The organism is Actinomyces sp. oral taxon 170 str. F0386, from assembly GCF_000195595.1.
In the GTDB taxonomy this organism is placed as follows: domain Bacteria; phylum Actinomycetota; class Actinomycetes; order Actinomycetales; family Actinomycetaceae; genus Actinomyces.
This window is the reverse complement of the sequence record NZ_GL882572.1, coordinates 1-57671: the sequence shown is the minus strand read 5'-3', so window position 1 is coordinate 57671 and position 57671 is coordinate 1. Positions and strand designations below refer to the sequence as shown.

Annotated in this window: 55 protein-coding genes and 2 pseudogenes (1 of these 57 running past the window's edge); 36 read left to right on the top strand and 21 right to left on the bottom strand. The window is 67.9% G+C overall.

All coding sequences use genetic code 11. The features are described 5' to 3' along the window. On the top strand, positions 1-256 hold the 3' portion of the coding sequence (ffh, locus tag HMPREF9056_RS11550; protein WP_009405284.1) for a signal recognition particle protein. It extends 1433 nt beyond the left edge of the window; 256 of the gene's 1689 nt are visible here — the last part of the coding sequence; its start codon lies off the left edge, out of view; it ends in the stop codon at positions 254-256. Positions 257-324: 68 nt separating this feature from the next. Here the strand turns inward: ffh and HMPREF9056_RS11545 are convergent, their stop codons facing one another. The 9 genes from HMPREF9056_RS11545 to HMPREF9056_RS11510 all read right to left on the bottom strand — a co-directional run bounded on the left by HMPREF9056_RS11545 (position 325) and on the right by HMPREF9056_RS11510 (position 7556). Beyond that, the gene (locus tag HMPREF9056_RS11545) at positions 325-726 is read right to left on the bottom strand and encodes a DUF4440 domain-containing protein (protein WP_009405283.1); all 402 of its coding nucleotides are present in this window, start codon (positions 724-726) and stop codon (positions 325-327) included. 44 nt (positions 727-770) lie between these two features. Further along, on the bottom strand, positions 771-1382 hold the full coding sequence (locus HMPREF9056_RS11540) for a response regulator transcription factor (protein WP_009405282.1): 612 nt from the start codon (positions 1380-1382) through the stop codon (positions 771-773). After that, complete coding sequence (locus HMPREF9056_RS11535; RefSeq protein ID WP_009405281.1) at positions 1379-2473, bottom strand: sensor histidine kinase; 1095 nt, start codon at positions 2471-2473, stop codon at positions 1379-1381. The genes HMPREF9056_RS11540 and HMPREF9056_RS11535 overlap by 4 nt, the downstream gene beginning before the upstream one ends. 134 nt (positions 2474-2607) lie before the next feature. Beyond that, positions 2608-3492 (bottom strand): hypothetical protein, encoded by an 885-nt coding sequence (locus HMPREF9056_RS11530; protein ID WP_009405280.1) that lies wholly within the window; start codon positions 3490-3492, stop codon positions 2608-2610. Further along, a complete protein-coding gene (locus tag HMPREF9056_RS11525) occupies positions 3489-4550 on the bottom strand; it encodes an ABC transporter ATP-binding protein (RefSeq protein ID WP_009405279.1) in 1062 nt (353 codons plus the stop codon). The genes HMPREF9056_RS11530 and HMPREF9056_RS11525 overlap by 4 nt, the downstream gene beginning before the upstream one ends. Before the next feature lie 124 nt (positions 4551-4674). Further along, positions 4675-5445, bottom strand: a complete 771-nt coding sequence (locus HMPREF9056_RS13835) for a hypothetical protein (protein ID WP_253270024.1) — start codon at positions 5443-5445, stop codon at positions 4675-4677. Between the two features lie 70 nt (positions 5446-5515). Further along, positions 5516-6343, bottom strand: a complete 828-nt coding sequence (locus tag HMPREF9056_RS11520; protein WP_157185079.1) for an ATP-binding cassette domain-containing protein — start codon at positions 6341-6343, stop codon at positions 5516-5518. Between the two features lie 59 nt (positions 6344-6402). Then, positions 6403-7161, bottom strand: a complete 759-nt coding sequence (locus tag HMPREF9056_RS11515) for a hypothetical protein (protein WP_009405274.1) — start codon at positions 7159-7161, stop codon at positions 6403-6405. After that, a complete protein-coding gene (locus tag HMPREF9056_RS11510; RefSeq protein WP_009405272.1) occupies positions 7158-7556 on the bottom strand; it encodes a GntR family transcriptional regulator in 399 nt (132 codons plus the stop codon). The genes HMPREF9056_RS11515 and HMPREF9056_RS11510 overlap by 4 nt, the downstream gene beginning before the upstream one ends. 359 nt (positions 7557-7915) lie before the next feature. Here HMPREF9056_RS11510 and rpsP point away from each other — a divergent pair, with 359 nt between their 5' ends. The 12 genes from rpsP to HMPREF9056_RS11450 all read left to right on the top strand — a co-directional run bounded on the left by rpsP (position 7916) and on the right by HMPREF9056_RS11450 (position 18582). Then, positions 7916-8377, top strand: a complete 462-nt coding sequence (gene rpsP / locus HMPREF9056_RS11505; RefSeq protein ID WP_034514512.1) for a 30S ribosomal protein S16 — start codon at positions 7916-7918, stop codon at positions 8375-8377. A gap of 1 nt (position 8378) precedes the next feature. After that, a complete protein-coding gene (locus HMPREF9056_RS11500; protein WP_003786440.1) occupies positions 8379-8615 on the top strand; it encodes an RNA-binding protein in 237 nt (78 codons plus the stop codon). 310 nt (positions 8616-8925) lie between these two features. Further along, entirely contained in the window at positions 8926-9468 is a 543-nt protein-coding gene (gene rimM, locus HMPREF9056_RS11495; protein ID WP_009405270.1) for a ribosome maturation factor RimM, read from the top strand. Beyond that, entirely contained in the window at positions 9465-10886 is a 1422-nt protein-coding gene (gene trmD, locus HMPREF9056_RS11490) for a tRNA (guanosine(37)-N1)-methyltransferase TrmD (RefSeq protein ID WP_009405269.1), read from the top strand. Before rimM ends, trmD begins: the two co-directional genes overlap by 4 nt. Beyond that, positions 10883-11764, top strand: a complete 882-nt coding sequence (gene lepB, locus HMPREF9056_RS11485; RefSeq protein WP_009405268.1) for a signal peptidase I — start codon at positions 10883-10885, stop codon at positions 11762-11764. The genes trmD and lepB (HMPREF9056_RS11485) overlap by 4 nt, the downstream gene beginning before the upstream one ends. A 242-nt stretch (positions 11765-12006) precedes the next feature. Continuing rightward, positions 12007-12354 carry a 50S ribosomal protein L19 gene (gene rplS, locus HMPREF9056_RS11480; RefSeq protein WP_009405267.1) on the top strand — a complete coding sequence of 116 codons (348 nt, stop codon included), beginning with the start codon at positions 12007-12009 and terminating at the stop codon, positions 12352-12354. Between the two features lie 114 nt (positions 12355-12468). Next, positions 12469-13776 (top strand): signal peptidase I, encoded by a 1308-nt coding sequence (lepB, locus tag HMPREF9056_RS11475; RefSeq protein WP_009405266.1) that lies wholly within the window; start codon positions 12469-12471, stop codon positions 13774-13776. Beyond that, positions 13773-14495 (top strand): ribonuclease HII, encoded by a 723-nt coding sequence (locus HMPREF9056_RS11470; RefSeq protein WP_009405265.1) that lies wholly within the window; start codon positions 13773-13775, stop codon positions 14493-14495. Before lepB (HMPREF9056_RS11475) ends, HMPREF9056_RS11470 begins: the two co-directional genes overlap by 4 nt. 105 nt (positions 14496-14600) lie before the next feature. Next, complete coding sequence (locus HMPREF9056_RS11465) at positions 14601-14909, top strand: DUF2469 domain-containing protein (RefSeq protein WP_034514511.1); 309 nt, start codon at positions 14601-14603, stop codon at positions 14907-14909. A 156-nt stretch (positions 14910-15065) separates the two neighbouring features. Next, positions 15066-15620, top strand: a complete 555-nt coding sequence (locus HMPREF9056_RS11460; RefSeq protein ID WP_034514519.1) for a YraN family protein — start codon at positions 15066-15068, stop codon at positions 15618-15620. After that, positions 15611-17179, top strand: coding sequence for a YifB family Mg chelatase-like AAA ATPase (locus HMPREF9056_RS11455; RefSeq protein WP_009405261.1), 1569 nt, complete (start codon positions 15611-15613; stop codon positions 17177-17179). The genes HMPREF9056_RS11460 and HMPREF9056_RS11455 overlap by 10 nt, the downstream gene beginning before the upstream one ends. After that, entirely contained in the window at positions 17176-18582 is a 1407-nt protein-coding gene (locus HMPREF9056_RS11450) for a DNA-processing protein DprA (protein WP_009405260.1), read from the top strand. The genes HMPREF9056_RS11455 and HMPREF9056_RS11450 overlap by 4 nt, the downstream gene beginning before the upstream one ends. 78 nt (positions 18583-18660) lie before the next feature. Here the strand turns inward: HMPREF9056_RS11450 and HMPREF9056_RS11445 are convergent, their stop codons facing one another. Beyond that, complete coding sequence (locus HMPREF9056_RS11445; RefSeq protein WP_009405259.1) at positions 18661-19410, bottom strand: hypothetical protein; 750 nt, start codon at positions 19408-19410, stop codon at positions 18661-18663. Positions 19411-19724: 314 nt separating this feature from the next. Between HMPREF9056_RS11445 and HMPREF9056_RS11440 the strand changes: the two genes are divergently transcribed. The 3 genes from HMPREF9056_RS11440 (at position 19725) to HMPREF9056_RS11430 (ending at position 22049) form a co-directional block, all read left to right on the top strand. Next, positions 19725-20636: a DMT family transporter gene (locus HMPREF9056_RS11440; protein WP_087942267.1), complete on the top strand. Its 912-nt coding sequence runs from the start codon at positions 19725-19727 to the stop codon at positions 20634-20636. A gap of 79 nt (positions 20637-20715) precedes the next feature. Continuing rightward, the gene (locus HMPREF9056_RS11435) at positions 20716-21075 is read left to right on the top strand and encodes a metalloregulator ArsR/SmtB family transcription factor (RefSeq protein ID WP_050793068.1); all 360 of its coding nucleotides are present in this window, start codon (positions 20716-20718) and stop codon (positions 21073-21075) included. Positions 21076-21128: 53 nt separating this feature from the next. After that, complete coding sequence (locus tag HMPREF9056_RS11430) at positions 21129-22049, top strand: tyrosine recombinase XerC (RefSeq protein WP_009405255.1); 921 nt, start codon at positions 21129-21131, stop codon at positions 22047-22049. A gap of 121 nt (positions 22050-22170) precedes the next feature. Here HMPREF9056_RS11430 and HMPREF9056_RS11425 read toward each other — a convergent pair whose 3' ends face one another. Next, positions 22171-23286 carry a serine hydrolase gene (locus HMPREF9056_RS11425; protein WP_009405254.1) on the bottom strand — a complete coding sequence of 372 codons (1116 nt, stop codon included), beginning with the start codon at positions 23284-23286 and terminating at the stop codon, positions 22171-22173. A 108-nt stretch (positions 23287-23394) separates the two neighbouring features. After that, a complete protein-coding gene (locus HMPREF9056_RS14780) occupies positions 23395-23988 on the bottom strand; it encodes a M23 family metallopeptidase (protein ID WP_009405253.1) in 594 nt (197 codons plus the stop codon). A gap of 756 nt (positions 23989-24744) precedes the next feature. Here HMPREF9056_RS14780 and rpsB point away from each other — a divergent pair. The 13 genes from rpsB (at position 24745) to HMPREF9056_RS11355 (ending at position 37926) form a co-directional block, all read left to right on the top strand. Continuing rightward, on the top strand, positions 24745-25587 hold the full coding sequence (gene rpsB / locus HMPREF9056_RS11415) for a 30S ribosomal protein S2 (protein WP_009405252.1): 843 nt from the start codon (positions 24745-24747) through the stop codon (positions 25585-25587). 106 nt (positions 25588-25693) lie between these two features. Continuing rightward, positions 25694-26533, top strand: coding sequence for a translation elongation factor Ts (tsf, locus tag HMPREF9056_RS11410; RefSeq protein WP_009405251.1), 840 nt, complete (start codon positions 25694-25696; stop codon positions 26531-26533). A gap of 294 nt (positions 26534-26827) precedes the next feature. Next, the gene (gene pyrH / locus HMPREF9056_RS11405) at positions 26828-27580 is read left to right on the top strand and encodes a UMP kinase (RefSeq protein ID WP_009405249.1); all 753 of its coding nucleotides are present in this window, start codon (positions 26828-26830) and stop codon (positions 27578-27580) included. Positions 27581-27738: 158 nt separating this feature from the next. Next, positions 27739-28296, top strand: coding sequence for a ribosome recycling factor (gene frr, locus HMPREF9056_RS11400; protein ID WP_009405248.1), 558 nt, complete (start codon positions 27739-27741; stop codon positions 28294-28296). 62 nt (positions 28297-28358) lie between these two features. Then, positions 28359-29288: a phosphatidate cytidylyltransferase gene (locus HMPREF9056_RS11395; RefSeq protein ID WP_009405247.1), complete on the top strand. Its 930-nt coding sequence runs from the start codon at positions 28359-28361 to the stop codon at positions 29286-29288. 72 nt (positions 29289-29360) lie between these two features. After that, complete coding sequence (gene rlmN / locus HMPREF9056_RS11390) at positions 29361-30623, top strand: 23S rRNA (adenine(2503)-C(2))-methyltransferase RlmN (protein ID WP_034514507.1); 1263 nt, start codon at positions 29361-29363, stop codon at positions 30621-30623. After that, positions 30620-31165 carry a DivIVA domain-containing protein gene (locus tag HMPREF9056_RS11385; RefSeq protein WP_009405245.1) on the top strand — a complete coding sequence of 182 codons (546 nt, stop codon included), beginning with the start codon at positions 30620-30622 and terminating at the stop codon, positions 31163-31165. The genes rlmN and HMPREF9056_RS11385 overlap by 4 nt, the downstream gene beginning before the upstream one ends. A 41-nt stretch (positions 31166-31206) precedes the next feature. Continuing rightward, entirely contained in the window at positions 31207-32508 is a 1302-nt protein-coding gene (gene dxr / locus HMPREF9056_RS11380) for a 1-deoxy-D-xylulose-5-phosphate reductoisomerase (protein ID WP_009405244.1), read from the top strand. Beyond that, positions 32505-33839, top strand: coding sequence for an RIP metalloprotease (locus HMPREF9056_RS11375; protein WP_009405243.1), 1335 nt, complete (start codon positions 32505-32507; stop codon positions 33837-33839). The genes dxr and HMPREF9056_RS11375 overlap by 4 nt, the downstream gene beginning before the upstream one ends. A gap of 92 nt (positions 33840-33931) precedes the next feature. Continuing rightward, entirely contained in the window at positions 33932-35113 is a 1182-nt protein-coding gene (gene ispG, locus HMPREF9056_RS11370) for a flavodoxin-dependent (E)-4-hydroxy-3-methylbut-2-enyl-diphosphate synthase (RefSeq protein ID WP_034514506.1), read from the top strand. A gap of 48 nt (positions 35114-35161) precedes the next feature. Beyond that, positions 35162-36151, top strand: coding sequence for a GNAT family N-acetyltransferase (locus HMPREF9056_RS11365; RefSeq protein WP_087942266.1), 990 nt, complete (start codon positions 35162-35164; stop codon positions 36149-36151). Between the two features lie 111 nt (positions 36152-36262). After that, the gene (locus HMPREF9056_RS11360; protein ID WP_009405240.1) at positions 36263-36553 is read left to right on the top strand and encodes a hypothetical protein; all 291 of its coding nucleotides are present in this window, start codon (positions 36263-36265) and stop codon (positions 36551-36553) included. Beyond that, positions 36550-37926: a tripartite tricarboxylate transporter permease gene (locus HMPREF9056_RS11355; protein ID WP_009405239.1), complete on the top strand. Its 1377-nt coding sequence runs from the start codon at positions 36550-36552 to the stop codon at positions 37924-37926. Before HMPREF9056_RS11360 ends, HMPREF9056_RS11355 begins: the two co-directional genes overlap by 4 nt. Before the next feature lie 106 nt (positions 37927-38032). Here the strand turns inward: HMPREF9056_RS11355 and fni are convergent, their stop codons facing one another. From fni to HMPREF9056_RS11325, 6 genes are all read right to left on the bottom strand, one after another. Beyond that, on the bottom strand, positions 38033-39208 hold the full coding sequence (gene fni / locus HMPREF9056_RS11350; protein ID WP_009405238.1) for a type 2 isopentenyl-diphosphate Delta-isomerase: 1176 nt from the start codon (positions 39206-39208) through the stop codon (positions 38033-38035). Beyond that, the gene (locus HMPREF9056_RS11345; RefSeq protein WP_009405237.1) at positions 39205-40341 is read right to left on the bottom strand and encodes a phosphomevalonate kinase; all 1137 of its coding nucleotides are present in this window, start codon (positions 40339-40341) and stop codon (positions 39205-39207) included. The genes fni and HMPREF9056_RS11345 overlap by 4 nt, the downstream gene beginning before the upstream one ends. Further along, positions 40338-41372, bottom strand: a complete 1035-nt coding sequence (mvaD, locus tag HMPREF9056_RS11340; RefSeq protein ID WP_009405236.1) for a diphosphomevalonate decarboxylase — start codon at positions 41370-41372, stop codon at positions 40338-40340. Before mvaD ends, HMPREF9056_RS11345 begins: the two co-directional genes overlap by 4 nt. Then, positions 41369-42331 (bottom strand): mevalonate kinase, encoded by a 963-nt coding sequence (gene mvk / locus HMPREF9056_RS11335; RefSeq protein WP_009405235.1) that lies wholly within the window; start codon positions 42329-42331, stop codon positions 41369-41371. Before mvk ends, mvaD begins: the two co-directional genes overlap by 4 nt. Before the next feature lie 167 nt (positions 42332-42498). Beyond that, a complete protein-coding gene (locus tag HMPREF9056_RS11330; RefSeq protein ID WP_009405234.1) occupies positions 42499-43146 on the bottom strand; it encodes a response regulator transcription factor in 648 nt (215 codons plus the stop codon). After that, positions 43139-44317 carry a sensor histidine kinase gene (locus HMPREF9056_RS11325; RefSeq protein WP_009405233.1) on the bottom strand — a complete coding sequence of 393 codons (1179 nt, stop codon included), beginning with the start codon at positions 44315-44317 and terminating at the stop codon, positions 43139-43141. Before HMPREF9056_RS11325 ends, HMPREF9056_RS11330 begins: the two co-directional genes overlap by 8 nt. Before the next feature lie 208 nt (positions 44318-44525). On the opposite strand from HMPREF9056_RS11325, the gene HMPREF9056_RS11320 reads away from it, so the two are divergent. Both HMPREF9056_RS11320 and HMPREF9056_RS11315 read left to right on the top strand, forming a co-directional pair. Continuing rightward, positions 44526-46472, top strand: a complete 1947-nt coding sequence (locus HMPREF9056_RS11320) for a serine hydrolase (protein ID WP_253270027.1) — start codon at positions 44526-44528, stop codon at positions 46470-46472. Between the two features lie 369 nt (positions 46473-46841). Beyond that, complete coding sequence (locus HMPREF9056_RS11315; RefSeq protein ID WP_253270022.1) at positions 46842-49505, top strand: penicillin acylase family protein; 2664 nt, start codon at positions 46842-46844, stop codon at positions 49503-49505. Positions 49506-49542: 37 nt separating this feature from the next. On the opposite strand, the gene HMPREF9056_RS11310 is transcribed toward HMPREF9056_RS11315, so the two are convergent. After that, positions 49543-50718 (bottom strand): low temperature requirement protein A, encoded by a 1176-nt coding sequence (locus tag HMPREF9056_RS11310; protein WP_253270021.1) that lies wholly within the window; start codon positions 50716-50718, stop codon positions 49543-49545. Between the two features lie 409 nt (positions 50719-51127). On the opposite strand from HMPREF9056_RS11310, the gene HMPREF9056_RS11305 reads away from it, so the two are divergent. Continuing rightward, entirely contained in the window at positions 51128-52963 is a 1836-nt protein-coding gene (locus HMPREF9056_RS11305) for a proline--tRNA ligase (protein WP_034514514.1), read from the top strand. A gap of 30 nt (positions 52964-52993) precedes the next feature. On the opposite strand, the gene HMPREF9056_RS11300 is transcribed toward HMPREF9056_RS11305, so the two are convergent. Both HMPREF9056_RS11300 and HMPREF9056_RS11295 read right to left on the bottom strand, forming a co-directional pair. Further along, entirely contained in the window at positions 52994-53260 is a 267-nt protein-coding gene (locus HMPREF9056_RS11300) for a hypothetical protein (protein WP_009405227.1), read from the bottom strand. Position 53261: 1 nt separating this feature from the next. Then, positions 53262-54329, bottom strand: a complete 1068-nt coding sequence (locus HMPREF9056_RS11295; RefSeq protein WP_034514504.1) for a hypothetical protein — start codon at positions 54327-54329, stop codon at positions 53262-53264. A gap of 116 nt (positions 54330-54445) precedes the next feature. On the opposite strand from HMPREF9056_RS11295, the gene rimP reads away from it, so the two are divergent. From rimP to HMPREF9056_RS11280, 4 genes and pseudogenes are all read left to right on the top strand, one after another. Continuing rightward, positions 54446-54943 (top strand): ribosome maturation factor RimP, encoded by a 498-nt coding sequence (rimP, locus tag HMPREF9056_RS11290; protein ID WP_009405225.1) that lies wholly within the window; start codon positions 54446-54448, stop codon positions 54941-54943. A 197-nt stretch (positions 54944-55140) separates the two neighbouring features. Beyond that, complete coding sequence (nusA, locus tag HMPREF9056_RS11285; RefSeq protein ID WP_009405223.1) at positions 55141-56181, top strand: transcription termination factor NusA; 1041 nt, start codon at positions 55141-55143, stop codon at positions 56179-56181. 118 nt (positions 56182-56299) lie between these two features. After that, positions 56300-56632: pseudogene (locus HMPREF9056_RS13830) on the top strand (YlxR family protein). A 91-nt stretch (positions 56633-56723) separates the two neighbouring features. Further along, positions 56724-57671: pseudogene (locus HMPREF9056_RS11280) on the top strand (translation initiation factor IF-2 N-terminal domain-containing protein); the annotation flags it as partial.

The window sequence follows — 57671 nt, the reverse complement described above, 5'->3', positions numbered from 1 at the left end:
CAATCCCGCCAAGGCCGCTCGTCAGGCCAAGGAGGCCGCGGCCGCCAAGCAGGCCAAGATCGAGGCCGGTCAGGGCGCCGCGCTCGCAGCCGGGTCCTCCTTCGGACTCGGGAGTGGGCAGGCGGGCGCCTCCGGCTACGGGATCATGCCCCAGGCCAAGCAGCAGGCTCAGGCCGACGCGCAGCCCTCGGGCGACGACGTCGCCGATGCCATGGGCGCCCTGCCCGAGGACCTGCGCCGCCACCTCGGGCTGTAGGCTCAACGGCCCGCGACGCCTGGGAGCCGAGCTGCGGGCTCGGACGTCATCGGATCCGCTGGAGCGGGTCAGTCGTCAGAAGATAGGGCAGTCTCGCCCTCGATGACGGTGCCCTGGTGGAATACCGCCTGCCAGGCCGAGCCTCGGCGACGGTAGAGTGTGGACCTCCGGGTGACGCGACCTGGTGTACATAAGGTGTAGAGGACCTGGGCGACGTCGTCGGCAAGGATGCGGGACTCAGCCTCCTCGATTCTGTATCCATCGGCGAGGGAGTCCGCATGCGTTCCCTCCAAGCGTCCCAGGACGACCTCCTTGACCTCGCTGCGGCTGTAACGCCGTCCCGAGGCACCGACCTCGTTGAAGTCCTCCGCGATCTGTTCATCGAAAGAGCCGGCGTCCCAGATCAGCTCCGGGTGGTGGAAGATCGGTTCTCGTCGGATCAGTTCATGCCACTGTGATGAACTCTTCATCCCTTACCTCTCGTCGCGATGTCGACGGTTTGGAAGTGACTGGGCTAAAGCCAGCCGTTGGTCTCGGCGGTGCGAGCCGCCTCGGTGCGGTTGCGAGCGTGGGTCTTGGCGATCGCCGAGGACAGGTAGTTGCGCACCGTGCCTTCGCCCAGGTGCAGCCGTGCGGCGATCTCTCTGGCATCTGCGCCTGTGGCTGCAGCCTGCAGAACCTCCTTCTCCCGATCAGTCAGCGGGTTCGGTCCGAGCAGCACCGACTCCTGGGCGAGCTCAGGGTCGATGACCCGCAGGCCCGCGTGAACCTTACGGATCGCCTCGGCCAGCTCCTCGGGAGGGGTGTCCTTGACGATGAAGCCCGCGGCTCCCGCCTCCATGCCGCGTGAGAGGTAGCCCGGGCGCCCGAAGGTCGTCACGATGAGGCACCGGCACGGCACTCCCGAGCCGACGACCTCCGCAGTGGCCGCCAGTCCGTCGCGGCCGGGCATATCGATGTCCACCAGGGCCACGTCCACGGCATGCTCACGCACTGCGGGGAGGACCTCGTCGCCCCGCCCCACCTGGGCCACTACCTCCAGATCGTTCTCCAGCCCCAGAAGCGTCGCCAGCGCTCCACGTACGAGGGCCTGGTCATCGGCGATGAGCACGCGGATCGGGCTCACGGCAGCCTCACCTCCAGCCTGGTTCCGCCGGACGGCACGTCAGCGGAGTCTCTCTCGACGGCGCCGGACGAGTCAGTGCGACGGGTGATCGGACTGGTCATGGTGAGAGAACCGCCCTCCTGCTCAATGCGGGAGCGCAGGCCCTCCAACCCGTTGCCGGGTTTGTCACCGGCCAGGCCGATACCGTCGTCGCTTACCCGCAGCAGCCCCGGCTCCAGATGCACTGCTACGGTTGCCGCCTGCGCGTGCCGCACGATATTGGTGGTCGCCTCGCGCAGAGCCCAGGCCAGTACGGCTCGCTGACGCTCAGGAATGTCCTGGGCGCTGCCGGTCACATCCACACTGATCTGGGCGGCACTCAGGGCAGTACGCGTGGCCTCCACCTGACTGGTCAGATCCGGCGAACGCAGGCGCGTCACCGTGGAGCGCACATCGGCGAGGGCTCCGCGAGCCAACGCAATCACCTCGTCGAGCTCGCTGGAGGCAGCGGCTGGGTCGCGCTCAATGAGCCTGCGGGCGACCTCAGCCTTGAGGGTGAGGACTGTCAGAGAGTGTCCCAGGATGTCATGGACATCGCGCCCCACCGCCTCACGTTGGGAGACAAGGGCGAGCTCACGCTCGGCGGACGCCCTGCGCTCCTGGAGCTCCACTGTGATTCGGGCGATGATGATGGGAACCTCGGATAGCGATACGCCCAATACCTGCCAGTGCGACTCCGGATGGGTGTTCCATAACAGGGAGGCGGCAACCAGAAGACCCGCCGCTATGACAACGGTGGGGATACCCCGGCGCAGCGTCGTGGAGAACAGGAGCAACGAGCAGAAGAAGGGGAAGAAGCAGACCGTCCACCATCCCAGTGCCGGCAGCGTCAGTACGGTGAAGAAGGCCTGGACCGCGAGCTCTCTCAGAAGGACGCGAGTCGGGAGGTCAGTCGGAGGGACTCCGACCCTCGATGCACGGTTGTCCGGCATCGAGAACGCCCAGACGTAGCCGGCGATGAACCCCAGTACGCCGGTGAGCCCCAGCAGACGCTGCCACCAGGCGAAGGAACCGAGAAGAAGCTGGATGATGGGAATGACCAGGAACAGCACCCATACCGTGGCGTCCCAGACGATGTGACGGCGATGAAGGCGCCAGGGGCGGGAACGGGATCGTCCTCTCCCAGACGATGATGTCGTCAGATCGGCTGAGTCATGCAGGGGCTGCGGCACGGTCATCTCCGGCCTCACCGGCGCCTGGTCGCCCGACGTCGGGCCCCGATCACCAGCAGTCCGAAGAAGAGTGTCCACGCCACCAGGTTAGTCAACGGCATCCACAGCGGGTCCTGGACGCCCACCGGTCGGTCCGACACATAGGTCCACCCCTCACCCAGCGGCCACCGGGCCAGGGCTGTCGAGCCGTACATCGGGGTGAAGCGGCTGATTGTCAGCAGCGTGTGGGGCAGGGGCATGAAGGTGTTGCCGATGAAGGCGAACAGGGAGACCAGGGAGGTCGCGATACCGATTGATGCCGAAGAGGGCAGCCACATTCCGGCGGCCAGGCCCCATAGGACGAAGGGGAGGACCCCGAGTAGACAGATGAGGGGGCTCGCGGCCCACACCCAGCCATCCATCTGCGAGTCCGTCAGTGCCCCAGCGGCGAGCACGACGACGACGGGAAGAGCCGCGGTTCCCACCGCGGTGCCGGTCTTGACCACCAGGTAGCCACGCAGGCCCCGGGCGGTGACCGCCATCTGACGGCCCCACCCCGCCGACTGCTCGACCGCGGCTGCGGCCGAGGCGCTCGTGGCGCCCAGACAGGCGCTGAAGCAGGCCATCGCGAGCATCACCGAGGCCGAGACGTTGCCGTGGGCGTGAGGACCGTACTCTCCCGCGGATGCGTTCAGACGACCGAAGACGAGATACATCGTCAGGGGAAAGGCGATGACGAAGAAGAGATTGGCCGGCTCGCGCAGGCTTCGGTAGAGATCGAGCCAGAGGTAGGTCAGGACGGGGCGTGCGGGCCTGAGCCCTCCCGAGCGGCGTGATTGGCCGCCAGGACTGTCTGCAGAGGGACTGACAAAGGAGTCTGATGCGGGGAGATCAGGATATCCCTGGGGCGTCGCGGTCATGACGTGGCCTCGCTGTCTGCGCTGGTGGTGGATGGCGGAACGAAGGTGGATCGGGACGATGCCCCGACTGCGTCCTCGGAGGTCAGCGTGGTGAAGACCTCGTTGAGGCTGACGGCTCCGATGCTCAGGTGCTCAGCGGGGGTACTGGTCAGGAGCCAGCGGGCGACGGCATCGGAGTCCGTGGTCCGGATCTCCACGTGCTCTCCTCGGACGGCCGTGTGCAGGATGCTGCCGGCCGTCGGGAAGGTGGCCAGGTACGGGTCCAGTGACTTCTCGGAGACCCCGGGCCAGGTGGCGGTGACGAGCGCCCCGTTGCCCAGGGCCCGGATCTCATCGACGCTGCCGTCGGCGATCAGGCGGCCGTGGGCGATGATGACGATGCGGTCGGCGAAGGAGGCGGCCTCCTCCAGGTAGTGGGTGGCGAACAGGACAGTGCAGCCGCGGCGGGTCTGGTCACGCATCGTCTCCCAGAAGGCGATCCGAGCACTGACGTCCATGCCGGCGGTGGGCTCGTCCAGGACGAGGAGCTCGGGACTGGGGAGAAGAGCGAGGGCCAGACGCAGGCGCTGACGTTCGCCCCCCGAGCACCGACTCACCCTCCGGGTGAGGATCTGCCCGAGGTCCGCCTGGTCGACGACGTCGTCGATCCGGGTCCCGCCGGAGCGTCGATGCGAGTGCTGAGGCTGCATCGAGGACATGACTCGCAGGGTCTCCCCGACGGTGAAATCGTCCAGGAGACCACCGTCCTGGAGGATGACACCCACGCGACCCGACTGAACAACCTGGTCCGGGGCGGATCCCAGCAGCTCGATGGTCCCGGCGTCGGGCCGGGTCAGGCCCAGGACCATGTCGAGGGTGGTGGACTTGCCTGCGCCATTGGGTCCGAGGAAGGCGACCACCTCGCCGGGGCGGACGGTGAGATCAAGGTCGTCAATGGCGACGAGGTCGCCGAAGGTCTTGCGCAGACCGCGGGCACGGACCGCGGGGGATGGTGTTGTGCCTCTGGCCGGAGGCCGGGATGTCGAGGAGTGAGCGGTGGTGGTGACAGCGCGGATCATGGCACCAGGTTCATGCCGGCCGGTTGCTCCCGGTACTGAGCGCTGTCACCGCCGCTGCATGACAGCTGTCATACGGCTCGGCATCGTGGATCTCCGTAGCGCCCCAAGCTCCATAGCCGGTGGCTCACTCCTCGTTGCGAGGCCGGCTCAGGATGAATCGCAGGAGGAATGGATAGGCGAGCGCTGCTGCAAGGAGATAAACCACATACCCAAGCAGACCTGTACGGAGTGCGTGAGGGATGATGAGGAAGGAGATTGGATTCATGAGCAGGATCGTTGGTGTGACAATGGCGGCGGTGCGCCGCAAGTCTAAATATCTGTTCGCCATGCTGACGCATGCTGATGCGAGAACTCCGGGGAATGTGCCCAAAGGGACGAGGAACCAGAGGGAAGGGCCGATCCCAGTGTGTCGAATCATGTAAACACCGAAAACTTCTGTGCGTCCGGTGGCGATATCTAAAATAGCGCAGCATCCCATACCTAGGGCAGTAAGTGCGGTTGCTGCGCAGGCGATCACCATTGCAATGCGCCAGATCTCTCGAGAGGTGGCTCCTGCAAGCAGAAGAGGGGGCTCGATTGAAGGAAGAGAAAGTCCGATTGTGATCCCCCAGCCTACAAGCTCAAGTGTTCCTGCGTACGTATAATTATTGTAGTACGGGGTTTTAGTTAAAATAATGATAGAAATGGGGGTCAGGGCTATTAGTATAAAGAATACAAAGAGGAGCAGTCCTGGAGTTGCTACTGCCTTTGCTGCGCGGACAGTTTGGAGCCAATTGCTCTTGCTTGAGACTGATTGTCCCGGTGCAGCTGGATTGTTGGTGGACCCGCGTGTCCCGTTGGTCGTCTCCTGAACGGTGAGGTGCTCCTGGCGGGATGCGTCAATGAGTGGGGTCATGATCCTGCTCCTTCCGGGGTCGGTGCTCTCTGAGGAGAAGTCTTGCGAAAAACTGTGCGGCTGCTGCGTCTCAGTGAGTGGCCGCCGTGTGATCGGGGCCTGTCATATCCACGAGTGCGTCAGTCAGCGACGCCAGAGGAGCGTCGGGAGCGGTGGCGGCGGCACGCAGCTCATCGGCGCTCGTCGCCGCGGCAATACCTCCGTGCTGCAGCACGACGACGTCCTCGACAAGGTCCTCAATATCATCAACCTCGTGAGAGGAGACGATGATCGTGGGGCGTTCGTGTACGTAGAGACCGAGCAGGGCGTTCCAGAACGCGCGCCTCACCACAGCATCCATACCCAGCTGGATCTCATCCAGGAGCAGGACTGGGCAGTGGCATGCCAGGGCGAAGACCGCGTCGAGTGCTGAGCGCTGCCCCTGAGACAGGCGCGCCGGTTGTGTCTTCGCAGGAACCTCGAACAGGTCCAGGTACTGCTCAGCCTCCTGCCGGTTCCAGCGTGGCCGAGTGGCCTCCCATAGCGACAGGGAGTCCTTGAGTGGAGCCCGTTCCAGCAAACCCCTGCGGGTTCCCAATAGGCAGATCGATGAGCGTGCCATCGGGTCGTCAATGGCATCCATCCCGGATATGGACACTGTTCCTCGTGTGGGACGACGCATTCCGGCGGCGAGGTCCAGCAGTGTCGACTTTCCTGAGCCGTTTCTTCCCAGAAGGCCGGTGATCGTTCCAGGCTTGAAGGTGTGGGTGATGTTGTGCAGTGCCCAGTTTCCCCAACGATGCCTGTATCCGACGTTGGAGAAGGTGACGGATAGCTTGTCGTCAGCCGCATGCTCCGCCAGTGGTGGATCGAAGTTCGGAGAGGCCGGTCCGGGAGTGGGAGATGAAGAGACGGTCATGTTGCTCCTTAAAGTCTCTTAGTGGTGGCTCACTGGTGGTGAGCCGGATGCGGATACGGTCACCGTAATGGCGATGTCCTCAGGATCAGCTGGCGGCAGGTAATCACTCCGAGGATGAGTACCGCTACGATGAACTGAACTGAGAAGACGGTCAGAGATGGAAGTGAAGGAAGTTCCGGAGAGACGATAGGGAGCCAGAAACGAAGAAGAATCAGAGGTACGCCGTAGGCCTGAATGCCTATGAAGAAAACGATTCCCACGAATATCCTGATGAGGGTGCTGCACGTCGGGTGGCGCAGTTTGATAGCTCCTATTGACGCTCCGAGGTAGTAGCTCAGAATGACGATGACAGGCAGGAGTGCCCACCTGATAGGAGATGGAAAGCTTGACCAGATATTGGCCGGATCGGCGTTGCCTCCGGAGATGACAAGCTCGCATCCGGCGCAGACCAGTGCGTAGGGGATGCCCATTGCCAGGATCTGCCTCGCCGTTGACGTGTGTGCCCTCCAGACATCCTTCCCTGTGGAACCGGCGTACCGTTCGGCGAGCTCACGGGAAGCCGCGCTCTCGCCGAGGAACAGCGCGATCAACGCAGGAGCGACGGAGGATGCCAGAAGGGTCGTCGAGTACGGGAAGAACAGCCTGCGATCGTTGGACATCAACCGCAGTGCCGCGCTGAGCAGAAGGTTGACGGAGGCGCCAAGGATGAAGATCCACAACAGCGCTCTCGTAGGTACATCTCTGAGCGAGACAAGAATCCGTCGATGGAGGGCGTCGTATGGCGTGGTGGGTGAGTCCTTCATGATTACTGCGGTCATGCCGGCTCCTTGAATGGATTGACAGGCGAGTTCCTCAGGTAGGTCCTTGCTGCCTCGACCAGATCGTCGTCACTCAGCCCTAGGACTCTCCCTGTGTGCAGAGCCGGTCCGAGAGTGGTGTCCACGTACGTGCGCGCCCGCTCATCGCGTAGACGTTCGTAGGCGCCGTGCGCCACGAACATGCCGATGCCGCGCCGTTTGACGGCGAGTCCCTCGTCAACCAGAAGCGTGATGGCCTTGTTCGCCGTCGCAGGGTTGATGCGGTATTGGGTGGCGTATTCGGTGGTGGAGGTCAGCCGGTCCCCGTCCGAGAGGTCTCCGGAGAGGATCTGAGTGCGCACCTCCTCCGCGATCTGGAGGTAGATGGGCGTCGAGTCCTCGAAATGGCGCGACATCCAGATCACCTCCCGTCTGCTCTGTTGATGCTGTCCGGCTGGATGGGGCTATCCAGACGGACACAGGTTTCCTGGTTCATTGGTCGACTAATAAACCAAAGAGCCTAAGGCCTGTCAACCGGATGGTTGCTTCAGGGTGTTGTGTCGTCTGTGGGCGATCTCGCACCGGACTGCGGGGTGGCGCCCCGGCTCGGGCTGGCGACGCCGTCGGAGGCTCTGGCAGAATGTCCGGCTGTACTCGATCGGACGTCGGTCCCTCTCCCGGCCCCGGTTGCGTCTCGGCTCACGCCGGAAACCGTTGCTTGACCCCACCGGGGACCAGCGCGCGCCAAACCATCCAGAACCAGGAGTTCAACCAAGTGGCAGTCAAGATTCGCCTCAAGCGCATGGGCAAGAAGTTTGCCCCCTTCTACCGGGTCGTCGTCCTCGACTCCCGCAAGAAGCGCGATGGTCGTGTCATCGAGGAGATCGGTGTCTACGACCCGATGCAGGAGCCCTCGCTCATCCGCATCGACTCCGAGCGCGTCCAGTACTGGCTCGGTGTGGGCGCCCAGCCCTCCGACGCTGTCTACAAGCTGATCAAGATCACCGGCGACTATCACCAGTTCAAGGGCCTCAAGGGTGTCGAGAGCACCCTCAAGGTCAAGGACGCCAACGCCGCCACGGTCGCCAAGGAGACTGCGGTCAAGGCCGCTGCCGACGACGCTGAGAAGCGCAAGGCGGCCGCAGCCAAGGCCAAGGCCGACCAGGAGGCCGCTGAGGCCGCCGAGTCCAAGGCTGAGGAGTCCGTCGAGGCCCAGGCCGCCGCCGAGGAGGCCTGAGATGCTGGCCGACGCGCTCGAGCATCTCGTGCGGGGCATCGTCGACAATCCCGACGACGTCACCGTCACCTCCAGATCGCTGCGTCGCGGCGACCTGCTGGAGGTACGGGTCAACCCCGAGGACCTCGGTCGAGTCATCGGCCGCTCGGGCCGCACTGCTCGAGCACTGCGCACAGTGGTGGGGGCGCTGGCGGACTCGCCGGTGCGCGTCGACGTCGTCGACACCGACCGTCGCTGAGCACAGGGTCCTCGGGCCTGCGCAGCTGACCGCCAAGGGTCGCGGCCGGTCTGATCAATCAACACGAGTACCCGGCTCCCATAAGGGAGCCGGGTACCGTCGTCTTCCCACAGTTGCTTGTCCTCACGTCGAGGGTTATCGGCGACCACCGGCGCCGACAGGAAGGGCACCCGGCGAGGCGGTCAACCTCACGCGGTCGGTGCTCCACCTCATCCCCTCGATCGATGGGAACACCAACCGGGGCACGGTAGGTTGGCACCGGATACTCACGTCCCGACCGACCGTTCCACACCCCGATCCCAGGAGAACAGTGCTGCTCACCCTCGCTGTCATCGGCCCCGCCCATGCCCTCAAGGGTGAGGTGCGTCTTGAGATTCGCACCGATGACCCCGAGGGGCGCCTTGCGCCCGGAACCGCCGTCCCCACGGAGCCGACCCAGGTAGGGCCTTTGACGGTCAGTCGGCTGCGCTTCGACGGCTCCCGTTGGTTCGCCACCTTTGAGCAGGCACGCGACCGCACGGCCGCCGAGGCTCTACGAGGCGTGAGGCTCCTGGTCGAGACCGACGACGAGGCTCCCGGCGATACCGAGGAGACTGAGGAATCCTGGTACCGCCACGAGCTTGTCGGCCTGCGGGCACTCAGTGCCTCCGGTGAGGCGCTGGGAGAGGTCACGGACCTGGAGCCTGGCATCGCCCAGGACCGTCTCGTGGTCACCACCTCCGGAGGGGATGAGGTTGCCGTCCCCTTCGTCGCCGCGCTCGTTCCGGCTATCGACCCTGAGGCCGGCACCGTGACCCTGGACCCACCCGGTGGGCTGTTCCCTGGACGCGGCCAGGTGGAGGAGACGCGGTGAGGATCGACGTCGTCACCATCTTCCCCGACTACCTCAAGGTCCTGGACCTCTCTCTCGTCGGGAGGGCTGCCGACCGGGGCACCCTCGACCTGCACGTCCACGATCTGCGCGACCACGCCCACGACCGGCACCGCACCGTTGATGACACCCCTCTGGGCGGCGGGGCCGGCATGGTCATGAAGCCCGATGTGTGGGGCGAGGCCCTCGACGACGTGCTCGCCGTGGATGCTCCCGCCGAGCGCCGTCAGGTCCTCATCATCCCCACCCCTTCCGGTGAGGTCTTCACCCAGCGCACCGCCGAGGACCTGGCCGGTGCCGACTCCCTGGTCCTGGCCTGCGGCCGCTACGAGGGCATCGACACGCGAGTGCCCGAGCACTACGCCTCCCGCGGCATCGAGGTGCGTGAACTGAGCATCGGGGACTACGTGCTTAATGGGGGAGAGGCCGCTGCCGTCGTCATGATCGAGGCGATCGCCCGGCTCCTCCCCGGAGTCCTGGGCAACCCCGAGTCCCTGGTCGAGGAGTCCCACGGAGCCGCCGGTCTGCTGGAGTACCCCGTCTATACCCGCCCCACCCGGTGGCGCGATCTGGAGGTCGATCCTGTCCTGCTGTCCGGTGACCACGCCCGTATCGCCCGCACCAGGCGGGACCAGGCCATCGCCCGCACCGTCAGCCGTCGTCCCGACATGATCGCGAACCTGGACGCCGCGCACCTGGATCGCGAGGACCGCGCCATGTTGGCGACCATGGGCTGGGCGGTCCCGGTTGGGGCCGGCCGCCCGGTGCCGGTGCGTATCCGGGCCGCTACCGATAGCGACGCCGAGGCACTGGCCGACCTGGCCGCACGCACCTTCCCCGACGCCTGCGAACACGTCATCGCCCCCGAGTTCATCGCCAAGCACGTCACCACCAACCTGGTGCCGGGGCTGTTCCGTACCTGGGCCGCCGACGACCGCGTCGACCTGGTTGTCGCCGAGCTGCTCGCACCGCTGCCCTCCTCTCAGGCATCCAGTGGGACTGAGCCGATTGGGGCATCGGCCGGTCCGGACCTGGTCGGCTACGCGGCCGTGCTGCGTGAGGAGCCCGACGCCGCCGGTGAGCTCCCCAGGGGGATCGACCCCCGCCCTGCGTGCGTCCAGTCCCGCCACGGGCAGGTCGTCGGCGAGCTGTCCAAGGTCTACATCGATTCCTCGATGAGGGGATCGGGGCTCACTCCCGCGCTCATGAGCACCGTGATGCAGCAGGCAGCCGGCCACGGGGTGAACCTGTTCTGGCTCGGCACCCACGTCACCAACAAGCGCGCCCAGAAGGCGTACAAGCGAGCCGGCTTCCGCCAAGCCGGAACCCGCACCTACAACGTCGGGGGGCAGGACGCCCACGACGTCGTCATGATCCGGCGGACAGGAGAAGGCCTATGAGCAGCGGATTCGACCAGACCCTTCAGGACATGGCTGACGGCACTGACGACTCCGTGCCCCAGGAGGAGGTCGCGCGCCGACCGGGTGACGGCAAGGAAAGCGCCAAGGGCGCAGGCGCGGGTGCCGGGAGCGCCACTCTGGGGGCGTGGGTCGGCGCCCGCTTCAAGCAGTGGGGTATCACCCTGTCCTACCTGGTTGTCGCCGTGGCGATCATCGCCCTCATCCGCACCTTCGTCATCCAGAGCTTCACCATTCCCTCCGGGTCCATGGAGAACACTCTCAACGAGGGCGACCGCGTCACCGTCACGATGTACGACTCCGACGAGATCAACCGCGGCGACGTCGTCGTCTTCACCGATCCCGATCACTGGCTGACCACCCAGGAGCCCACGGGCCTGCAGGGCGCTGTCCAGGACCTCCTCGTCGCGATCCGCATCTTCCCCCAGGACGCCGGGCACCACCTCATCAAACGCGTCATCGGAATGCCCGGCGACCACATCGTCGCCGACGGGAACGGCTCCCTGAGCGTCAACGGCGTCGAGCTCCACGAGGACTATCTCAAGCCCGGCCGATCGGCCTCCGACCTGGCCTTCGATGTCACCGTGCCCGAGGGCTGCATCTGGGTCATGGGGGACAACCGTGCCAACTCCTCGGACTCCCGCTACCACCAGAGCGACGCCCACCACGGCTTCGTCCCTATGGGCAACGTCGTCGGCGTCGCCAAGAACGTCGTGTGGCCCTACTCCCACTGGTCCAGCCTGAACTCCGGCCACAAGGTCTTCTCCCAGGTTCCCCAGCCGACATCCACCCCGACAGCGATCCCCGCCGAGCCGGCTGAGCCCGCTCCGACGCGCACGCTGGCCGGCTCCGGTAGCTGATCAATCGGGAGGTGCCGAGACGCGCTACAGGCGTGAACTCAGGCACGTCGATGTCAGGGCACTCGTCCGGGGCACGCACCTGTGGCAAACTGAGCGGGCACTTGGGCCCTGCGGCTCCTCTGCCACTGGGGAGGCCGTCGCTTCTAAAGGAGCCCAGGGGCGTCCATCCCCGGCGCTGCCCCATACGGCGCGGCGCCGCCGAACCAGCACTCCTGACCAGTGGCACGGGTGTGGAGAGAAACATGAATCTGATCGACGAGATCAACGCCGCATCACTGCGCGACGACATCCCCTCCTTCCGTCCCGGGGACACCCTCAAGGTCCACGTCAAGGTCGTCGAGGGATCCCGTACCCGTGTCCAGGTCTTCCAGGGCGTTGTCATCGCGCGCCAGGGCGGTGGTGTCTCAGAGACCTTCACTATCCGCAAGGTCTCCTTCGGCGTCGGCGTCGAGCGCACCTTCCCCGTCCATGCACCCACCATCGAGAAGATTGAGGTCGTCACTCGGGGGCAGGTGCGTCGCGCCAAGCTCTACTACCTGCGCAACCTGCGCGGTAAGGCCGCCAAGATCAAGGAGCGTCGCGAGGACTGAGCGCCCGCGCTCTCAAGACGGCGCCCGGAGCCTGACGGGCTCCGGGCGCTCGTCATCTCTTATCGCTGTGCAGCGGCAAGCCCATGTGTATCGACTTCAGGGGGAAGGAGCGCGGTGAGACCGGCGCAGGACGAGGCCGACGACGTCGAGCTGGACCTCAAGCAGGCCGCTCCTTCCCAGATCGGCCGGGCTTCCAGGTCTGCCGTCACCCCCGCCTGCAGCTCCCCGTCCGCCGACTCTCCTCAGGAGGCCGCCAGCTCTTCTGAGCCGGCGGAGGCGTCCTCGGACCCGGCCCCGGTTGATGACAACAGCGCTGAGTGGGACTACGACCCGTTCATCGACCCAGATGCCGAGCCTGAGCCCGACGACGAGCCCGAGGAGCTTCCTCCCTCCATCCAACCTCGTCGGCACGTCGCCCCCACCATCCCACCGCCCGAGATCAGCTCCCCGTGGCAGCGGCTGACACGTCTGCTGCTCGTCGTGGCGGTCTTCATCCTGGTCGCGGCCCTTCTTCGCACCTTCGTCGTTCAGACCTACGAGATCCCCTCGGGCTCCATGGAGAACACGCTGCGTGACGGAGACCAGGTCGCGGTCACGATGTTCGACTCCGACAACATCGACCGGGGTGACGTCGTCGTCTTCAGCGACCCCGATGACTGGCTCCACGTCGATGAGCCGACCGGACTGCGCGGCGCTGTCCAGAAGACCTTCGTCGCCCTGCACCTTCTGCCGGAGCACACCGGCCACCATCTCATCAAGCGAGTCATCGGGGTCGGAGGCGACCACGTGGTCGCCGACGGGAAGGGACGACTCACTGTCAACGGCGTCGCAATCAAGGAGCCCTACGTCAAGGACGGCCAGTCCCCGTCCCTGACCTCCTTCGACATCATCGTTCCCCAGGGGTACGTCTGGGTCATGGGTGATAATCGCGGTAACTCGGCCGACTCGCGCTATCACCGCGACGACGCCCACGGTGGATTCGTGCCTCTGACGAATGTCGTCGGAGTGGCCAAGGCCGTCTTCTCCTGGACGAGCCTGAGTCGGTGGGGGAGTCTGGGCGGAGGAGACGAGGCCTTCTCCCAGGTCCCCGAACGAGACACCGCCCCGCCCGCTCAGACGCCCACCCCGTCCAGGTCCACGACTGGACCCACTCAGCGGCCCACCGACTTAGACGACCCCGATGACCCCGACGAGGACGGCGCTTCCTCGGACGGCCCGAGTACCGAGACCGGTGAGGTGGGCAACGACTCCGGGCGCACCGGCGCCGGCCGGATCGGCTCGGATCCGGGGGCCGAGGGAGAGGACACGGAGCCCAGGACATCAGATGACAGACGATCCGATACGGGGTTCGCAGGGGCCGGCTCGCTGAGCTCCACAGGGAGACCCGGCGGCCCGGGAACAGACATAGGGATGAAGCAGTGAGCCCTCGGGCACGGCTCCGCCCTGACAGAAGCCTTGAGAACGAGCTGCTTGAAGCCCATGAGTACGTTGGCGGTCTGGATGAGGTCGGTCGCGGGGCGCTCGCCGGACCTGTCAGCGTCGGACTGGCGATCGTGGGGCGATGCACCGACGACGCCTTCCCCGTCGACCTGGCCGACTCCAAGCAGCTCACGGCTCGCATGCGCACGGATCTGGTCGAGCCCGTGCGCGGCTGGCTGCTGGACCACGCCGTCGCCCACGCCTCGCCTGCGGAGATCGATGAGCGAGGCATCGTCGGAGCCCTGAGGCTGGCGGGACGACGAGCCCTGCGTCAGGTCGCCGATCGCGGACACGCCCCCGGCATCATCATTCTCGACGGCGTGGCCGACTGGCTCACCGCCCCTCAACCGGACCTGCTCACCACATGGGGCGACGGGCAGCCCTCGCAGGCCTGGCACGAGGCCACCGCAGAGCCTCCCACCCCACCGGTGCGCATGGAGGTCAAGGCCGACGCTCGATGCGCCGTCGTCGCCGCGGCCAGCGTCCTGGCCAAGGTCGAACGAGACTCCCTCATGACCGATCTCACCGACCCCGGCTACGGGTGGGCCTCCAACAAGGGGTACGCCTCACCCGCCCATGTCGCCGGGCTCGCCGACCTGGGTGCCAGCGACCAGCACCGACGCAGCTGGCACCTGCCCGGCCTGGACCAGCACGACGGCTGACGCACCGAGCCGGCGGGCCCGTGCCAGCCGTGGACGACCCGGGACAGGGCCGACTCGCCCTACCGCCTGCCGGCCGTGGACGCCACCGGCAGGCATGATGGCCCGGTGAGCACAGAAGACCTCGAGTCCTACGAGAACGAGCTGGAGCTCTCGCTGTACCGGGAGTACCGCGATGTCGCCTCCCTGTTCTCCTACGTGGTGGAGACCGAACGACGGTTCTACCTGGCCAACGCCGTTGACGTCCAGGTACGTACCAACGGTGGGGAGGTCTTCTTCGAGCTCACCCTTGAGGACGCCTGGGTGTGGGACATCTACCGAGCCTCCCGATTCGTGAAGTCCGTCCACGTCGTCACCTTCAAGGACGTCAACGTCGAGGAGCTCACCAAGCTCGAGATGGACATCCCCTCCTCCTAGCACCGCGCTTCTCGCCTCTCGCCGAGCCCCATCCGTTGAGTCGAGCGGCTGGCCGGTGGCCACAGGAAGGCTCCTGCCAGCTCCCTCCACAGACCCGACCGGGCCAGGACGCGCATCAGCCGATCCGGCCTCAGGCTGGTGGCGGAGGTGATCGGCATGACCGACCAGGTCGCATCAGCCGCAACAGGGACAACGGTGATCGCAGCGCGGTCCGGGGGCGTCATCCCCATAGAACCCGCCAGGAGCGGTACGGGAGCTGCATCCGGACCGTTCCACCTGCGCACTGGACGTTACGGAGAGGACCTGGCCGCGACCTACCTGGAGGACATCGGCTGGACGATCCTCGAGCGCAACTGGCGACCGGACCACGGTCTGCGCGGAGAGCTCGACATCATCGCTCTCGAGCCCTTCCGCGGCTGCCGGGAGTCGGACGGTCAGCCCATTCGTCTCATCCGGGAGCAGCAGGGCTCAATGCGACCGACGTTGGTGATCGTCGAGGTCAAGACCCGCAGCTCCCTGCGTCAAGGGCCGCCGGCCGCCGCGGTCGACGCTCGCAAGCTCGCTCGGCTGCGCGCCCTGGCGGCTGCCTGGGCATCCACCCACGAGACCGCGCATGCCGGCCTGCGTCTCGACGTCGTCTCCATCCTCCTGCGCGACTCGCGTCCCGCCCTGCTGCGCCACCACCGGGCGGTGGGCACGTCATGGGGCTAGCACGCACACTCGCGGTCACCCTGACCGGGCTGGCCGGACACATCGTCGACGTCGAGGCCCACGCCACCCAGGGGCTGCCCGGATTCACCCTCGTCGGTCTGCCCGATACCGCCGTGCGCGAGTCGCGCGAACGTGTCCGGGCCGCCTTGAGCACCTGCGGCGTCACCTGGGGAGAGCAGCGCCTGACCGTCAACCTCTCCCCGGCGGACCTGCGCAAGACCGGAACCGGGCTGGACCTGGCGCTCGCGCTGGCGGTCCTGGGCGCTCGCGGCCGGCTCGGACGGTCCGCGGCCGGTCTCCTGGGACGAACCGTGTACATCGGCGAGCTCGGGCTGGACGGTTCGGTCCACTCGGTGCGCGGCGTCCTGCCCAGTGTCCAGGCCGCGGTCGCTGCCGGGGTGGAGGAGATCGTCGTCGCCCAGGAGGCAGCTGCCGAGGCCGAGCTGGTCCCCGGCGCCCGGGTCACCGCTATCAGCCACATCGGTCAGCTCGTCGAGCGTTACGGAGGGCGACTGAACGCAGCCGTGGCCGCGGCGGTCGAGCAGATCTCCGAGGCCGGACGTGAGGCTCCTCCTATCGCTCCCCAGGACGATGAGCCACCGGACCTGGTCGACGTCGTCGGACAGACCGAGGCCCGGCAGGCGCTCGAGGTCGCCGCGGCCGGGGGCCACCACCTCATCATGGTGGGACCGCCGGGGACGGGAAAGACCATGCTCGCCGAGCGCCTGCCCTCCATCCTGCCGCCCCTGGAGCAGTCCGACGCCGTCACCGTCACCTCCATCCACTCCGTGGCCGGCACCTTCAATCCCGCCTGCGGGCTCATCACCCGGCCACCGCTGCGCGCACCCCACCACACCGCTACCCGGGCCGCCGTCGTGGGAGGCGGATCCGGCCTGCCGCGCCCCGGGGACGTCTCCCTGGCCCACCGCGGTGTGCTGTTCCTCGACGAGGCCCCCGAGTTCAGCGCCGGGGTCCTGGACTGCCTGCGCCAGCCCCTGGAGACCGGGACGGTCACCATCGACCGCGTTGGCGGGCGCGCCACCTATCCGGCCGCCTTCCAGCTCGTCCTGGCCGCCAACCCCTGCCCATGCGGCAAGGCAGGCGGTCGCGGCCTGGAGTGCACCTGCACCTCCCTGCAACGACGCCGCTACTTCTCGCGACTATCCGGGCCGTTGCTGGACCGGGTGGACATCCAGGTCGAGATCGCCGCCGTCAGCGCCGCCGACCTCGCCCGCCCGGCGAGCAGCGAGTCCAGCGCCATAGTGGCTCAGAGGGTCCTGCGGGCACGTCAGGCCGCGGAGCGCCGGCTGGCCGGCACACCGTGGCACCTCAACGCCGAGGTACCCGGCTCCTACCTCAGGGGCCCCGACGGCGCACTGAGCGTGCCGCTCAGCCGCCGGCTCATGGACGCCCTCGAACGCGGGGACCTCTCCCTGCGTGGGGTGGACCGGGTCCTCAGACTGGCATGGACCCTTGCCGATCTCGAGGGCGCCGAGGCCCTCACCCTCACCCACATCGGGACCGCTCTGGCCCTGAGAACCTCAGGAGTGCGACCATGACCCACCTGCCCTACGACATCGATGACCCGGCGCTGGTACGCGCCACCTGGTCGCGCCTGGCGGAGCCCGCCAGCGCCGCCGCCACGATGCTGGTGGACCGGCTCGGGCCGAGTGCCGCACTGAGGTGGCTGCTGGAGGAGGCCACCGACGCCGCAGGACGCGTGCGCGGTGCTCCGCCTCCGCCTGTCCCGGAGCCACCTCCGGGCGCCCCGCACGCTGCTGAGGCCAGCGCCCACTGGGCGCAGGTCGCCGCTCGATGGGCGCCTCGCTTGGAGGGGCTCGACATTCGCCGCGAGCTCGACGTGCTCGATCGCCTCGGAGGAAGCCTCGTTCTCCCGGGAGACACCTGGTGGCCGCCGGGGCTCGATGAGCTGGAGCACCCGCCCTTCTGCCTGTGGGTGCGCGGTGACCCGTCACTGCTGGTCAGCGTCAGGGATCTGTCAGACATCAACGGGAGTGGTGACAGCGGAGGCTGCGGGACCAGCGGTGAGTCCCAAGGTCGGAGCAGTGACCTGGGCGCAACTGGCACTGATGGAAGGCCCGGTACCGGTGTCCGCGAGACGATCACCGGGGGCCGGTGCCCGCCCGTGCGCGAGCAGCGGATGCCGGCGGGACCTGCCAACGGACTGTGCCTGGCGCTCGTAGGAGCCAGAGCCTCCACCCGGTACGGCGAAGGGGTCGCCATCTCCTTGGCCGCTGGGGTGACGGCCAAGGGCGGACTCATCGTCTCTGGGGGCGCCTTCGGCATCGACGCCTGCGCCCACCGTGGAGCGCTGCGCGAGGGCTCCACCGTATCCGTGTCCGCCGGGGGAGTGGACCGCCTCTACCCGGTCGCCAACACCGAGGTGCTGGAGGCGGTCATCGCCTCCGGGGCTCTGGTAGCGGAGGTTCCGCCGGGATGCCAGCCCGGTCGTCACCGGTTCGTCTCCCGCAACCGCGTCATCGCGGCCATCTCCGGGGCAACGATCGTGGTTGAGGCGGCCTGGCGCTCCGGAGCCCTGTCCACCGCCCACCGTGCCCTCGAGCTGGGCAGGCAGGTGGGCGCCGTCCCCGGGCCGGTGACCTCCATGTCCTCAGTCGGATGCCACCGCCTCCTGCGCAAGGGCGCGGTCTGCATCACCGATGTCGACGACGCCCTTGAGCTTCTGACACCTCTGGGCACCGTCGATGCCGACGCCCTCAAGGAACAGAACCCCGAGCTGGCGGGAGATGGACTCCTGGACGGGCTGGACCCGGCCGGCGCCGTCGTCCTGGACGCCATGCCGGCCCGAGCCTCGGCGACCACCGAGGCCATCGTGCGCTCGTCGGGTATGTCCTTGAAGGAGACCACCGCGGCCCTGGGAATCCTGGAGCTCACGGGGAAGGTGGAACGCACCGCCTCCGGCTGGCGAAGACGCCGTTAGCACCGGGAGGTATGTCCCCGGCAGTGCCGACAGACCGTCGTCATCCTGTCTGCTCCGGGACGGCGGTCCCACAAAGAGCTATATGACGGCGGCCGACGACAGCGCGAGCTCCTGCCGGGACCTCTGGGCCTCCTCGTCCAGCAGCGGAAGGTCCTCGATGGTCACGAGCCGTGCGGTCAGTGCATAGTCGACCAGGGCGGTGCGCCGGTAGGAAGCGTGTATGCGCAGGCCGCCACGCATGCCTCTGACCCCGATGCGGTCGAGCTTGTCGCAGACATTGTCCAGTGCACGGTTGAATCGGGTGATCTTCCAGCCCAGACGGGCGGCGGCGTCAGTATTGCGAGGCAGGTCGACCGGGCCGGTACCGGTCCGACGCAGCCAGGGCTCGGCCAGAGCCAGGGTCACCAGGTGCTGGTTGCGGGTCAGATTCACCATGCCCACGGTGGTCTGCCCGGTGCCCGGTGCCACATCCCTGGTCTGTGAGAGCTCGTAGCCGGGGCAGGGGACTCTCAGAAGGATCTCGTAGGTGGTGGATCCCGCGGTGAAGACGATCGCCATGTCCGGGAAGACCAGCGGCACCCGGGAGCCGGGGGCCACCCAGGAGCGGGAGGTGCCGGAGCGCTCGGTGATCGTGGCACCGATCCGGGAACCGATGTTGGCCACCCACCACAGATCGGCGTCGTGCTCGATGATGAGAAAGCGCCGATGGAGGAAGAGATTGTCCTCATCAAGGATGAGGTCGCCCTCTCTGCCGATCTGGAAGGGGGCTCCGGGCACGATCCGAAACAGCTCACCAACGAAGTCGAGGAGCAGAGGCTCTCCACTCATCGTCGTCACTCCTTCAGATATCAATGTCAGATGATCCGGGATGCCTGGGAACGGTCGCGAAGGGCGGCGACATCCTCCCTGTCAGAATGCCACGACCATCCGAACGGTAAAAAGGGGATGTTCCCTCTTGACGGTCGGCACAAACTTTGTTAACTGTCGAACGAATCGATATATCGCATATTATCGATATATCGACTATGGTGCTGTTCATGAGGTGCGTCGTCGAGCTGGATGCGGGCACCGCGCCTGAGGTCGCGTGAGGCCGGTTGATGGTCGGTGTCGGTAGTCGTGAGGGGTAAGGGGAGAGAGGCGTGATGGTGCAGCATCTGAGCCGTGCTGTCGGAGGTCGGACGAGGGGAGGAGCGATCGCGTGCGCAGTGCTCGCGGTGGGGTGCTTGGCACTCGGAGGAGTGTTCGTTCGGCTCAGTGAGGCCGGACCGATCGCCACTGGCGGCTTCCGGTCTCTGATCGCCGCCCCCATGCTGTTCCTGCTCGACGCCGGTGTCAGACTCCGACGCGGATCCCAGCCGCAGGAACGCATACCGCTTCGTGATCATGTCACCATCGCCATGGGTGGAGTTCTCCTGGCGATCGACCTGTGTCTGTGGAACGTGTCGTTCTTCTACACCACGTTGGCTGAGTCCAATCTCCTGGCCAATCTCGTCCCCTTCGCCGCGGCGATCTACGGGTGGGTGCTCTTCAGGGACGTTCCCGACGGCAGGCTCGTTCTTCCGGCGATCCTGGCGATCGGCGGACTACTGCTCCTGACCCCGGTCGGCGTTCATACAGACCCACGCCATCTGCTCGGAAACGCGATGGCCTTGGCCACGGCGTTCTTCTACACAGGATTTCTTGTTGTCGCCCAGGGACTGCGAAAGCGTTACCCCGCGCTGCGCATCATGGCGGTACTCAGTCTCTGGTGCGCTGCGGCGTGTCTTGCGGTAGCGATACTGCGTGGAGAGAACCTGCTTCCGCGTTCCGTGATGGGCTGGCTGCTACTCGTCGCCCTGGCGCTCACCTCTCAGATACTCGGGCAGACCCTCATGGCGCACGCCATGCACTTCATGTCGCTGCAGCTCGGGTCGCTGTTCGCCCTGCTCCAGCCCGTGGCCGCAGCCGTCTACGCCTATATCCTCTTCTTCGAGGCCCTGACGCTCTCTCAGCTCCTCGGGGTGGTGGTCCTCATCGTCAGCATCTACTGGGCCAAGCTCATCCTCGGCTCGTGATGCACCGCGGCGCCGGAACGTCGGCCTCTGGTCGAGTGATATGCTCGCCCGAACCTCGAGCCGCGGCGGAGGGAGGGCGATGTCGGAGAACGGACGAAGTCATTCAGAAGGTTATTCGGATCGGGTGGACCCGGGCGGAGTGGTCGACGCTCTCAAGGTTCTCGCTCACCCGGTGCGCCTTCAGATTCTCCAGTGGCTCCGAGACCCTCGGGCGGAGTTCCCCATTGAGCGGGGGATCGCGGACCCCGATGAGTACGGGGTCTGCATCAAGCAGATCACTGACAAGGTGGGGCTCGCCCAGTCGACCGTATCGGCCTTCATGCGAGCCCTGGAACGTGAGGGCCTGGTGACCTCCACGCGCATTGGCAAATGGACCCACTACAAGCGCAATGAGAAGCGCATCGCCGAGATCCGTTCACAGGTCGCCACGCTGATATAGCTCGTCTCACCCATCTCATTCGCCTGCGAGAACCGTCATCAAAGGGGACTGCCATGCCGAGGACGCGCGCCGATCTGCTCGCCGCCTATCACCGGTACCTCTCCTTGCAGCGGGACCTGTCCCAGCACACTGCGCGGGCCTATCTCGTCGACATCTGCGATCTCTTGAGCTTCCTCGGCGTCGGTGAGGGTGATGCGCCCATCGGTGCGGCCCTGGCCACCCTCGACCTGGCGGACCTGCGGGACTGGCTCGCCGCACTGGCTGCGAGCGGGCACTCGCGCGCCACCCTGGCCCGCCGCTCGGCCTCGGTGAGGACCTTCTCCGCCTGGGCCTTCGAGGAGGGGATTCTCACCTCCGACGTCGCCGCGCGCCTGCGCGCTCCCCGCGTCGACAACCGCCTCCCCGGGGTCCTGACGGCCCAGCAGGCCGCGCAGCTTCTGCAGACCGCTGCGGACCTCGCCGCGGACGGGGACATCCTGGCCGTGCGAGACCTGGCCATCGCCGAGACACTCTATGCAACCGGTGTGCGAGTCTCCGAGCTCGTCGGCCTCGATGTCACCGATCTCGACCACTCCCAACGCACGCTGCGAGTCCTGGGTAAGGGGCGCAAGGAGCGCACCGTTCCCTACGGACTGCCTGCCGCCAGAGCCCTGGAGGGCTGGCTGAGCCGGCGCGAAGAGATCTGCGCCCCCGACGCCGGAACCGCACTCTTCCTGGGGGCGAGAGGACGACGCATCGATCCCCGGGCGGCGCGCGATATCGTCCACCGCCTGTGTGCGGCCGCTGGGGTTCCCGACCTCGGCCCGCACGGGTTGCGCCACAGCGCCGCCACCCACGTGCTGAGCGGGGGAGCGGATCTGCGCAGCGTCCAGGAGCTCCTCGGCCACTCCTCGCTGGCCACCACCCAGCGCTACACCCATGTCTCGGCCGAGCGCCTGCGCAGCGTCTACGAGCAGGCCTTCCCCCGGGCCTGAGGCGGGCCTCGATCAGTTCGTCCGCCACATGGTGGTGGTTGAACCCCGCGCGCGGGGCCTGGCCCCAAGGGCACCCCGAAGGCGTGCAGGAACCGAGGGGCCGGCCGGTGGGGGAGCACGCTTAGGACAGGCGGGCCAGGCGGCGGGCGATCGCGATGTGCAGCGCGAAGCTGCGCTGCATCTGCGCAGTGCTGTGGAGGTTCATGACGACGTGGGCGCGTTGGCGCGGGTAGAAGAAGCTGTGTACCGCCCACAGGCCCAGGCCTCCCACCGGCTCGGGCAGGTTCCGCAGGACCAGGGGCAAGAACTCGCTGAAGCGGATCGTGGCCAGGCCCGTCCCGTAGTGGAGGCCCGCGCGCAGGCGGGAGCGGGGCCGGGCCAGGCGCGCCAGCAGATCCCGGTCGAGCAGGTCTCCCTCACGCAGGGCCTGCTGGAACCGCACCATGTCCTCCAGGGTTGTCACCGCGCCGCCGTCAGCGGACCCGACGGACAGCGCCCTGGCATGGCTGATCTCCGCACCCTTGACCCAGACCGGAGCGATCTTCAGACCTGTGAGCCAGACCGGAGCGATCTTCAGACCTGCCAGCTCCTCATCGGTGGCCGTGGAGTGCGGCTGACCCGTGTGCGTCATCCCCGCGGGCTGGAACACCTGGGTGCGCAGCACCTCGTGGGCGGACAGGCCGGTGACCTCCTGGAGCACGCACTGAGCCAGGGCGTAGTTGGCGTCCCCGTAGGCGAAGCGCTCACCGGGCCGGCCCTGAGGCGGCAGCCCCGCGCACTGCGCTACCACCTCGGCCAGGCCCCAGTGGCGGTCGGGTCGGCGCATGAGGCGGTCCAGCGAGCACTCGGTGGAGTGTCCGCGCGGAGGCTGTACCGGGTCGGGTAGTCCTGAGCGGTGGCTGAGCAGGTGACTCAGGGTCAGGTCCCGGGACAGAATGACGCCGGGAGCGGCGGGTAGCGGGGACAGATCGATGCCCGGGGCGAGCTCGCCGATCGGCGCATCCAGGGACAGCAGTCCCTGCTGGGCCAGGCGTGCCGCCGCGACCGCCACGAAGGGTTTTCCCGCGCTCGCGGTATGAAAAGGCCGGTCGACCTCACCGAAGGAGAGCCTCACCCCCGGGGCGATGATGAGCACCTGCGGGGCCGGCAGGTCTGGGCGTCGCTTCGCGGCCATCCTCTCCAGCCTGGGCCGCAGGGAGGACTCGAACCAGTGCTGGAGGGACTCGGAGGGCCTCATGTCTCCACCTCTCTCAACAAGATGCCTTTGAAGGGGTTGTGCTCGAAAGCTCACCACTCTCCACGGCCTCCCATCATCGGAAGGAACATTTGCGAGATCAAGTGCCGATCATCGATCCCACCGGACCGGCTTGAGGCGGATGACAGCCGGTTGCAGCAGGCGCAGCGGGTTGATGTACGTCTTAGGGCCGGTGCGAGCGCCCCAGTGCAGGGCGCAGACCCCGTCCGAACGGTGCCCGGGCAGCAAGGTGCCGATGACCTGCCCGACATCCACCGTGTCACCCGCTCCGACAGTCGGTTCTACTGGCTCATAGGTGGTGCGGATCCCGTCGGTGTGGTCGATGGAGACCACCGGACGCCCGGCCACCATGCCGGCGAATGCGACCGTCCCCGCGGCGGCGCTGCGGATCTGCGTGCCCTCTGCGGCAGCCAGGTCCACGCCGCGGTGCCCGCGCCCCCACGCGACGGCCGGCGGGTCGAAGCCCTCCACCACGGTGGCCGGCGCACCGGTTGGCCACTGGTAGCGCCCATGCGGACGCCGGGGCTCCGGGGGCTGTCCCAGACCCTCCTGAGGGCCCGCCTCGGTGCCGGCCTCGGTCTCTTCGACGAATCGGGTGATGAGACTGGCGTCTGTAAAGAGTGAGACCGTAGCTTCAGCCGCCTCTGTCCTGAGCTCGGGAAACGCGGGATCCTGTAGTTCCACAGCCTGCGCGGAGGGTGGCGATGGGATGAGGCCGGAGCTTAAGCCCGCGACCGGGGCCTCGGCCGTAGTCGCGGGTGGACTCACCGATGAGAGCGAGGGCGGCGGCAGAGCGGCCATCGACCCGCAGGTGAGCAGGGCCGTCGCGAGCGTGATGAGACGATGGGGTGTGCGGTGCAGTGCTCCAGGTGATGTGCCACGGCCTGTGCGATGCTGCCCTGGAGGTCCTGTGCGGTGTTCCTTGCGTGCCCGGTTCATGCCCTCAGGGTGCGCGCCGACCGGTCCCGGTTGCTGGGGTCGTCGTCGGCCCTGTGGAAAACGCTCTCGGAAGCCGGACTGTGGTGACCGGAATGACTCTGAATGCCGCCGAATCGACCTCGGCAGCAGGCTCAGCCCTGTGGTAACCTCGCCTCCGCAGCATTCTGCGGATCGCTCCGGCGTCAGCGGGAGACGGGCCCGGAATGCTGACTTCGCGTGCCTGCACCCGAGCATCTCGGGACGTCCCTCCGGGCGACACGGTCGCGGTCCCGATCATCGTGGTTCGTCACGGTGATCGGGTGGCTGTGCGTCGCAGGCACCAGGCCCCATCCGCATCGGCGTTCTCGCCGGTCACCGGCTCAGTGCGCGCTCTCAAGCGCGCGGAGCCACAGGGGAACAACCCAGAGAAAGAACCTCCGGGACGCGTCCGAGCGCGCCGCTTGGCCGTCCCCCGAATGATCGTGCGTCGAGCAACCTCTCGGCACACACGGAAGGACCGTCATGGCCGTCGTCACCATGCGCCAGCTCCTTGATAGCGGTGTCCACTTCGGGCACCAGACCCGTCGCTGGAACCCCAAGATGAAGCGCTTCATCCTCACCGAGCGCAACGGCATCTACATCATCGACCTCCAGCAGTCCATCGAGGGCATCAACACCGCCTACGACTTTGTCAAGGAGATCGTCGCTCGCGGCGGCAACATCCTGTTCGTCGGGACCAAGAAGCAGGCCCAGGCCGCCGTGGCCGAGCAGGCCCAGCGCGTCGGCATGCCCTACGTCAACCAGCGCTGGCTGGGCGGCATGCTCACCAACTTCTCCACCGTGCGCGCCCGTCTGGACCGCATGAAGGAGCTCGAGCAGATCGACTTCGACGACGTGGCCGGCTCCGGCCGCACCAAGAAGGAGCTGCTCATGATGCGCCGCGAGAAGGACAAGCTCCAGCGCACCCTGGGCGGTATCCGCGACATGAGCAAGCTCCCCGCCGCCGTGTGGGTCGTGGACACCAAGAAGGAGCACCTGGCCATCTCCGAGGCCCAGAAGCTCGGGATCCCGGTCATCGCCATCCTGGATACCAACTGTGATCCGGACGAGGCCACCTACGGTATCCCCGGCAACGACGACGCCATCCGCGCCGTCACCCTGCTCACCCGTGTCGTCGCCGACGCCACTGCCGAGGGCCTGCTGGCCCGCTCCGGCGGCCGCGCCCGCACCGGTGAGGAGGCCGAGGTCGCCCCCGCCGACGCCGAGCCCCTGCCCGAGTGGGAGGCGCAGCTCCTCGCCGGGGCCGAGGCCGACGCGCCGACCGCCGAGGCCGCTGCCGAGGCTCCTGCCGCAGAGCAGGCCTGAGCCCACGCTCACGCTCCTTGTTCACAGCGCGGCGTCTCCGCGCTGTGAACACCTTTCACACGTCCTCTTACACGTCTATTAGTCACTGACTGACCAGGAGACATTCATGGCGAACTACACCACTGCTGACATCAAGGCGCTGCGCGAGAAGACCGGCGCCGGCATGCTCGACGTCAAGAAGGCCCTCGACGAGGCCGAGGGCGACGCCGAGAAGGCCATCGAGATCATCCGCGTCAAGGGCCTCAAGGGCATCGCCAAGCGTGAGGGCCGCGCCGCCTCGGCCGGCCTCATCGCCGCCAAGGTCGTCGACTCCGGCAACGGCCAAGTCGGCGTCCTCGTCGAGATCAACGCCGAGACCGACTTCGTGGCCAAGAACCAGAAGTTCCTCGACTATGCCGAGCAGGTCCTCACCGCCGCCCTCGCCTCCGGCGCCACCGACGCCGAGGCCCTGGCCGAGGTCGAGGTCGACGGCTCCACCGTCAAGGACCTCACCGACGGCATGCAGGCCGTCATCGGCGAGAAGATCGTCGTGCGTCGCGTCGGCCGCATCGAGGCCGACAACATCGAGCTCTACCTGCACCGCACCAACCCCGACCTGCCCGCCCAGGTCGGCGTCCTGGTAGGCACCGACGCCAAGGCCGCCGAGGTGGCCCACGACGTCGCCATGCACATCGCCGCCTACTCCCCGGACTACGCCACCCGCGAGGACGTCCCGGCCGAGGTCGTGGACAAGGAGCGCGCCATCGCCGAGGAGACCACCCGCGCCGAGGGCAAGCCCGAGAAGGCCATTCCCAAGATCGTCGAGGGTCGCCTCAGCGGTTTCTTCAAGGAGAACGTCCTGGTCGACCAGGCCTTCGCCAAGGACCCCAAGACCACGGTCGGCAAGGTCGTCGAGGCCACCGGCGGTGAGCTGACCGGCTTCGTCCGCTTCCGCGTCGGCGCCTGAGTCACCTGCTGCAAGGCTTGCCGGGCAGGCGGGATCATCGGCCGCCTGCAGACAACCGGGGCGGGGCCACGAGCATCGAGCTCGTGGCCCCGCCCCGTCTCGTCGTCCCTCACTCATCGATACATCCATCAACGTCCGCGCCCGAGGAGCACGTCCTCAAGAAGGATGTCCCAGCGTGGTCCTCGTCCCATGGCGTGTCTGACCATCCGGGGTGATGGTCATCGTGGCCCGGCGCCGTCGTGGACGGGGTAGGCTGTGCGGAGCCCGCCCACCGAACCCAGGAGACATCACGCAATGAGTCAGGAACCGGCTCGTGACGACCGCGTCGCCCACGGCACGCACCCCAGACGCGTTCTGCTCAAGCTCTCCGGTGAGGTCTTCGGCGGAGGATCGATAGGCCTGGATCCCGACGTCGTCTCCGACGCCGCCCGTCAGATCGCCGATGCCGTCCGTGCAGGAGTTCAGGTCTCCGTCGTCGTCGGAGGCGGGAACTTCTTCCGTGGCGCCGAGCTGTCCTCGCGAGGCATGGACCGCGCCCGCGCCGACTACATGGGCATGCTGGGAACCGTCATGAACGCCCTGGCCCTCCAGGACTTCATCGAGAAGTCGGGTGTACCCGCCCGCGTTCAGACGGCCATCGCCATGGGGCAGGTCGCAGAGTCCTACATCCCTCTGCGCGCCATTCGCCACATGGAGAAGAACAGGGTCGTCGTCTTCGGTGCCGGTGCCGGTCTGCCCTACTTCTCCACCGACACGGTCTCGGCACAGCGGGCTCTGGAGACTCACTGTGACGAGCTGCTCGTGGGCAAGAACGGCGTTGACGGCGTCTATACCGCCGACCCTCGTAAGAACCCCGACGCCCAGCGCCTCGACCATCTCACCTACGAGCGGGCCCTGGCAGACGGTCTCCAGGTGGTCGACGCCTCCGCCTTCGCCCTGTGCCGTGACAACGGACTGACCATGCGCGTCTTCGGCATGGGGGAGCCCGGAAACATCACCCGCGCCCTACTGGGTGAGAGAATCGGGACACTCGTCAGCTGCAACTGATCCGGCTCCGGTCTGCGCAAAGCCGACGACGACTCCGCCCGGACCCCGTGCCCGGCCCACCGTGAAGACGACCGGCGCACCTTCGCAAGCCCCTCGCCATCCCCACGATGGCCGATCACAATCCTACGAACCCACGACCGCCCAGCAAAGGAAGCACCATGATCGACGACGTCATGCTCGAGGCCGAGGACAAGATGGACAAGGCCCTCCAGGCCGCCAAGAGCGAGCTCGCCACCATCCGCACCGGCCGCGCCAACCCCTCGATGTTCAACGGGATCGTCGTGGACTACTACGGCGCTCCCACCCCGCTTCAGCAGCTCGCCTCCCTGACGATCCCCGAGGCCCGCACCGTCCTGGTCAGTCCCTTCGACCGCTCCGCCATGAAGGACATTGTCACCGCCATCCGCGAGTCCGACCTCGGCGTCAACCCCACCGATGACGGCACCGTCATCCGCGTCACCCTGCCGGCACTGACCGAGGAGCGCCGCAAGGACTACGTCAAGCTCGCCCGCTCCCGGGCCGAGGACTCCCGCGTCCAGGTGCGAGGCATCCGCGCCAAGGCCAAGAAGGAGCTCGAGGCCATCAAGAAGGACGGCGAGGCCGGCGAGGACGACGTCAAGCGAGCCGAGCATGAGCTCGACGGCCTCACCAAGCGCTTCGTCGAGCAGGTCGACGCCGCCCTGAGCGCCAAGGAGAGCGAGCTCCTCGAGGTCTGACCCGCTCGATCCCGGGAGCCGCTGCGCCCCCTGCATATGTCCCGCCGACCTCTGTGAGCCCTGTGACGACCCTGCTGAACCCGCGCCCCACGCGCAACCACGACCCCCTGCCCGCCACCGGCCGGGCAGGTCGTAACCTGCCCGCCGCGATCGGTGTGGCGGTTGTGCTCATCGCTGTGGTCCTGGGCTCACTGGCCTTCTACAAGGTCATCTTCGTGGGTGTCGTCGTGCTGGCCGTCTGCGGGGCGTTGTGGGAGCTGGCAGCGGCCTTCGCCCGCAAGAGCATCCGTCTGCCGCTGGCACCGCTGTGGCTGGGGACGCTGGGTATCTCCGTGTGCGCCTGGGAGCTGGGGGCGGAGGCGGCCTTCGGGGCCTACGTGGCCACCGCCGGCGCCTGCGTCCTGTGGAGCTTCATGGACCAGGCCGAGGCGGAGACCGGCACCGTCCTGGAGCAGGCCGGTCACGACGTCCCTCGCACCGAGGCCCACGACGAGGTCCGTCGCTCGCGCTCCAGCGCCGCGGCCGCCTCGGTCTTCGCCGCCACCTACCTGCCCTACCTGGCCGGATTCGCCGTCCTCCTCCTGGTCCAGGATCACGGAGTGGGAAAAGTCATGATGCTCATCGCCCTGGCTGCCGCCAACGACACCGGCGGGTGGTTGGCAGGCATCACGCTCGGGCGTCATCCTCTGGCCCCCTCGGTCTCTCCCAAGAAGTCCTGGGAAGGACTCATGGGCTCCCTGCTCGCGGCGGTGGGCACCGGTGCCGGCTGCGTCTGGGCCGTCGGCGGCCCCTGGTGGGCCGGAGCCGCGCTGGGCGCCTGCACCGTGATCGTCTCCACCCTGGGGGACCTGGGGGAGTCGCTGCTCAAGCGCGACCTGGGGCTCAAGGACATGGGCACTCTCCTGCCCGGCCACGGAGGAATCATGGACCGGCTCGACTCGATCCTCGTGGCCGCTCCACTTGTCTATGCCTTCACCCTCCTGGTGAAATAGGGACGGCATGCCGCACCCACCCCTATCGACCAGCCCGGCCCTCCCCAGCCCCGGGACACGAGGAGCACGAGCTTGAGTCCTTCGCGAGTACAGCACCGCCCCCGGCGCCCGCAGCCCGTCAGTATCACCGGGCGGCCGAGTGACGGCCAGGTCCAGGTCATGCCCACTGACCAGCCGCCCGAGGGCGCCACCAGCCCTGACGCCAGACCGCGGCTGTCCTTCGCCGTTCCGGCGGCACGCGGCAAGGCCCCCCGTCACCTGGCCGACCTCGACCTGGCCGGTCGCAAGGCCGCCTGCAAGGACTCGGGCCTGCCCTCCTTCCGGGCCGACCAGATCTCGCGCCACTACTTCACGCACCTCACCCGTGACGGCGCGGACATGACCGACCTGCCTGCCTCGCAGCGCGAGCAGCTGTGCGCCGAGCTGCTGCCCGAGCTCATCAGCCCGGTGCGCGCCCTGCGCGCGGACGGCGGACGCACCATCAAGCACCTGTGGGAGCTGCACGACGGCGTCCGTGTCGAGAGCGTCCTCATGCGCTACAAGGACCGCACCACCCTGTGCGTCTCCTCCCAGGCCGGCTGCGGCATGGCCTGCCCCTTCTGCGCCACCGGTCAGATGGGGCTGACCCGCAACCTGTCCACCGCGGAGATCGTCGAGCAGGTGCGCCACGCTGCCCAGACCTCGGCAGCCGGCGACCTGACCGGGGGACCGGCCCGCCTGTCCAACGTGGTCTTCATGGGGATGGGTGAGCCGATGGTCAACTACAGGAACGTCGTCGGCGCCCTCCACCGGCTCATCGACCCGGCCCCGGAAGGCTTCGGCATGTCGGCCCGCGGCATCACCGTCTCCACGGTGGGGCTGGTTCCCCTCATCCGCCGGCTCGCCGGCGAGGGGCTGCCGGTGACCCTGGCCGTCTCCCTGCACGCCCCCGACGACGAGCTGCGCGACGAGCTCATCCCCGTCAACTCCAGGTGGAAGGTCGGTGAGCTGCTCGACGCCGCCCACGACTACTTCCTGGCCACCGGCCGGCGCGTGTCGATCGAGTACGCGCTCATCAAGGACATGAACGACCACAGCTGGCGCGCCCAGCTGCTCGCCGACGAGCTCAACCGCCGGGACGCCGGGTGGGCCCATGTCAACCCCATCCCGCTCAACCCGACCCCGGGCTCCATCTGGACCTGCTCGGAGGTTGCAGTTCAGGATATGTTCGTCGACACGCTTCGGCGTGCCGGAATCACCACGACAGTGCGAGACACTCGAGGCAGCGACATCGACGGTGCCTGCGGTCAGCTCGCGACCGAGGTACTCAACCAGGAGAGGGCTAAGACGACATGAGCGACATGTTCCCCAAGTCAGCGCTCCTGCGACCGGGCTACCGCCCCGAGCAGGTGGACCGCTACTTCGAGACGGCTCACGAGATCTACGACGCCGGTGAGCTCGACGAGATGGACTCCGAGGGCGTGCGCACCGTCGCCTTCGACGTCGTTCTGCGCGGCTACCAGCCCCAGGCCGTCGACGCGGCCCTCGACCGTCTCGAGGCCGCCTTCCTTCAGCGCCGACGTGCCGCCTTCGTGGCCAAGAAGGGCCGGCAGGCCTGGATGGACCAGGTCACCCAGCTCGCCACCACCCTCTATCCGCGCCTCCTGCGCCCTGCCGGTGAGCGCTTCGCCCCGGCCTCCGGGCAGGGGTACGACAAGACCGACGTCGACGCCCTCATGGACCGCATCGCCGGCTACTTCGACTCCGACACCACCCTGACCTCCAACGAGGTGCGCGGCGCGGTCTTCCGCCGGGCCCGGGGCGGCAAGGCCTACGGGGAGCCCAGCGTCGACCGCTATCTGGCGCGCGTCGTCGAGGTCCTCCTGTCCGTCGAGTGAGTCGAGCAGACCGAGTAAGCCTTGAGGAAAACCGCCGCCCCATGACCGGCCACGCACCGTCACGTTCCCGTTCCCCACAGTCCTCTCAGCGACTGGTCCTGCTCGGATCCACCGGCTCGATCGGTACCCAGACCCTCGAGGTCCTCACCCGCCTGGGCCAGGCCGCGCCCCGGGTGATCGCCTTGGCCGCCGGCGGGTCTCGTCTGGAGCTGCTGGCCCGCCAGGCCCTGGCCTGGGAGGTCCCCGTCGTGGCCGTCACCGGTGGGGAAGAGGACCTTGCCGACCATGTGCGCGAGGCTCTCACAGCCGCAGCCGCCGAGGCCGGCCGTCCCGACCCGGTCACCACGATCCTCACCGGTCCAGACGCCGCCACCATGGCGGTCGAGTCCGCCGGGCTCGGGCCGCAGGACACAGTCGTCAACGGCATCACGGGATCCGTGGGTCTGCTGCCCACGCTGGCGGCTCTGCACAGCGGAGCCCGCCTGGCCCTGGCCAACAAGGAGTCCCTCGTCGTCGGGGGCGCCCTGGTCCGTCAGTCACTCACCCGACCCGGTCAGGTCGTCCCCGTGGACTCCGAGCACTCCGCCATCGCCCAGGCCCTGGCCAGCGGCCGCCACGAGAAGGGGCTGACCAGCCCTGTCACCAGCGGGCGCAGCGAGGTGCGCCGGCTGGTCCTGACCGCCTCCGGAGGCCCCTTCCGCGGCCGGAGCCGCGAGACGCTCACGGGGATCAGCGCCGCCGCGGCCCTCAACCACCCCACCTGGGACATGGGGCCGGTGGTCACGATCAACTCCTCGACTCTCGTCAACAAGGGCCTCGAGCTCATCGAGGCCCACCTCCTCTTCGATGTGGCGCCCGAGCAGATCGACGTCGTGATCCATCCCCAGTCCGTCATCCACTCCATGGTGGAGTTCATCGACGGCGCCACCATCGCCCAGGCCTCACCGCCCGACATGCGCCTGCCCATCGCCCTGGGGCTGACCTGGCCCGAGCGCCCCGACCTGGCCGGCCTGGTGGCGCCCAACGACTGGCACGAGCCGGTGGCCTGGACCTTCGAGCCACTGGACACCGAGGCCTTCCCCGCTGTCGACCTGGCCCGCAGCGCCGTTGCGGCCTCGGCCACTCACCCGGCCGTCCTCAACGCCGCCAACGAGCAGGCCGTCGCCGCCTTCCTGAAGGGCGACCTGGAGTGGCAGGACATCGTCGAGATCGACGCGGTCGTCGTCGGTGAGCACGAGGGCCTGGCCTGCCCTAGCCTCGACGACATCCTGGCCGTGGAGACCTGGGCCCGCACCCGCGCCGACGAGCTCATCGTGGCAGGAAACGGAGGAACGCACTCGTGAGCACCACCCTGGCCTACGCCCTGGGCATCGTCATCCTCATCATCGGGATCGGTGTCTCGGTGGCCCTCCACGAGCTCGGGCACATGATTCCGGCCAAGAAGTTCGGCGTGAAGGTACCCGAGTACTTCATCGGCTTCGGCCCCAGGATCTGGTCGGTCAAGCGCGGCGAGACCGAGTACGGAGTCAAGGCCATCTGGCTGGGCGGCTACGTCAAGCTCGTCGGCATGCTGCCGCCGGCCAGGCCCGGCAAACCGGACCGACGACGCAAGGACGGCAGCCTGGGCATGGTGGGCGAGGCCCGCGCCGAGGCGCTCGAGGAGATCCGGCCCGGTGAGGAGCACCGCGCCTTCTACACCCTGAGTGTCCCCAAGAAGCTCATCGTCATGGCCGGAGGGATCCTGACCAACCTGGTCCTGGGGATCATGCTCCTGGCCATCGCCATCGGTGCCGTCGGCGTCCCGGGGCGTACAACGACGCTGTCGACCGTGGCCCCCTGCGTCTCGTCCAACGTCGATGCGGATGCCCCCTGCCAGGACTCCGACCCGGCCGGCCCTGCCAGTGCCGCCGGTATCGGGGCCGGTGACCGGATCGTCTCCTGGGGTGGGGTGAAGGTCTCTACCTGGCAGGAGCTCCAGGCCCGTATCGCAGCCGGCGGAACCAGCCCCACCCAGGTCGTCATCGAGCACGAGGGTGCCACACGCACCGTGAGCGTCACCCCGGTCGAGGTTCAGCGAACCGTTCTCGACTCCCAGGGCGCCCCGGTCAAGGACGCCTCAGGCAACGTGCGCACCGAGCCCCGCCCCTACGTGGGCATCTCCCCGTCGTTGGGAACCATTCCGCAGAGCCCGGCCAGGATACCGGGCTTCATCGCCCAAGCCATCGGCGGCACGGTCAAGGCGATCGCCACCCTCCCGGTCGGGCTCTACCACGCGGTCCAGGCGGGGCTCGGCATCGAGCAGCGCAGTGCCGACAGCGGTGTTGTGGGCCTGGTGGGCATGGGCCGCATGGCCGGGCAGGCCACCAGCGGTGGTGCGGCCGGAGGAGGGGAGGTTCCTCTGTCGATGCGGGTCAGCTCCATGCTCATGCTGCTGGGCAGCCTCAACCTGGCGCTGTTCGCCTTCAACCTGGTGCCGCTACTGCCCCTGGACGGCGGGCACGTGGCCGGAGCCTGCTGGGAGGGTATCCGACGCACGATCGCCAAGGTGCAGGGCAAGCCCGATCCGGGACCGGTGGACACCGCCAAGATGCTGCCCGTCGGCCAGGTCGTCTTCGGCCTCCTCATCGTCATGGCCCTCGTCCTGGTGTGGGTCGATATCGCAGCGCCGCTGTGAGCCCCTCGATGGCGGGACGCTCCTGTGGCGGCGGGAGCGATGCCACACGCCTGCGGTACAGGGCCGGGCGTGCCGGGTGACATACTGGTCGGGTGACTGAAGCGATCGCTCTTGGCATCCCCACGATGCGTGCCCAGGCCCCGGTCCTGGCCCCGCGCCGACCGACCCGCAAGATCAAGGTCGGCAGCCTCAACGTCGGTGGAGACGCCCCCATCACCGTGCAGTCGATGACCACCACCAAGACCCACGACATCGGCGCCACGCTCCAGCAGATCGCTGAGCTGACGGCCTCGGGCTGTGACATCGTCCGCGTAGCCTGCCCCACGGACAAGGACGCCGAGGCACTGCCGATCATCGCCAGGCAGTCGCGCATCCCCGTCATCGCGGACATCCACTTCAACCCCAAGTACGTCTTCGCCGCCATTGAGGCCGGCTGCGGCGCGGTGCGCGTCAACCCCGGCAACATCCGCAAGTTCGACGACCAGGTCGCCGACATCTGCAAGGCCGCCTCCGACGCCGGTGTCTCACTGCGCATCGGCGTCAACGCCGGAAGCCTCGACAAGCGCCTGCTCAAGAAGTACGGCAAGGCCACTCCCGAGGCTCTCGTGGAGTCCGCCACCTGGGAGGCAGGCCTGTTCGAGGAGAACGACTTCCACGACTTCAAGATCTCCGTCAAGCACCACGACGTCGTCACCATGGTGCAGGCCTACCGGCTCCTGTCGGAGGCCGGTCGTTGGCCCCTCCATCTGGGGGTTACCGAGGCCGGCCCCGCCTTCCAGGGCACCATCAAGTCCTGCGCGGCCTTCGGCACTCTGCTCGCCGAGGGCATCGGTGACACCATCCGCGTCTCGCTGTCCGCGCCTCCAGTCGAGGAGGTCAAGGTGGGTACCAAGCTGCTGGAGTTCATGGGGCTGCGCGAGCGCCAGCTCGAGATCGTCTCCTGTCCCTCCTGCGGCCGCGCCCAGGTGGATGTGTGGACCCTGGCCGAAGAGGTGGAGTCCGGGCTCAAGAAGGTCACGGCACCGCTGCGCGTAGCCGTCATGGGCTGCGTCGTCAACGGCCCCGGTGAGGCCCGCGAGGCCGACCTGGGCTGCGCCTCGGGCAACGGCAAGGGGCAGATCTTCGTGCGCGGACAGGTCGTTGAGACCGTTCCCGAGGACCAGGTCGTTGAGACCCTTCTCAAGCACGCCGAGGCCATGGCTGCCGAGATGGCCGAGGAGCTCGGTGAGGAGGCCCTGGCCGGTACCGCCCCCATGGTCTCGGCCGCCGGCTGAGGACCGGTGAGGGCGGGGCGCACCGCCAAGCACCCGGACCTGTTGGGTATGAGCTTCCTGCGGCACCGCGATCACGGACGCACTCAGCGTCGCGCAGACCGCCTGACACCGGTTCCCTCCGATCAGGTGTCGGGAGTCATGTCGCTGTGCGCCCTCGACCCGGTCAGTGCCGTGAGCCTGGTCCAGCAGATGCAGCGCTGGTCGCGCTGGGGGCGCGGTGACGTCGTCGCCCTGGGAGGACTGGCCCGCCCGGTCGCTGCGGCATGGTCGGTCGGTTCCCTCATGCCCTTCGGCCTGGCCGGACGTCCCGAGCACGGTCTGCGAGCCGCGGATGCCGGCGAGATCTGGGCGCTGGCCGAGCACGCCAGGACCCGCCTTTCCAGGCGCGGTTCCGTCTCAGGACCGGCCCAGGACGTCGCCGCGGTCTGGGGCGGACTCAGCGAGCAGGGGCAGCGCGCCCGCCACGAGCGTTGGAGGCAACCGGTTCTCGCCGCGCCCCAGGTGGGGGGAGGCCTGGGGCGCGCGCACCTGCGTCGTCGACCCGCTCTGAGCTGGGTGGGGCAGTCGGTTCGTGCGGCCCGACCGGATGAGGCAGCACTGGTGCTGCCCGCCTCGGTGGACATGTTCAGCGGAGAGCTCGGCTACGACCCCACCACCGATGGCCCCGGATACAACCGCCACGTCACCTGGCTCATCGAGCAGAGACGCAGCTACATCGTCCTCGATGACGGTGCCGGCCACCTGGCTCAACCCGGTTCGCCCCGAGCCGTCGCTTTCAAGGCCGACGTCGGCGCCCTGTGGCGGTCCCCAACCGGCGGTGTGGCCCAGCTGACCGGCGTGTGGACGCGCCCCGACCTGCGTGGGCAAGGGATCGGGGCGGCCGCTCTGGCCGCAGTGGTGGACGCCGTCCGTCGGGACCATGTCGGGGCTGACGGTATCGTCAGCCTCTACGTCAACGACTACAACACCCCCGCTCTGGCGCTCTATCGATCCCTGGGGTTCGAGCAGGTGGGTCTGTTCGCCACCGTGCTCCTGTAAACATTCCCTGTTGAGACCGCAGGGACGATGCTGTTTTGTTACACGGCGCCCTCAAAGTCATGGTGAACAACATATGGAGCGCCTTGGGGAACTCGCCTACGATCACCAATCGTGCGCAGTACCGATGACGTCGACTCCGAGAACACGGAGCGTCAGAACAATATCGAGGTCTGGAATGACCTCGTCTCGCCCAGAGATCTGCTCATCTGTCTTCTCATATCGGTGACATGTATCGTCGCGGCGGTACTTCTCTCCTCCTTTTTCGGAGGTAAGCCGCTGTTCTGGGGACTGGGAGCCTCCACTGTCGGTTTTATCGCCTGCTGCTTCCTCGTGAGCCCCAAGCGAGAGGTCGTCATTGTCGATGAGCTGGGCCTCGGTGCACGTGAGGGGGCGGACCAGTGACGGTGAGCCTTCTGCTGATGATGGTGGCTGCCGTTCTGGCGGCCGTGGTCCTGTACACCTTTATCGGGTTCATCCCCGGTACCGATGAGACGGGGGTGCTCGCGCCTGTCACTCTGGCGACTATCCTGGCCGGAGCGCCGCCGCACGTGGTGCTCGCCTTCTTCGTCTCCGCGGTTGTCACGCTCAATCTCATGAACGGGGTTCCTACAGCACTGGTGGGACTTCCCGGCGGAGTGATGTCCGCTCCGCTCATGGATCACGCCATGGTGCTGCGCAACCAGGGACTGGCCTCCGACACGATCCGGAAGATGGCCGTGGGCTCGGCCATCGGAACCTTCATCTCTATTCCTCTGAGCTTCCTTCTCGCCAGCCTGCTGCTCCCCATGGCCGACTGGATCAAGACCAATTCCAACATCGTTCTGGCAGCAGGTGCTGTGGTACTGGCCCTGCTCGGAAAGAACCGTATTCTCTCCCTGGTGGCGATTATTCCCATGGCGCTGCTGTTCCAGGCGCTTCCGGCGCTTTATCGGAGTGCGGGCATTATTCCGGAGAAGGCCAGCGTCAACACCTCCTTCTTCCTCGGGATCACCGTGGGGCCTATGCTCCTGACCCTCCTTGAGCTGCTCAACGCCAAGCGCCGGGAGGCGCTGCCGCACGGCAGCCGTACCAGGGCCGAGCTGCTGCGCTCTGGCTTCAGCCAGCAGGCGCTGTGGCCGGGGCGGCTCATCACCAGGTCCGAGGGATGGTGGAGCGCCGCGATGGCCGCCGTGTCCACCCCGCTGTTCATTCTCAGTCCGGTGGGGCTGACCTTCCTGCTGGGAGAGGCCTCCGTGGCCCGCCAGAACGAGGACCGAGTGCCCCGCGCACAGCGTGCGGTGACGGTCATGAGCGCCCTGGCCCACTCGACCTACCTGGCCGGCGTCATTATTCCGCTGGTAGCGCTCGGGGTTCCGATCTCCGGGGTGTCCGTCGGTCCTGCCGGGCCGCTGTTCAGCGCGGGCTCCATCTACACCAAGGAGCACAACCTGCACCACCTGCTGGATCTGCCCTGGTTCATCATCACCGTGTCCCTCGGGGCTCTCGTTGCGGTCGCGATCACGTACGTCATCGCCGTGCGCTGGTCCTCGCAGATCACCTGCTTCGTCATGCGCCGGATCCCCCACGAGGCGGTGCTGGCCCTGTTCGTGGCCTTCGTCCTTCTGCTGGCCTACATCGACGCCGACCAGAAGGCGGGCCTGGCCAACGTCTTCGGGGTCCTGCTGGTCGGAGTCGTGTGCGGATCGCTCAACCGTCTGGGTGTCGCCTACGGCGTCCAGTTCATGTCCCTCTACGCAGCTCCCGGCATCGTCAAGGCGCTGGCCGCACTGGGCTGATCTCCTTCTCGCGGGAGGCGGCGGAGGCTGTGGGGATGAGCCTCCGCCGCACGCCTGTTGTAATCTGCAGAGCGAGACTCGGATGCTGAGTCCCGATGCCGGCACTCTATGACTCGGCCGGAGTAATGGGGGAGAGGGGTTGATCCCCCTTGACGGGACCGCCCGTCGACGGATAGGCCTCGCTGCGGTGCGCCAGACGCGTCAGATCGACGCCGAGCAGACGGGCCCGCTCGGCGGTGCGCCCTGTGACCAGCACGTCGGTGCGGCGCAGCCGAGAGACATCGGCCGCCCCCAGCAGGGTCATGAGCGTGCGCACGTGGTCGCTCCATGTGTGCAGCTCTCGGCGCAGGGCCTCGGGGCCCTCCTTGACCAGGGTGCGCAGCACGTGCCCGGAAGCGCCGACGGCGCAGGCGCCCAGGGCCAGTGACCGGACGACGTCGAGCGGGTTGCGCACGCCTCCGGAGGCCAGCACCGGCAGACTGACCGGCTCTGCGACTGCCAGGGACTCCAGCAGGCACAGCGCCGTCGGCTGGCCCCAGCCGACCAGGTAGGACAGGTCGCGCTGCGGTCGGCGCTCGTTCTCAATGGCGATGAAGTCGGTGCCTCCGGCCCCGGCCACGTCGACGGCCGCAACACCAGTGCGCGTCAGAGCATCAATGGTCCGGCGTGAGAGCCCGAAGCCCACCTCCTTGACCACCACCGGGACGGGCACGGCCGCTGCGATGGCGGCGATCGTCTCGCTCCATCCCGTGAAGTCGCGGTCGCCCTCGGGCATCACCAGCTCCTGAGCCGCGTTGAGGTGGATCTGCAGGGCATTGGCCTGGAGCATCTCCACGGCCTGCGCCGCCTCCTGCGGGCTGACGGTCGGCCCGACATTGGCCAGGACGAAGGCGCCCGGGGCCCGGCGGCGAATGACCCGGAAGCCGTCAGCGCGCTCGGGGTCGTGCAGGGCCACGTGAACGGAGCCGCAGGCGATCGCGACACCAGCATCGGCAGCCGCCTCGGCCAGGTGCGCGTTGATCGCCGCCGTCGCCTGCGTCCCACCGGTCATCGCGTTGATGTAGAACGGCGCCTGCCAGTGCGCACCGCACACATCCGTACTGATATCGATCGAATCCGTGAACGTCCCTGGCAGTGCATGGTGCATGAAGGAGACGTCGTCGAAGGCATTGGGCCGATCCGTCCCATTCAGGCGCATCGCCAGGTCCAGGTGCTCGTCCTTGCGTGAGGCGTGTCCCGGCTTGTCTGCGTGCCCCTGACCGTGAGTACCTGGGCTGCTCATGAGACTGCTCCACTGTGGGAATGGTCGTGGACGGTCAGGTCCAGGGGCTGGATATTCGCCGACTGCCACGACGAGCGCATCGCGGCGATATCCGTCCCGGGTGGGCACAGCGCGATGCCGCAATCCCCGCCGCCGGCGCCCGAGCTCTTGGCTACCGCCCCGTGCTCCTGGGCGATCTCCACCAGACGGCGCAGCTGCGGGGTTTCGATGACGATCCCACTGGTGCGGGTCAGGCCCAGTAGGAGCTGGCGCCCCTGACGGATCCGCTGCCCGATCGCCTCGGCGTCATCCTCCTGAAGAGCCCGGACCAGGGCTGCCAGACAGCTCTCGGAGTCCTGGAGGAATGCTGTGTAGGCGGCGTCCTGCGCCCCTCGTGTATGGGCCTGGACGTCAGCCACCAGGCGCGGGGTGGAGGCTGGGCTGCCGGTCCACCCCACACCCAGGTGCAGGCCCGGGGCGGGAAGACGCCGGATGCTGAGCAGCGGCCAGTCCATCCCCACCAGCTCACTCAGTGCCGTGGGACCTTCAGTGCCACCCCCCATGCCCGCAGTGCCCCGCATCCGGTGCAGCCATGCACGGTCGGGGGAGGTGTAGGCGACCCATCCGGTGAAGGAACTCGCCGCGATATCGCCCCCGGAGCCGATGGGCTGGACGGCGTCGGTGGCCAGCAGCGCCAGCTTGTAGACGGCCATGTCATCCAGGGCCAGGCCGTAGAACCTCGCCACGGCGCGCACCGTGGCCACCGTGACCGCGGAGGAGGAGCCCAGGCCGAGCTTGTGCCCGCTGCCGTCATCGAGCTCGCTGGAGACATCCAGGTCGAAGTAGCGCAGTCGGCCACCAGCCTCGCGCACCATCTGCTCCACCATGCGGATGGCGGAGACCACGTAGTCGTTGAACTGCTTCTCGACCTCGACCACGCCGTCCTCCGGGCGGCGGTACCAGGTCAGGGACTGCGCTTCGTACAGGGTGGAGCTGATATGACCTGTGGGACCGGTGGAGCCATCGGCTTCGGCCTCTGTGATCCGCACCGTGATGAAGCGGTCAACGGCTACCAGCACCGCCTGGTGCCCGGGCTCGACAACGGCGTACTCACCGGCGATGTACAGCTTCCCGGGGGCGCTCTGCGAGATCACCGGGAGGCCTCCTCGAAACGCACCCCTGCGCCAGGGCGCCGGACGGAGACCTCTGCGCCGGGAACGCGCTCGCGCAGCGCGGCCGCGACCCGCTCCGCACTGCCGCCCCGGGTCAGGACCTTCACGTTCGGGCCTGCATCGATCGTGGCCCAAGCGGGCAGGCCATCCTGGCGCATCTCGCCGATCACGTGCAGCACCTCGATCGTCCGCGGCAGCCAGTACATGATCGCGGGGCGCGCGGCCATCATCGATGCGTGCATACCCAGAGCGTTGGCCTCCGCCACCTTACCCAGGCGGGCGAGATCACCGCAGCGCACCGCCTCCAGGGCGTCGCGCAGGTCCTGGCGGCTCGCCTCCACCCAGGCGGGGTAGAGCGGCGAGGCGGTCATGGTTCGGCGCATGGCCCGCGTGCTGGAGATCGTCTTACGCCCACCGGAGAGCACGACGACGACCATGGCCAGGTCCAGATCGGAGGCGGTATGCCCGATAGCGTCCTGGACGGGCTCGGCATAGGAAGTGGCGTCGTCGTCCCCGGCGTTCCACAGCACCAGTCCGCCGAACACGGAGCGCGCCGCCGAGCCCGAGCCGCGCCGGGCGAGCCGGGACAGGGCCCGGCCATCGAGGTCCATGCCCGCAGCGCGTGAGGCCGCTGCCGCCAGTGCGGCGAAGCCCGCCGCGGAACTGGCCAGGCCCGCGGCCAGCGGTACCGTGCTGATGGAGGTGACGTTGGCCCGCTGCGTGATGCCGGAGCGCTCGCGCACGAGGTCGAGGAAACCGGACACCCGGGTCAGCGCCGTCCCGCTGGGGGCCGAGCCGTTGATGCTCACCGCGTCCGTGTCGCCAGTGCCGCCGTCGAAGGACACCGTGGTGGTGGTCCAAGTGTCATCAAGGGTGAGGGACAGGCTTGAGGTGGTGGGGATCATCAAGGACTCATCCGCCTTACCCCAGTACTTGATGAGCGCGATATTCGTGTTCGCACTCGCCGTCGCGCTTGCGGTCTTCAGGGATGCCGGGGATTGCCGGGATGTCACTCATTCACCTCGCTGGTGCGAATCTGGTAGATCCATGCGGCCGGTGCCCCCGCACCCTCCAGGGCGCCTCGGATGCGGTCCGCCGCTGCCTCGCCATCGGCCAGGGCGATCACGCATCCGCCGAGTCCGCCACCGGTGAGCTTGGAGCCCAGGGCGCCTGCGTCGCGGGCTGCCGTCGTGAGCCGGTCCAGGACCGGCAGGCTCAGCTCGAGCCGGGCCAGTACCTCGTGCGCCTCGTTCATCGCTGAACCAAGGGCCTGCGCATCGCCGTCGTCGAGCGCCGCGATGCCCACCTGTGCGAGTTCGCCAAGGCGGTTGATCCCGGGGCCGATGCCGTCGGGATCCTTCTCGTAGCGTTCGCGCAGCCCGCCGACGGCCTCGCGGGTGCGGCCGTGGATGCCGGAGTCCGCGATGACGAGGCGGGCACCTTCGATGCGCTGGGTGAGGGGCCGCATCTGACCGCCCTGGAAGCGGATGGGGTTGGGGGAGCTGGTGGCCGCTGCGTCCAACCCGGAGGGCTTGCCGTGGGCGATCTGCTCGGCCATCTGCGTCAGCGCGAAGAACTCGTCGGCCGATGCCTCCCGTCTGCAGGCATCCAGGACGGCGCGGATGACAGCGCCCGCGGCCGCCGCGGACGAGCCCAATCCGCGCTCGTGGGGGAAGTCGCTGGTGGTGACGATCTCGAAGGGTTGCTCCAGATGCCCGGAGAACTCTCGGGCAGCCTCGAAGGCGCGCACGATGCAGGCGAAGCCCGGCCCACTGCTGCTCATCGGACCGGAGTAGTCCAGGCTGTGAAGCACCGAGCGGCCGGTCACCGGGGTGGCCGTCGCCCGCATTTGAAGGTCGTGCAGCGGCATGGCCACGGCGGGATGCCCGTAGACGACGGAGTGCTCACCCAAGAGGATGGCTTTCGCCCAAGTACGGCCATGACCCTCGCGGATTGGGGAGTGCCTATCCATGTACTTCCTTGACTGCGGCCCAGGGGGCGGTGATGATCCGGGCTAGATTAGATGGCCCGTCTCCCGCACTGCAATTGGGCATCGGTCACCCAATCTATCGTGACTGAGGCGGGTATGCCCGCTGAAGTCTTAAGCCCAGTGCGGGTACCGGTCTTGGTCGGGCCGGTTCAGGGCGCGGTTAGTCGGCACTCCGCCACGGCAACTGCGAGTTGCACCCGGTTCCTGACCTTGAACTTCTCCAGCAGGGTCGAGACATGGGTCTTGACCGTGGCCGCACCGATCCCCAGACGGTCCGCGATCTCACTATTGGCCAAGCCCTGCGCTACCAGCACCGCCACCTCGCGCTCACGCTCGGTCAAGGTGCCCGGCGCCTGGCGCGACGGCGCCCTCATGGCGGTGGCATCCACCAACTGCTCGAGTACAGCCGCGGAGAAGGGGCGCTCACCATCGGCGGCGGTGCGGACCGCCCCCAGGATCTGCTCAGGGGAGCTGTCCTTGAGGAGGAACCCCACGGCTCCCGCCCGCAGGGCCGAGGAGACGAGATGGTCGGTGTCGAAGGCCGTGAGTACAAGGATCTTGACATCGGGTGCGAGCTCGCTGATCCGCTCGCTGGCCCACACCCCGTCGCGGCCGGGCATGTGGAGGTCCAGCAGCATGATGTCAGGGCGCAGGCGGCGCGCCGCATCCAGTGCCCCTTGTCCGTCCGCCGCCTCACCCAGGACGGTCAGTTCCGGGTCCCCCTCCAGGATCAAGCGCAGGGCGGAGCGGACGAGGGGCTGGTCGTCCGCGATGACGACACGGATGCGGTCAGCCACGGATCAGCTCCTCCTCTTCCTTTTCTTCCGGCGTCTTCTCCTCCATCGGGAGCTCCGCGCGCAGGGTGAATATCCCAGCCTCCCTGACCAGGCTCAGCCGACCGCCCAGCAGCCGCATCCGCTCGCGCAGGCCGGGAAGGCCCAGGCCGTGGCCGGGCAGCGGCAGGGCCGGCGTGGACGCCGGATTGGCGCACTGCACGACCAGTGCGCTCCCGCTGGTCTCGAAGCTCAGCTGAGCCGAGCCCTGCGAGCCGTGGCGACGGGCATTGGCGAGCGCCTCCTCGACGGTGCGCAGAACGGCGTGACGGACGGCGGCCCCGGCCCTATCGAATGCTCGTTCCCAATCCGGATCGGTACTGACCCGGATCTCCAGCCCGGCCTCGCGGTGCTGATCGATGATGCGGGCGACGTCCGCCCAGGCGACGGCGGCCTCGTCCCCGGAGCCGTCGTCGTGGAGCACATGGAGGATCTGACGCAGCTCATGGCCGGCCTCGGCCGCCATGGCCCGGATGGTGCCTGCGGTGCGGGCGGCCTGCTCCGCATCGAGATCGCGACGACTGGCCAATGCGGCGGCGTGCAAGGAGATCAAGGAGATGCGCTGGGCCAGGGAGTCATGCATCTCGCGCGAGATGCGTGCCCGCTCCTGCGAACGGGCACGCGCGACGCGGGCCTCGGTGAGCTCTTGGTGGCTCATGAGCAGGATGCCGAGCAGCACGGCGGTGACGGTGTAGACGAGGTTGGGCAGCTCCGTCCACCAGTCCTCCCACCGCCACGGGAACGGGCTCATCGCCAGGCCGAGCGCAGTGCCTATGAGCTGCGCCCCGAGCGCGACGGGCAGTGACCATGCCTTCGAACGCGTTCCTATGAGTGCTGCCGCCACGAATGCCGGCACATGGAAACCGCTCGGCAGCAGGACGCTCAGGATGATGCAGGCTGCGGGCAGAAGCAGTCCCTGCCTCCTGAAGGCGGGTAGCAGTAGGAATTGCGCGACGATCGGAGCGAGGACCTGCATCCAGAGCCACAGGATCTCCCACCGGGGCCGCTCGTGATGGAGGGCGCTCAGATCCGTGTTGAGAGAGACCGCGATGTCGAACAGGAAAACCGTTGTCGCAATCGCGGAGGCGACCCAGAGCAGCCATTGGATGCGTCGTGCTGTGTCCGGGGTGCTCACCGGTCGGACTCTACCCAAGTGTCGGGGCCATGCATCCGCCACTTGGCGGATCCCGATTCCCCCAGGTAGTCGGTGCGCCCGGGCTGGGAGTTTGTTTAGCGTCCGGGGTGACTGAGGGAGGGTTCTTATGCTGAATGTAGGTGGGAAGTTGGTTCGTGGTGCTTGTGGTTGGAGGGGGCGGGGTCCTGGGGTGCTTGTGCGGTTGTCGGTGCTGGTGGCGGTGCTCTCGATGACGGCCGCGGTCCTCGGCGGCTGCTCGCCTGCGCTATCGGCCGCACCCGTGCGGCCCGGCCCGCAGGTGTCGCAGCCCGAGGGGAGGCATGAGCTGACCGAGGAGGATGTCACTGCTTGGCTCGATGGGAAGATTCCCGACGCGCTCAATCAGGGGGATTTTCCTGGAGCGGTGGTCACCGTCGTTCATAATGGTCGGATCCTGGTGACCAGGGGGTACGGGTATGCGGCTACGGGGGCTGATGGCGAGCCGCGGCGTGCGGTGGATTCCGATACTCTTTTCCGGATCGCATCGGTGTCCAAGCTCGCTACCAGTATCGCGGTGATGCAGTTGGTGGAGCGGGGTGAGCTGGACCTGGACGTTGATATCAGTGCCTACGCGGATGTGAAGATTCCGCGTCGTTATCCTGGTGATATCACCTTGCGGAACCTTCTGACGCACACCGCGGGATTCGAGGAAAGAGGCAGGAATCTCGTCACGTCGGAGCCCGGGCCATTCGACCTGGATGAGTCCGTCCGACAGGATCCCCCGGCGCAGGTCTTCGCCCCCGGTACTACTCCGGCTTACTCCAATTACGGCATGTCCCTGGCCGGTTATATCGTTGAGCGGGTCAGTGGCGAGGTGTTCGAGGACTATGTGCGCGAGCATGTCCTCGAGCCGGCGGGCATGGACTCCTCCACCTTCGACCAGCCGCTGCCGGAGCGGCTCGCTGGCAGGATGGCCAATGGTTACAAGACCACTGGAGGCCGGGCTCAACCCTTCGAGCTCATCGACTCTCCAGCTGGGGGGATGACCACCTCCGGAACCGACGCCGGCAGATTCATGCTGGCCATGCTCAACCAGTCGCAGGGCGGTGCGCTACTCGAGGAGGGCACATGGAAGCAGATGTTCGGCCCTGGGCTCGGTGCTGATCAGCTGGGGACGCTCGCCGAGGGCAAGCAGATGGGACTCGGATTCTTCGATGAGAGCCGTAATGGGCACCAGATCGTCGGCCATGAAGGCGGTACGGTCTTCCAAGCCGAGTTGGAGATCTACCCGAACGATGGATCTGGGGTTTTCGTTGCGGTTAATGGTGAGGGGAAGGATGGGGCTGCGGCTCTGAAAGATGACCTCATGAGGGGTTTCTCCGACCGTTATTATCCCGGTTCCGAGCCTGGTGCGGAAGGTGGGCCTTCGGTTGATGAATCGCGGCAGCATGCGCGGGTGGCGGCCGGGACCTACACCTCGTCCCGGGCGCCGATGACGTCCTTCGCCAGTATCAGGGAGGCCCTTCCGTCGGAGTGGAGCAGTATTGATGCCCTTGATGATGGTCATCTCCTGCAGCGGGCGGGGGAGTCTGTGATCGAGTACGAGGAGATCAAGCCGTGGGTGTGGCGGCAGGTTGGGGGATCGCAGACCCTGACCGTTCAGGTGGAGGATGGAAAAGTGGTGCGCATCGGCGATATCCCCGCTTTCTCGCTGCTGCCGATCACTGCCTCTCAGCGGGTGCTCGTTCCGGTGGTGCTCGGTGCCGCCACGGTCCTCATGCTGTTTGTGCTGGCCTGGCCGCTTGGCGCCGTGCGCCGTTTGCTGGCACTGCGCGCCGGCAACGCCAGTATCGGCGTCCCGCTGTCCTGGTGGGCGCGCTCGGCCAGGATCGGGGCAGGACTGACTCTCGCCGCAATCGGCGCCTGGGCAGGCGCGGCGGTATCACTGATGGCTGATCGGACCTCTGTGGGCCCGTTGGCGCTTCACGGGATCCAGATCCTGACCTTTGTGGGCCTCCTGGGGATCATCCCGGGCGCTGTCGAAGCGGTGCGCGTCCTCAGAGCGGGCTCCGGTGTGATACGGATCGTCACCGCCTTGCTCCTGCCCGTTGCATTGGCTGCTGTCGCCTGGATGGCCCTCGCCTTCAACCTCCTCAACCCCGATGTCGGCTTCTAGCAGCAGCGGGGACTGCTGATCCGCTGAAGGCTCGGTGTGGCCCGTCCCCGTTATAGGGGGCGGGCTACGCCATGACCCCATCACCGTCTAACGCCAACGAGTAAATCTCCCCGTCTTCTCCGTCACCCGGGGCGGAAGAGTTTTGCGACTCCTCGGCTCCACCACTTGGCGGATTCCGATTCCCCCCAAGTGGCTGGTGCGCCCGGATTGGGGGTTGTTTAACGTCCAGTGCGACCATAAGGAGTCTCAATGTCCGACGAATTATCACCCGAGTTGTCCACCGAATCACCCGCTCAGGCTTCTACGCCCCCACGCAGACGCAGACACAGAATCCGGAAATGGCTCATCGCAGCGGTGTGCGGGTTCGTCGTGCTCGCACTCGTCGCCGGGGTGGCGCTCACCGTCATCCTGCGGGCTCCGCTGCCGCAATATGACGGCACGATCACACTGGCCGGCCCCACCGATGAGGTCGCCGTGAGTCGTGACGGCCAGGGCGTCCCCCACATCTACGCCTCCGCCGACCGCGATCTGTTCTTCGCTCAGGGATACGTCCAGGCCCAGGACCGGTTCTTCCAGATGGACGTGCGACGCCACCTGACCGCTGGGCGGCTCTCCGAGCTGGTCGGCGAAGCGGGCAAGGAGTCCGACGTATCGATCCGCACCATGGGCTGGCGCCGTGTTGCCGAGCAGGAGTGGGAGCTCCTGTCCGACGAGGCCCGTGGCTTCTACGAGGCCTACGCCGAGGGGGTCAACGCCTACCTCAAGGGGAAGGCCCCCTGGCAGGTGGCCAACGAGTACGCGGTGATGGGCCTGAACCTGCCCATCGGGGATATCGAGCCGTGGAGCGGCGTCGACTCGCTGTCCTGGATCAAGGCGATGTCCCAGGGCCTCAGCGGCGCGCACGAGAGTGAAGCCTGGCGCATGAAGATGCTCTCGAAGCTGGGCAGTCCGGCCGCCGTCGAGGAGCTGATCCCGCCGGTTGATGAGAGCGCCCGCAGGCCGATCCTGCTCGACGACGGCTCCGGCAACCTCAGGCCCCGCTCCGAGTACCCCGTCGCCTCACCCCTGCCGATGCCCGAACAGGACGCCGAGGCCGTCGACTGCCCCGGACCCGCTGATGGCTCGGCGCCGGACGAGGCCGCCCCGGCATCCGGGCCAGACGCCGAGGAGGGCGCAGTCGCTACGACACCCACAGCAGGCATGAGCGGAGCCTCAGGCGTGCTTCAGGAGGCCCAACGGGCCCTCGACGCCGTCCCGGCCGTCCTGGGTCAGGGGCCGAACATCGGCTCGAACTCCTTCGTCGTGGCCGGCAGCCACACGGCGTCGGGTAAGCCCATCATCGGTAACGACCCGCACCTGGACATCGACTACCCCTCGGTATGGTCGCAGGTGGGGCTGCACTGCACTGAGTTCGATGACGACTGCACCTTCGACGTCGAAGGCTTCTCCTTCGCAGGGCTGCCGGGCGTCGTCATCGGCCGCAACCCCCAGCTGGCCTGGGCCTTCACCAACCTCCAAGGTGATGCGAGTGACCTGGTGGTCGAGCAGAACGCGGGACCGGACGCCTACCGGCGCGATGGGGCGTGCCTGGCCTACAAGACCCGCACCGAGTCCTTCAAGGTGGCGGGCGGTGAGCCCTTCGAGGTGGAGGTCCGCGAGTCCGTGCACGGCCCCATCGTCTCGGGCCTTTTCGCGCCCGATGAGGATCTCGGGCAGCTGCCCGGCGCCACGGGGGACTTCTCGGTTGCCCTGCAGTGGACGGCCCTGATACCGAGCAGGACGGCTGAGGCGTGGTTCGCGCTCAACCGCGCAACCGACGCAGCCGGAGTGGCCGCGGTGGCCGCGCTCTTCGCGGACCCGGCGCAGAACATCCTCTTCGCCACCGCCGACGGCGACATCGGCTACCAGGCGCCCGGCCTGTACCCGATCAGGCCCATCAAGGCCCCGGCCGACCAGCAGCCCTCCATGGCTCACGGCCCCGACAACCTGGGGGCGGATGGGCGCTGGCCCCGGCCCGGGTGGGACTCCGGCTACGACTGGCAGGGCTTCTACGCGCCGCAGGATATGCCGGCGGCGCTCAACCCGCCCGATGGCATCATCACCCCCGCCAACCAGCCGGTGACCCCGCAGGATGCGGGCCCGTACCTCGGTCTTGGAGGCTATGCCCAGGGGTACCGGTCGCAGCAGATGCACGACTACCTGGCTGATGCGGTGGCACAGGCCCCGCTCACGTTGGAGCAGGCATCCCAGGTCATGCTGCTCGACCACTCGCCCCAGGCCGATGAACTGGCCCCGGCCCTGACCGATGTGGAACTGAGCTCCCCGAGGCTGGGGCAGCTTCAAAAGGTACTCGCCGCCTGGTATGCCGATGGCGCCCATATGGCCACCGACTCGCAAGGCGCCGCCATCATGGCGGCCGTCTACGCCCACCTGGCGCACGCCGCCCTCAGCGACGAACTGGGGGATGAGTACCCCACCGACCCCCGGCTGCTGGGCAAGTTGGTCGCAGAGCCGGACAACGCCTTGTGGGATGACACGACCACACCGGAGGTGGAGGACGCCCGGACGATCATCCAGCGCGCCTGGGCTGAGGCCGACGCGGACCTCACCGCGCAGATGGGCGAGGATCACGGGGCCTGGACCTGGGGTGGCATCCATGTGAAGAAACCGACCCACCAGCTGCTCGGCGGCGAGGGCCTGCCCTGGATCGCGCGGAAGTACTTCAACGCATCCCCACAGCCCGTGGGAGGAGCCGGCGACATCCCCAACGCCACATGGTTCGATCCGGTAGTCAAGGATGGCCGAGTGGATTACCAGGTGATCAGCGGCGCCTCGATGCGCATGAGCGTCGATATGGCCGACGTCGATAACGCACGCTGGGTGATCTCCTCGGGGTCGTCAGGGCATCCGTGGTCCCCTCACGTCAATGACCAGTTCGAGGACTGGGCCGAGGGGCGGATGCGCCCGTGGCCGTTCCGCCGTGAGAGCGTCGAGGCAGCTGCATCGCACACGCTCAGGCTGCGCCCAGCCTGATGGGCCTGCATGTGGTTGTGCGTGGCTGTCGGCGGGTCTACGAACCAGACTCCAGGCGCTCATGCATGTGCCGACGCCCCACGGCCTCCACGCCCACCACATTGATCCACGGGGCCAGGACGATGACCGCCAGGCAGGCCGCGAAGGGGACTCCGGCCGCGGAAAGGAGCACCGCCCCGGCCAACGCGGCCACGGTCAGGCCCAGCATGAGTTGCTGGACCCGCCCCAGCGTGCGCAGGTTCACCGCGACCACGAGCGCATACAGGGCGATGACGAAGACGGTTACGGGCACCACAACGCTCAGGACTGCCCCGGTGGAGGAGATGGCGGACTCGCCCTCCTCCCGCAGCGCCGCCACATGCAGACCGGAGCCGATCGCGGCCAACGAGGCGAAAAGGAGGAAATGGACGTAGGACACCGCCAGCGCCCTTGAGGGGTGCTCATGGAGGATCTGGCCGAAAGGCACCTCGAAGTAGACCCACCACAGGCCCAGGGTGATCGAAACACCCGATGCCAGGACTACCACTGTGGAGGCCGACCACCCGTGCTCGGAGTGCAGGACCGCGACCGACTCGGCGGTTCCCACGACCACTTCGCCCAGTGTGATGATCGTCAGCAGGCCGAAGCGCTCAGCCAGGTGGTGCGGGTGCCATGCCATGTGGTCGTAACGGCTCAGAAGGTAGGCCGGGACTCCCAGCTCCATGGCGAACAGCGGTACGGAGGCCAGGAAGAGCCCCAATGGGCTGAGATGATGCAAGAAGGTGGTGCCGACCCACAGCGCCTGGACCAATGCGATCCACAGTGCATGGATCCGGGCGGCGCGGGCCTGATCCGGATTGGCCCGCGCCGCCCGCAGCCACAGTGCGACCATCGAGAAGCGCATGACCACGTACCCGGCCACCATCGTGCTGGAATGCAACTCCCAATGGTGCTCGAAACCCTTGTACAGCTGAGGGATCCCGGTGGTCATCATGATGACGCCCACCATCTGGACCGCCACCCCCATCCGCACGCCCCAATCGTCGGTGTCGTAGGCGGAGGCGAAGCTGGAGTAGCTCATCCAGGCCCAGATCGTGGAGAACTGCACGAAGCCGAAGGCCGCCAGCCCGGCGGCCACATGCCCCGAGGCCAGGGCATGCGCCATCTGGACCCCGTTGACGCCGAAGGCGATCACCAGGGTCAGGTCGTAGAGCAGCTCAAGGGTGGTGGCCACCCGGTGCTCCTCATGCGGGTTGCGCGACCGCATGGGCACCAGCGCATGCAGGAAACGGCCGGTGCTCCGGCTCTCAGCCCCAACTGCGCTGGCTGGGCTGCCCGGACTGGCTGGACTCGCCGAGCTGGTTGATCCGGAGCCGATTCCGGTTGTAGTCATAGGGAGGTTCTCCGATACTCAAGCATTTCGATGGGCGGCTTCGAAGAATATCGGGTGCGCTCCCGGTTGTCATGCGCTGTTCCCCGTTCTGTTCACCCTTTCTGTTCTCTGCGCTGCTCTTCGTGCTGCTCCCTGCGCGACTCCCCAACTCCGTGTGTCCCAATCAGCGCGGCGACGTCGGCGATGGCGTTCAGGTAGCACGCCGTCGGCGCCGTATGCCGGTTGGATGCCCAGCACGTACCATGTGCCCGTGCTGCACAGACTCTCCACCTCTTTCATCCGCACCCTGCGTGAGGACCCGGCCGACGCCGAGGTCGCCAGCCACCGCCTCTTGGTGCGCGCCTGCTACATCCGCCGCGCCGCTCCGGGCGTCTACACCTGGCTGCCCCTGGGGTTGCGCACCCTGCGCAAGATCGAGGCCATCGTGCGTCAGGGGATGGACGCCATGGGCGGTCAGGAGGTCCACTTCCCGGCTCTCCTGCCGTCCGAGCCCTACCAGGCCACCGGACGCTGGAACGACTACGGCCCCACCCTGTTCAAGCTCCACGACCGCAAGGACGGGGACTACCTGCTGGCTCCCACCCACGAGGAGATGTTCACCCTCGCGGTCAAGGACCTCTACTCCTCGTACAAGGACCTGCCGGCCATCGTCTACCAGATCCAGACCAAGTACCGCGACGAGGCCCGCCCCCGTGCCGGCATCATCCGCGGCCGCGAGTTCGTCATGAAGGACTCCTACTCCTTCGACATCGACGACGCCGGGCTGGCCGCCGCCTACCAGGCCCACCGCGACGCCTACGAGCGGATCTTCGCCCGCCTGGGTCTGGACTACGTCATCGTCAACGCCATGGCCGGCGCCATGGGCGGCTCCCACTCCGAGGAGTTCCTCTACCCCTGCGAGATCGGCGAGGACACCTTCGTGCGCTCCTCAGGCGGCTACGCGGCCAACGCCGAGGCCGTCACCACCGTGGTCCCCGATCCCGTGGATGCCTCCGGGATCGGCCCGGCCCGCGTCGTCGACACCCCTGACACCCCGACCATCGACTCCCTGGTCAACCTGTGCAACGAGGCATACCCGCGCTCGGACGGGCGGGCCTGGACGGCCGCCGACACGCTCAAGAACGTCGTCGTCACCCTCATCCACCCAGGTGGCGAGCGTGAGCTGCTCGTCGTGGGCGTGCCCGGGGACCGCGACGTCGACATGAAGCGCCTGGAGGCCGCCGTCGCCCCCGCCGAGGTCGAGATGGCCGGTGACACCGACTTCGAGACCCACCCCGAGCTCGTGCGCGGGTACATCGGCCCCACCGCCATCGGCCCCAACTCGCCGCTGCGGCGGGTGGAGAGGCTCGACGACGGCACCGAGGTCCTCACCGGCTCGGTGCGCTACCTCGTCGACCCCCGGATCGTGGAGGGAACCAGCTGGGTCACCGGCGCCAACACCGACAAGAAGCACGTCCTCGACCTGGTCATGGGGCGTGACTTCACCGCCGACGGCACCATCGAGGCCGCCGAGGTCCGCGAGGGAGACCCCGCCCCCGACGGCTCCGGCCCCCTCCACCTGGCCCGCGGCATCGAGATCGGCCACATCTTCGAGCTGGGGCGCAAGTACTCCCAGGCCCTGGGGCTGACCGTCCTGGACGAGAACGGCAAGGCCCGCGTGGTCACCATGGGCTCCTACGGCATCGGCGTCAGCCGCGTCATGGCCGCCCTGGCCGAGGCCAACCACGACGACAAGGGGCTGTCCTGGCCGGTCCAGATCGCCCCCTACCACGTGCAGGTCCTGGCCACCGGCAAGGACCAGGCGGTCTTCGACGTCGCCGAACAGGTCGCCTCAGCCCTGGACGCCGACGGCGTCGAGGTCCTCTACGACGACCGCCGCAAGGTCTCCGCCGGCGTGAAGTTCGCCGACGCCGAGCTCCTCGGCCTGCCCTACACGCTTGTCGTCGGCCGGGACCTGGCCAAGGAGGGGACCGTGGAGATCCGCGACCGCCGTACCGGTGATCGCCGCTCCGTTCCCGCCGACGCCGCCGCGGCCGAGCTCAGCGCCACCGTCCGCGCCGCCCTGGAGGCCGCTCGGAACCTCTGAGCCGGCACCGTAGGCGCAGCCGTCCGGAGGCTACTCCGCGGCACGGCTGCGCCTGGGGGTCGCGATGTTCTGCATGTCGTTCTGGATGTCCGCCAGGCGCTTCTCGGTCTCCTGCTGCTGGGTCACGTGCTCGTGGGCCGGGTTGAAGACGTTGTCGATGGGGCCTAGCACGGCTCCACGCGGGTCGGGCTTGCGTCGCCGCCAGTAGATCCAGCCGCGGCGCTCCATCCATAGGAAGAGCTGGTCCGCGGCCGCCAGGGCGGCGATCACGGCCAGGACTGCCACGAGGAGACGCATGTCAGGCGGCGTACCCGGGCAGGGAGGAGAAGTCCGCGCCCCAGGCGGTGGCACGGCGGGCGGCGTCGACGGCGCCGGTGACGGCCGCTTCGCGGGCCGGCGTGGAGACCTTGGCGGAACCGGCCTCCTGCACCTCGGCGGACACGATGCCGGACCACACCTGCCGGGCCCAGGAGACCTCCACGCTCACGGCGGGGTCGGAGGACTCGGCCGGGGCGGCGTAGGCGCCCAGCCGGGCGTCCTCACTACCCGCGGCCACGGCGGCGTTGACCACAGAGGTCGCGGCCTTGGCGTCCTGCGTCGCCTGGGTGCGCTGGGGTTCGTCGCTGCGCGCCGCGATCTCCTCCATGGCGTAGCGGGCTGCGTCGTAGGAGGTCAGCAGCCCGGCACTGATCTTGCTTCCCTGGGCCACGTCCACGCGCGGTGTGTCCTCCGAACCCTCCTGGATGAAGAGACTGTGCTGAAGGCTCCAGGCCACAGTCAGTGAGGTGAACAGCCGGGCGTCCTGCTCCGAGGCGGCTCCGATCGCCGCCCTGCGCGCCATCGTCGAGCCGTCACTCAGGGCCGCGGCCAGGTCCTGCGTGGTGGCATCGGCCGAGGGCGACGGCACCGGGGCGACAGTGGGGTAGGAGGACGGCACCTGCGAGGCCCACGGCTCCCACACCCCGCCCAGAGTCTCGAGCTGGGCGTCTGCCGTGTGCTTGACGCCCTCGGCCAGCGCCGCCGTGGTGGCATCGGTTCCACTGGCCTGCGAGACCACGCCGGCGGTGGAGGAGATGAGCGCGGCCTGCCTGGCCAAGCCGTCCCGAGCCGACTCCGCCGTCGAGGCCGTGGGCAGTGACGCCGGTGAGCCCTTCCCCAGGCGCAGTCCGCAACCGCCCAGCGTGGCCAGTCCGGCCCCCAGAGCGAGAACCGCAGTGCGGCGCGTCATACGAGGGCCGGGCGCGCCGTCGGAGCCGGCGACGAGGTTGCTGCTGTGCCCGCTTCCGAGCCTGTCGCGGACCCGATGGCCAGCGGGCACCTGCACACCGTTCGTCTGAGTGGGGCGGGGAGGTCGAGGAGTCTTCACGCGGGAATCCTCCCACAGACGACGGGTAGCATGATCCCGACCTTGCATGCCTCGACCACATCGACCACGTCTCGCTCGAGCTGTTCGCCCGGGCCCGTACGGGAGGAAGAACGACTATGGCAGCCCACGACCCGCGCAAGCGCTCTGACGCGCTGGCGCGCAGCCTCACCGACCTGCTCGCCCCCGTCGTCGCCGACGCCGGACTCCACCTCGAGGCCGTGGAGACCACCCGGGCGGGCAGGTACTCGGTCGTGCGCGTCTTCGTGGACCTGGCCGACGGCCCCGGAGACCTCGACATCGACACCCTGGGGCCGGTGACCGCGGCTGTCTCGCAGGCCCTCGACGAGTCCGACCCCGTCAAGGGTCAGTACACCCTCGAGGTCTCCACCCCCGGAGCCGAGCGCGAGCTGTCCACCCTGCGTCACTTCAGGCGTGCCGTTGGTCATAGCGCCCGAGTGCGTACGGCTGACGAGGAGCTCACCGGTGTCGTCACGGCGGCCGACGCCGGCGGGGACAACGACGCCGGCCTGGTGAGCATCGAGGTCGACGGCGTCGAGCGCCGTATCGCCCTGGGGGACATCGCCGAGGCGCGGATGGTGGTGACCGGGTTGTAGATGCGCCGCAACAGGCCGACGCCTATCAGATGCCCTCCGCGGATAGTGTCCAGGAATAATGTATGACCTGATAACTGCGAGAAGGTTGACGGCCCCGCCCGGAAAGACGTGATGGACCATCCGGCCCGTCACCGGCTAACGTCGACGGAGAGCCCAGCGCACACCCGCCCAGCGGACCAGAGAGGACCCAAGGACCCATGGACATCAATATGCCGGAGCTGCGAGGCGCTGCCGACGAGCTGGGCATTGATCTGGACAACCTGCTGCCCGCTATCGAGGACGCCATCCTGGGAGCCTACTCCAAGGTGCCCGGAGCCATCCGGGGTGCTCACGTCGAGATCGACCGTCGCACCGGACACATGAGCGTGCTGGCTCCGGAGGTCGATGAGGACGATCAGCCCACGGGGGAGTACTTCGACGACACTCCCGACGACTTCGGCCGCATCGCCCAGGCCACCGCCCGCAGCGTCATCGTTCAGCGCATCCAGGACCGCAGAGACTTCGAGGTCCTGGGTGCCTTCAAGGACAAGACCGGCGAGCTGATCTCCGGCACCGTGGAGCAGGGCCGCGACCCCCGCATCGTCTACGTGCGCCTGGACGAGGAGCACGAGGGCATCATGCCTCCCCATGAGCAGGTCCCCGGTGAGAGCTACCGCCATGGCGACCGCGTTCGCGCCTACGTCACCGACGTCTCCCGTGGCACCCGCGGGGCCCAGATCGTCCTCTCGCGCACCCACCCCGGCCTGGTGCGCAAGCTCTTCGAGCGCGAGGTCCCCGAGATCTCGTCGGGTGACGTCGAGATCGTCTCGGTGGCCCGAGAGGCCGGGCACCGCACCAAGATGGCCGTGCGCTCCAAGGTCCGCGGCGTCAACGCCAAGGGCGCCTGCATCGGCCCCATGGGGCAGCGGGTGCGCGCGGTCATGACCGAGCTCGGTGGTGAGAAGATCGACATCGTGGACCACTCGGAGGACCCGGCGCGTTTCATCGCCAACGCCCTGTCGCCGGCCCGCGTGGCCGCTGTGGGCGTCATCGACGCCGAGGAGCGCACTGCCCGCGCCATCGTCCCCGACTTCCAGCTTTCCCTGGCCATCGGCAAGGAGGGGCAGAATGCCCGCCTGGCCGCCCGCTTGACCGGCTGGAAGATCGATATCCACGCCGACGCCGAGTCCGGCGAGATCACCCCGGGGCAGGGCTCGCAGTCCGATGACGTGACAGGTCCCTCAGAGCTGGGCGACTGAACCGGCCTTCCCGGGGATGTAGACTTTCCGGCGGACCTTTGCGGGTCCCGCACCGGGTTTCTCCGGATGCGGTGCCCGCGTCAGCGGTTGCAGAGCAGCGGAAGGACACCGACGGACGGTGGCGACCACCCCCCACGTGCCTGAGCGCACATGCATCGGCTGCCGTAGAAGAGCCCCGCGGGCGCAGCTCCTGCGCCTCGTGCTGACGCCGAGTGGTGAGCTCGACGTCGACCCCCGGGCCGTCAGACCCGGGCGCGGTGCCTGGATCCACCCGGATCCGGAGTGCCTCACCCTCGCTGAGCGACGACGCGCCGCTTCTCGGGCCCTGCGTATCGGCGGACCACTGGATGTGGTCCGGGTCCGCAGGTTCCTGGAACGGTGACGTGTCAACGACGGCGAGGTCCCCGCTGCCCGACCGGGTGAGCGGACCACCGATAGCGAAGGCGGGTAGGAAGCCGATGGGCACCCGATGAGTACCCAGCGATGAGCTGCCTCTAGAAGCACCCACCCCTGTCCGGGGTGGGAAACCGGACAGGAGAAAAGTGGCTAAACCACGCGTTCATGAGCTCGCCAAGGAGCTCGACCCCACTGGCAAGAAGGTCACCTCGAAGGTGATCCTGGCCTGGCTCAAGGACCAGGGAGAGTTCGTCAAGGCGGCCTCCTCCGCGGTCGAGCCCCCCGTCGCTCGCCGGGTTCGCGAGCACTTCGCCGCCCAGGTGCAGGAGGCACCGGCGGACACTCCGGCAGACAAGTCGGCTAAGTCCTCCTCTCAGGCCCCCAAACCGGCCAAGGCCGCCCCCAAGCCAGGTGCGACCCAGGTCGGTAAACCGGGCCCCGGAGGTGCTCAGGACTCGACGCCGAGCCCCGTAGCTCCCAAGCCCGGCGCCGCTGCCCCCAAGCCGGGCACGGCCGCAGCCGTGCCCAAGCCCACGGCCTCGGCTCCTAAGCCGGGTGGCCGTGCCCAGGCCACCGCGAAGCGGGCCCCCCAGGAGGACGCCCCCGTCTCTGGTGACGTGCCCAAGGCCCCCAAGCCCGGAGGCGGCGCGTCCAAGCCGGCAGCGCCTGCTTCCGAAGCCCCCACGCCCGGCCCTCGCCGCAACGCCCCGACGCCGGGACCGCGTCCCGGTGCTCCGCGTCCGGGCAACAACCCCTTCGCCACCTCCCAGGGCATGCCCCGTCAGGGTGGCCGTGGCGGCCAGCGCTCGGGACAGTCGCGCTCGGGTGCTCCGCGTCCGGGCAACAACCCCTTCGCCACCTCCCAGGGCATGCCCCGTCCAGGTGGCTCCGGCGGTCCCCGTCCCCAGGGCGGTCCGCGTCCCGGTGGTCCCCGTCCCCAGGGCGGTGCCCGACCTCAGGGGGCCGGTCGCTCCGGCGCTCCACGCTCGGGAGGCCCCCGCCCCAACCCGGGCATGATGCCCGGTCAGTCCTCCATCGGCCGTCCCGGCGCCCCCGCGCGCGGCGGTGCCGGTGGTGGTGGCCGTGGCTCGCGC

Excerpts from the sequence above, each read along its gene's own strand:
- rpsB (WP_009405252.1), top strand. The coding sequence starts at position 24,745 with ATGGCCGTCGTCACCATGCGCCAGCTCCTTGATAGCGGTGTCCACTTC.
- HMPREF9056_RS11545 (WP_009405283.1), bottom strand. The coding sequence starts at position 726 with ATGAAGAGTTCATCACAGTGGCATGAACTGATCCGACGAGAACCGATC.
- HMPREF9056_RS11510 (WP_009405272.1), bottom strand. The coding sequence starts at position 7,556 with ATGTCGCGCCATTTCGAGGACTCGACGCCCATCTACCTCCAGATCGCG.
- frr (WP_009405248.1), top strand. The coding sequence starts at position 27,739 with ATGATCGACGACGTCATGCTCGAGGCCGAGGACAAGATGGACAAGGCC.
- nusA (WP_009405223.1), top strand. The coding sequence starts at position 55,141 with ATGGACATCAATATGCCGGAGCTGCGAGGCGCTGCCGACGAGCTGGGC.
- HMPREF9056_RS11460 (WP_034514519.1), top strand. The coding sequence starts at position 15,066 with ATGACCGACCAGGTCGCATCAGCCGCAACAGGGACAACGGTGATCGCA.
- HMPREF9056_RS11530 (WP_009405280.1), bottom strand. The coding sequence starts at position 3,492 with ATGACCGCGACGCCCCAGGGATATCCTGATCTCCCCGCATCAGACTCC.
- HMPREF9056_RS11450 (WP_009405260.1), top strand. The coding sequence starts at position 17,176 with ATGACCCACCTGCCCTACGACATCGATGACCCGGCGCTGGTACGCGCC.
- HMPREF9056_RS11500 (WP_003786440.1), top strand. The coding sequence starts at position 8,379 with ATGCTGGCCGACGCGCTCGAGCATCTCGTGCGGGGCATCGTCGACAAT.
- mvk (WP_009405235.1), bottom strand. The coding sequence starts at position 42,331 with ATGGATAGGCACTCCCCAATCCGCGAGGGTCATGGCCGTACTTGGGCG.
- tsf (WP_009405251.1), top strand. The coding sequence starts at position 25,694 with ATGGCGAACTACACCACTGCTGACATCAAGGCGCTGCGCGAGAAGACC.
- HMPREF9056_RS11520 (WP_157185079.1), bottom strand. The coding sequence starts at position 6,343 with ATGACCGTCTCTTCATCTCCCACTCCCGGACCGGCCTCTCCGAACTTC.
- HMPREF9056_RS11525 (WP_009405279.1), bottom strand. The coding sequence starts at position 4,550 with ATGATCCGCGCTGTCACCACCACCGCTCACTCCTCGACATCCCGGCCT.
- lepB (WP_009405268.1), top strand. The coding sequence starts at position 10,883 with ATGAGCAGCGGATTCGACCAGACCCTTCAGGACATGGCTGACGGCACT.
- rplS (WP_009405267.1), top strand. The coding sequence starts at position 12,007 with ATGAATCTGATCGACGAGATCAACGCCGCATCACTGCGCGACGACATC.
- HMPREF9056_RS11445 (WP_009405259.1), bottom strand. The coding sequence starts at position 19,410 with ATGAGTGGAGAGCCTCTGCTCCTCGACTTCGTTGGTGAGCTGTTTCGG.
- fni (WP_009405238.1), bottom strand. The coding sequence starts at position 39,208 with ATGAGCAGCCCAGGTACTCACGGTCAGGGGCACGCAGACAAGCCGGGA.
- HMPREF9056_RS11300 (WP_009405227.1), bottom strand. The coding sequence starts at position 53,260 with ATGCGTCTCCTCGTGGCAGTCCTGGCCGTGATCGCCGCCCTGGCGGCC.
- HMPREF9056_RS11365 (WP_087942266.1), top strand. The coding sequence starts at position 35,162 with ATGAGCTTCCTGCGGCACCGCGATCACGGACGCACTCAGCGTCGCGCA.
- pyrH (WP_009405249.1), top strand. The coding sequence starts at position 26,828 with ATGAGTCAGGAACCGGCTCGTGACGACCGCGTCGCCCACGGCACGCAC.
- HMPREF9056_RS11425 (WP_009405254.1), bottom strand. The coding sequence starts at position 23,286 with ATGAGGCCCTCCGAGTCCCTCCAGCACTGGTTCGAGTCCTCCCTGCGG.
- HMPREF9056_RS11440 (WP_087942267.1), top strand. The coding sequence starts at position 19,725 with ATGGTGCAGCATCTGAGCCGTGCTGTCGGAGGTCGGACGAGGGGAGGA.
- HMPREF9056_RS13835 (WP_253270024.1), bottom strand. The coding sequence starts at position 5,445 with ATGACCCCACTCATTGACGCATCCCGCCAGGAGCACCTCACCGTTCAG.
- HMPREF9056_RS11455 (WP_009405261.1), top strand. The coding sequence starts at position 15,611 with ATGGGGCTAGCACGCACACTCGCGGTCACCCTGACCGGGCTGGCCGGA.
- rimP (WP_009405225.1), top strand. The coding sequence starts at position 54,446 with ATGGCAGCCCACGACCCGCGCAAGCGCTCTGACGCGCTGGCGCGCAGC.
- HMPREF9056_RS11435 (WP_050793068.1), top strand. The coding sequence starts at position 20,716 with ATGTCGGAGAACGGACGAAGTCATTCAGAAGGTTATTCGGATCGGGTG.
- HMPREF9056_RS11515 (WP_009405274.1), bottom strand. The coding sequence starts at position 7,161 with ATGACCGCAGTAATCATGAAGGACTCACCCACCACGCCATACGACGCC.
- dxr (WP_009405244.1), top strand. The coding sequence starts at position 31,207 with ATGACCGGCCACGCACCGTCACGTTCCCGTTCCCCACAGTCCTCTCAG.
- HMPREF9056_RS11385 (WP_009405245.1), top strand. The coding sequence starts at position 30,620 with ATGAGCGACATGTTCCCCAAGTCAGCGCTCCTGCGACCGGGCTACCGC.
- HMPREF9056_RS11430 (WP_009405255.1), top strand. The coding sequence starts at position 21,129 with ATGCCGAGGACGCGCGCCGATCTGCTCGCCGCCTATCACCGGTACCTC.